The organism is Paraburkholderia caledonica NBRC 102488 (assembly GCF_000685095.1).
Taxonomy (GTDB): domain Bacteria; phylum Pseudomonadota; class Gammaproteobacteria; order Burkholderiales; family Burkholderiaceae; genus Paraburkholderia; species Paraburkholderia caledonica.
Genome location: NZ_BAYE01000019.1, coordinates 57,672 through 114,411, shown reverse-complemented (window position 1 = coordinate 114,411; position 56,740 = coordinate 57,672). Strand labels below are relative to the sequence as shown.

Sequence of the window (56,740 nt, the reverse complement as noted above, 5' to 3'; positions counted from 1 at the left end):
GTCTCGTCCGATTTGCTGCGCCACTCAACTCACGCGGCTGGTACTGCTTACCCCGCCTGCGTGGTGCTCGCAACAGTCACGCCCGACTCACCCGCGTGGTTCGCGGCAGGCGCGGTGTGCTTGCCGTGCAATGCCGCACGCTCGCCCACCATCGGCCCGAACACCGACGCGCCCTGCTCCGCAGGCGCTGCCGCCGCGCGAAACACACCGAACAGCTCGCGGCCGAAACCAACTTCGTTCTCCGCCTGATGCAGCGGCACGGCGTTCGGACGCGCAGCCCACTCGGCCGCGTCGATCTCGATGTCGAGCACGCCGGCTTCGGCGTCGATCACCAGCATGTCGCCGCTGCGCACCTTGCCGATCGGCCCTTGCAGCAGCGCTTCCGGCGACAGATGAATCACCGCGGGCACCTTACCCGACGCTCCCGACATGCGCCCGTCCGTGACGAGCGCGACATGGAAACCTTGATCCTGCAACACACCGAGCAGCGGCGTCAAACGATGCAGTTCCGGCATGCCGTTTGCCCGCGCGCCCTGGAAACGCACCACGGCAATGAAGTCACGCTTCAGTTCGCCATTATCGAACGCTTCCTGCACGGCTTCCTGCGAGTCGAACACGATGGCCGGCGCTTTCACCTTGCGATGCTGCTGCGCGACGGCCGAGATCTTGATTACGCCGCGGCCAAGCTTGCCCTGCATTAAACGCAGGCCGCCGTCCGCCTGGAACGGCTCCTTGATGCCGCGCAACACCGCGGTGTCTTCGCTGGCCTGTACGCCGGGCACCCATTGCAGCTTGCCGTCGATCAGCTTCGGTTCTTCCGTGTAGTGATGAAGGCCCTTGCCCGCCACCGTGTTGACGTCTTCATGCAGCAATCCGCCTTCGAGCAGATTGCGCACCAGGAACGCCACGCCACCGGCGGCGTGAAAATGATTCACGTCGGCTTTGCCATTCGGATAGATCTTCGCGAGCAGCGGCACCGCTTGAGACAGCGTGTCGAAGTCGTCCCAATCGATCACGATGCCGGCGGCACGCGCAATCGCGACAAGGTGCAGCGTGTGATTGGTCGAGCCGCCCGTCGCGAGCAGAGCGACGATACCGTTGACGATCGCCTTCTCGTCGATCACGTGACCAATCGGCATGTAGTTACCGCGCTCGACGGTCAGGTCGAGAACGCGGCGCGCGGCCTGCGCGGTCAACGCGTCGCGCAACGGCGTATGCGGATGCACAAAGGCCGAACCAGGCAGATGCAGGCCCATTATTTCCATCAGCATCTGGTTGCTGTTCGCGGTGCCGTAGAACGTGCAGGTGCCGTGGCCGTGATAGGCGGCGGCTTCCGCTTCGAGCAGCGCGTCGCGGCCGCATTGGCCGGTTGCGAACTGCTGGCGCGTCTTGGCTTTGTCGTCGTTCGAAAGACCGCTCGTCATGGGGCCGGCCGGCACGAAGATAGTCGGCAGATGGCCGAACTGCAGCGCGCCGATCAACAGGCCCGGCACGATCTTGTCGCAGATGCCGAGGCACAGCGCCGCGTCGAACATGTTGTGCGTAAGCGCGACTGCCGTGCTCATTGCGATGACTTCGCGCGAGAAGAGCGACAGCTCCATGCCCGCGTTCCCTTGCGTAATGCCGTCGCACATGGCCGGCACGCCGCCCGCGAACTGAGCGACGCCGCCGTTCTCGCGGGCGGCCTGCTTGATGATGTCCGGGTAGTTTTTGTACGGCGCGTGAGCCGACAGCATCTCGTTGTACGAGGAGACAATGCCGATGTTCGGTTCACGAATCTGCTTGATGACGAGCTTGTCATTGCCTTCCAGGCCCGCGAAACCGTGGGCCAGATTGGCGCAGGAAAGTGCGCCGCGCGCCGGGAACCTGCCCTGCGCCTCGTGAATGCGCGCGAGGTACGCCTCGCGAGTCGGCTTGCTGCGTTCGACCACGCGCTGCGTGACCTTTGACAATTGCGAATGCGGGGAAACCATCGGAGCTCCTTCGTCGCTGGCGGCGGGCGCGCGGACATGATGCGAGATAGATATCGCGGAGAGTCGAATCAACCAACGACGGCAATGTTAGTAGAAAAACTACACGTCCGCAATCGGAATCCCTATTGCAATGCGACATCGGGAATCCCCCTGAACGCCTTGCTGACGGCTGATCCGCGAGATTCATCACCGAGCTAAGGGATAACACCTACGGCCGAGATGTAGTTTTTGTACATACTGGGCAATCAGTTATAGTCCACGCATTCTTCAGCATAGTGCGAGATTTCCGATGATGCTGTCCCAGGTTGAAGAGATGCGCGAGCAGCTGCGTCCGTCCGAGCGCAAGCTGGCCGATTACGTGATCGAGGCGCCACGCGAGGTGCTCGATCTTTCGATGACGGAAGTCGCCGCGCGTGCGGGCGTCAGTCAGCCGACCATCGCGCGTTTTTGTCATGCGCTCGGCTTCTCGGGATTCCGCGAGTTCAAGATCCGGCTCGCGCAGGGCATCGCGACTGAAGTACCTGCCGTTTATCGGGACGTGCGCGCGGACGAACCGGCGCCGGGCGTCGCCGCCAAGGTGTTCGACCGGACGATCGGCGCGCTGATCCAGGTGCGCAACAATCTGTCTTCGGATAGCGTCGCGGCGGCGATCGACGTACTCGCGCAAGCGAAGCGGATCGAGTTCTACGGCGCCGGCGGATCGGGTATTACCGCGCTCGACATGCAGCACAAGTTCTTCAGGCTAGGCATGCCTAGCGTCGCCTACTCGGACCCGCATACGTTCCTGATGTCCGCAGCAATGCTCGGTGAGGGCGACGTCGTGGTCGCGATTTCGAACACGGGACGCACGCGCGATATCGTCGATGCAGCCAGGTCGGCTGTGGCCGGCGGCGCAAAAGTGATCGCCGTGACGCATGGCAACTCGCCGCTCGCGCGGATCGCGTCGGTAGGACTTTTCGCCAACATCGACGAAGACACCGATATCTTTTCGCCGATGACCTCGCGCACTTCGCACCTTGCGATCGGCGACATTCTCGCGGTGGGCGTCGCGCTAAAACGCGGACCGGAGCTTGCGGAGAAACTGGCCGATGCGAAGGAACTGATCGCGCGCAGAAGGATCGGGACAGACGGATGAAGGGTTGCGCACGAGAACAATCCGTTTTCGTTGTGTGCTGATTCACCTGAATACAAAACGGGCTCCTAAGGGAGCCCGTTTGTTTTGTGTCGCTCGAAGGGACACCTCAATGGCTTGAGTGCACGAAGTCGAACGATGCGTCGGTGTGCCCGCCATGCGAAGCGCGTCGCCTTGCGCCTTGTCCCATGACACGATCTCCGTCACGCGCGGAAAGGCGTGTGCATGCGCGCTCAAGGGGTCGTCCAGAATATGATCGGCAGTTGCGGAAAGGGGCTCGCCTTTTCGTGTTCACGGCGGTACGTTGACTCGCGACGTTTTCCGCAACAGCGACGAGCGTTACTTGTCACGCGGCGAGGGACACCACTCACACCGAGACATGCAAACGATGAGTCATCCGACACGCTGGGCGTGCGATGCACATCAAAACGGCTTGATCACCACCAGCGCGACCGCAGCGAGCATCCCGAGCACGGGCAATTCGTTGAACATCCGGTACCACTTGTGCGTGCGGCGGTTCTGCCCGCGCTCGAAGGTCCGCAGCAACACGCCGCAGTACGCGTGGTAAATCACCAGCAGCACGACGACGCCGACCTTGGCGTGAATCCAGCCCTGTCCTCGTCCGATTCCCACGACGAGCCAGAGCCACAGCCCGCAAATGAGCGCCGGCACGGCGATAAACGTCATGAAGCGAAACAGTTTGCGCGCCATGATCAGGAGACGCGTCACCGCCGCCGGCTCGGTTTCCATCGCCAGGTTGACGAAAATGCGCGGCAAATAGAACAGACCGGCGAACCAGGAAGCGACCAGAACGATATGAAACGTCTTGATCCAGAGCATCGGATGTCCTTGCGTGCGTGTTGAGTGTTGTAACCAGCGTGTTGTGGCCAGCGGCGGCAATCATGGCGGCCATTCATCGCGACGCACAGTGACCGACGGTCGCGGCAACGCCAGAAGGCGTAGACAGACGGACAAACGTGGCCGCGTTGCACGGCCACGCCTACCATTGAATAGCGCCTATTGGCGCCCTTCGCCATGCCCGAGCACGACATACTTCAGCGACGTCAAACCTTCCAGCCCCACCGGACCGCGCGCATGAAGCTTGTCATTTGAGATGCCGATTTCGGCACCAAGGCCAAACTCGAAGCCATCGGCGAAACGGGTCGATGCATTCACCATCACGCTTGCCGAATCCACTTCGCGCAGGAAACGCATGGCGCGGTCGTGGTCTTCGGTGACGATCGCGTCGGTGTGCTGCGAGCTATAGGTGTTGATGTGCTCGATCGCCGCGTCCAGATCGTCGACCACCCTGATCGCCAGCACCGGCGCGAGATATTCGGTGCGCCAGTCATCTTCCGTTGCATCGACCAGCGGGCCCACGCCCGCGTCGGCCAGCACCGCACGCGCCGCCGCGTCCACGCGCAACTCGACTTCTTTCTCGCGATACAGCTTGCCAAGAGGCGGCAGCACCGCCGATGCGATATCACGCGCGACGAGCAGCGTCTCCATCGTGTTGCAGGTGCCATAGCGATGCGTTTTGGCGTTGTCGCAGACCGTCAGCGCCTTCGCGAGGTCCGCGCGGTCGTCCACGTACACGTGGCAGATGCCGTCGAGGTGCTTGATCATCGGCACTCGCGCTTCGTTCATCAGCCGCTCGATCAGACTCTTGCCACCGCGTGGAACGATCACGTCGACGTACTCGGTCATTGTGATCAGCTTGCCGACCGCGGCGCGGTCCACGGTCGCGACAACCTGCACGGCGTCCTGTGGCAAACCGGCAGCTTCGAGACCCTCGCCGATCAGCTTCGCGAGCGCCGTATTGCATTCCAACGCTTCGGAACCGCCGCGCAGGATCGTGGCGTTGCCCGACTTCAGGCAGAGCGCGGCGGCGTCAATCGTGACGTTAGGACGCGATTCGTAGATGATGCCGATCACGCCGAGCGGCACGCGCATCTGCCCGACCTGAATGCCGCTTGGCCTGTACTTCAGGTTGCTGATCTCGCCGATCGGGTCCGCGAGCGCCGCGACCTGGCGCAGGCCTTCGACCATCGTTTTCAGCGCTTTATCCGACAAAGTCAGCCGGTCGATGAAAGCCGCGTCGTGGCCTTTGTCGCGTGCCCGCGCGAGGTCACGCGCGTTAGCTTCCTTGAGCAACGCGGCGTCGCGCTCGATACCCGCTGCGACCGCCGCGAGTGCCGTGTTCTTCGCGGCCGTCGACGCCCGCGCCATCGCACGCGAGGCCTGGCGGGCGCGGCGGCCGAGGTCGGTCATGTACTGGTCGATATCCATGTGATTCTCGTGATGGCGCGCACGTCGACGTGCGGCGGAAAGGCTGATTAGCGAATGATTCAAAGATTGTAAGTCGGGGCAAGGCGGTCTGCATGCCATGGCGGCCAGCGCCACCTATCACGCTGAAGCCGCCGATCCTTCAGCACGCGAAGCCCGGCAGGCTAAAGCGAACTGGTGGTCCGGACGGTTCAGCCGTCCGCCAGAGCCGTGGCACTCGTCACGCCGTGCTCGTCCCGCTTGTCCCATTTGTGCCACATCGAATGGGACCACCGGCTGGCCTGCATTACCGGATCACAGCGGCCTACGTGCGCCCGCTGCGGCCCCGGCCCCGCCCCGAGGTCGCGGCGGCGGAACAGGCGCCGTTTTCGGCGACGCGACCGTCATCGCGAGTTCGAACAAGCCGTCCCAAGGATCGGGCGGCGGGTCATTGCGATGATTGCCAGGCGTGCTGCCCGACAAGCCCTTAACCTGGCGATCGAGCCGCGCCGCCAGCGCGAGCGCTTTTTCAAGCGAGGCCTCGGTAACACGTGACAAAGCCGGGCCGATCAACCGCTCGCGCGGACCCCACACGCGGTTTTCGCGCACCAGCATCGCGAGCGGTTTGCCGGCCCCGACGCCGCGTTTGATGCGCAAAAGCGTACGCAATTCTTCGACGACCGCCCACAGCACGAGGACCGCGGCTTCGCCTTCGCCGCGCAGGCCGTCGAGCATGCGCGACAGACGGCCGACGTCGCCCGCGAGCATCGCCTCGTTCAGCTTGAACACGTCGTAGCGCGCGACGTTGAGCACGGCGTCGTGAATCTGCTCGAAGCTCAGCGAGCCGGCCGGATAAAGCAAGCCGAGCTTCTGAATTTCCTGATGCGCCGCCAGCAGGTTACCTTCGACACGCTCGGCGATAAACGCGAGCGCGCGCCGCCCTTCTTCCCCGGCGGCGACCCGCTGGCCTTGCGCCGCGAGCCGCTGGCCGACCCAGTTCGGCAACTGCGCGCGCTCGACCGGATCGATTTTCAACGCGACGCCCGCGTCGGCAAGCGCCGTGAACCAGGCGGATTTCTGCGTGGCCGCGTCGAGCCGCGGCAGCGTGATCATCGTCAATACGTCGTCATTGACGGCGGCCGCCAGCGCTTTCAGCGCATCTGCCCCTTCTTTGCCGGGCTTGCCCGACGGAATGCGCAGTTCGACCAGTTGACGGTCACCGAACAGCGACATCGACTGGCTCGCGCCCAACAGCGAACTCCAGTCGAAACCGCGCTCCACGGTGAACACCGAGCGATCGGTGAAGCCGGCCGCGCGCGCCGCCGCACGAATCCGGTCGCACGCTTCCTGCGCGAGCAGATGCTCGTCGCCGTACACGACGTACAGTCCGGCGAGTCCCTTGGCGAGATGCGCTTCGAGCGCGTCAAGTCGCAGTTGCATGGCTATGTATTTCTCAGATCCCGTCGACGCCCGCGCTCACAGCGGCGGCGGCGGCAAAGGCGCGCGCGGCGCGACGGCCGGCACCTGCTCGCCCGGCGCCGGATGCAGCGAGCGCACGCTTGAAAGACGGCGCGTGAGCTGGTCGATCGCGTCGTTTTCCATATCGGCGAAAAGGATGTCCGACTCGGCGGCTTTTGCTTGCGAGTACTTGTCGCTATAGGTCATCGCGCGGTTCAGTGCGATCACGCTCGGCGGAATCAGCACCGTGCCGTCCTTGCCGATCAGCGAGTAGTTCATGGAGAGATTCAATTGATACTCTTCTACGACGCCCAGTGAGTTCAGCGTCAGCGTGCTGTAGCCGCGGCCTTCGGTAATCTGCAAGGTAGCGTCCGCGCTGGTCACCGAGTTCACCACCACCGTGTCGCTGCCGCCTTGCACCATGCGCGCGAGCCGCGCGTTCGCCGATGGCGAACCGCCGGCGACGAACAGGCGCTTGAACGCATAGTCCTGCTGGCCGCGCAATTGGAAACCGCACGCGGACAACATCAATACGCTGCAAGCCAGCGTCAAAAAAAACGATCTGCGAGTCACATTGGCTCCTGGTTCGCAGTGGGTTCCCGGCGAGAGGCACGCGCCGCCGCACGCGACGGCGCCATGCCTGTTGACAGATGCTGCTGGATCGTCAAACGACCACGTTCACGAGGCGGCCCGGCACCACGACAATCTTCTTGGGCGCCTTGCCTTCGCTGAACTTCGCGACCATTTCGTGCGCGGCCGCCAACTGCTCGATCGATTCGCGCGACGCGTCCTTCGACACCGTCAGCGCGCCGCGCACCTTGCCGTTCACCTGCAGCACGAGTTCGATTTCCGATTGCTCGAGCGCCTTCTCGTCGACCTTCGGCCACGGCGCGTCGAGCAGCGAACCGAACTCGTCGGCGTAACCGAGTTCCTGCCACAACTGGAACGTGAGGTGCGGCACGACCGGATACAGCACGCGCAGCATCACACCATAAGTTTCGCGCAGCACAGCAGACTGCGCGCCCTTTGCGCTGTCGAGCGCGTTGAGCATTTTCATCGCGGCCGACACGACCGTGTTGTACTGCAAACGCTGGTAGTCGAAGTCAGCCTGCTTGAGCACGCTGTAGATTTCGCGACGCAGCAGTTTGTCAGCGTCGGCAAGTTGCGCGGCGTCGAACCGGCCGCCTGCGCGCAGCGCCGCTTCGTTCGCGTGACCGAAGCTCCACACGCGACGCAGGAAGCGGCTCGCGCCTTCCACGCCCGAGCCCGACCACTCCAGCTGCTGCTCGGGCGGTGCGGCGAACATGACGAACAGACGCGCGGTGTCCGCGCCGTGCTGGTCGATCAACGATTGCGGATCGACGCCGTTGTTCTTCGACTTCGACATCTTCTCGACGCCGCCCAGCACGACCGGCTGGCCGTCCGAGTTCAGCACGGCACCGACCGGGCGGCCTTTGTCGTCGAATGAAACCGTGACGTCGGCCGGGTTGTACCAGGTTTTCTTGCCCGCAGCGTCTTCCCGATAGTAGGTTTCGTTCAGCACCATGCCCTGTGTGAGCAGGTTTTTCGCCGGCTCACCGAACTTGACGAGACCGAGGTCGCGCATCACTTTCGCCCAGAAGCGCGAGTACAACAGGTGCAGAATCGCGTGCTCGATGCCGCCGATGTACTGGTCCATCGGCGCCCAATAGTCGGTGCGCTCGTCGACCATGGTCGCTGCGCCCGGCGATGCGTAGCGGTAGAAGTACCACGACGAATCGACGAACGTGTCCATCGTGTCCGTCTCGCGTTTGGCCGCGCCGCCACAGGTCGGGCAGGTGCAATTCACGAACGCTTCGGACTTCGCGAGGGGGTTGCCCGTGCCGTCCGGCACGAGGTCCTCGGGCAGCACGACAGGCAGGTCTTTTTCCGGCACCGGCACGTCGCCGCACTTCGGGCAGTGGATGATCGGAATCGGCGTGCCCCAGTAACGCTGACGCGACACGCCCCAATCACGCAGACGCCACGTGATCTGCTTGTCGCCCAAGCCCAATGCCTTCAGGTCGGCGGCAATGGCGTCTACTGCCTGTTCGTAGTTCAGCCCGTCGTACTTGCCGCTGTTGACGAGCGTACCGCCCTTCTCGCCGTACCACTCTTCCCAGGCCTGCGTCGAAAACTCCTTGCCTTCGACCGCCACCACCTGCTTGATCGGCAGACCGTATTTCTTTGCGAACGCGAAGTCGCGCTCGTCGTGCGCCGGCACGCCCATCACCGCGCCTTCGCCGTAAGTCATCAGCACGTAGTTGCCGATCCACACTTCGACCGGTTCCTGCGTGAGCGGATGCTTGACGAAAAAGCCGGTCGCCATGCCCTTCTTTTCCATGGTCGCGACGTCGGCTTCGGCCACGCCGCCGCGCTTGCATTCGTCGATGAAAGCCTGCAGTTCCGGCTTGTCTTGCGCGAGACGCGTGGCAAGCGGGTGCTCGGCCGCGACCGCGGCGAAGGTCACGCCCATGATCGTGTCGGCGCGCGTCGTGAACACACGCAACAGCTTCTGTTCGCCGTCGATTTCATACGGGAAACCGAAGTTCACACCGAAGCTCTTGCCGATCCAGTTCTGTTGCATGATCTTCACGCGCTCGGGCCAGCCGAGGCCTTCCAGATCGTTCAGCAACTCGTCTGCGTACTGCGTGATGCGCATGTAGTACATCGGGATTTCGCGCTTCTCGACGAGCGCGCCCGAGCGCCAGCCGCGACCGTCGATCACCTGCTCGTTCGCGAGCACCGTTTGATCGACCGGGTCCCAGTTAACGGTGCCGGTTTTCTTGTACGCGATGCCCTTTTCCAGCATCTTCAGGAAGAGCCACTGGTTCCACTTGTAGTAATCGGGGCTGCAGGTGGCGACTTCGCGCGACCAGTCGATCGCGAGGCCCATGGACTGCATCTGCTTCTTCATGTAAGCGATGTTGTCGTAGGTCCACTTTGCCGGCGGCACGTTGTTCGCCATCGCGGCGTTTTCCGCCGGCATGCCGAACGCGTCCCAACCCATCGGCATCAGCACGTTGTAGCCGTTCATCCGCAGATAGCGGTACATCACGTCGTTGATCGTGTAATTGCGCACGTGCCCCATGTGCAGCTTGCCCGACGGATACGGCAGCATCGAGACGCAGTAGAACTTGGGCTTGTCGGTGGTTTCCGATGTCTTGTACGCGTCGATGGCGCGCCATTGCCCTTGCGCGGCGGATTCGACGTCGGAGGGAACGTATTTTTCGTGCATGGTGTGATGGGATCGCTGGGTTCGGTGCTTCCGCACCGGCCGCTTGGTGCTTTTGCTGGATGAAATGGCGTCGTTTTCCCTACTGCGGGGAAAGGGCTGATTATACCGTTCGCGGACGGCTGCGCCGCGTGGCGAGCGCCCGCGCGCCTACTGCTGCGAGCCCGGTGGCGGCGGCTCGGTCACAAAGCCGATGCGCTCAAGACCGGCCTGCTGCGCGGCGCCCATGACCTGCGCGATCACCTCGTAGCGCGTATTGCGCTCGGCGTGCAGATGAATTTCGGGCTGGTCGGCCTGCTTGCCGGCTTGCGCGAAGCGCCCGCGCAACTGCTCAAGCGTAATGACGCTGCCGTCCCAATACAGCTTGCCGGCGGCGTCGATTGAAAGGGAAATAGTTTGCGGCGTTTCGCGCGCCGGCGCCGACGCGACCTTCGGCAGGTCGAGCCGGATCGCGTGTGTGAATAAGGGCGCGGTAATGATGAAAATCACCAGCAGCACCAGCATCACGTCGATCAGCGGCGTCATGTTGATCTCGGCCATCGGTGCAGCCGTCTGCTTTTTCTCCAGTCCGCCGAACGCCATGCCGCCTCCTTATGTCGTGACGCGCGCCTAGTGCCCCTGTTGCGCTTATTGCCCTTAGTGAGTCGTGGCCTGCGGACCGCGCACCGGCGCTTGCGGCTGGCCCACGGGCGCGCACACGTACGCGTGCAGATCGTGCGCAAATCCGTCGAGTTCCTCCGACAGCTGCCGCACGAGGCGCCCCAGCACGTTGTAGGCGAGCACTGCGGGAATCGCCACCACGAGACCGAAGGCCGTCATGATGAGCGCCTCGCCGACCGGCCCGGCGACGTTCTCGATCTGCGCCTGACCGCTCGCGGCAATGCTGCCGAGCGCGTGATAAATGCCCCAAACGGTCCCAAGCAGGCCGACAAAAGGCGCCGTGCTGCCCACCGAAGCCAGCAGCACCTGGCCGAATTCGAGCCTCCGCTGCGACGCATTGAGCGCCTGACGCAGCGCGCGAACCACACGCTCGCTGCGCTCGACGCGCGCAAGCAGTGCGCCGGGGATATCGACTTCGGCTGCATGGAGCGCCGCTTCTGCAAGCGGCGCGAAAACGCGCTCGCGGTCGGCGCGCTTCAATTCGGCAACGCCTTCCGCCAGGGTCGGCGCTTGCCAGAACCGCCCGACAGCGCGCGTCGCCTGACGCTTGGCCCGCACCAGCACCCAGGTTTTGACGATCAGAAAGCACCAGCTCGCAATCGACATCGCCAGCAGCACATAAGCGACGCCATGCGTGATCGCGTCGCTCGTTTGCAGGTAATGGATGATGCCGCTGCCGCCTGCCATCTGATTTCGCCGGAGAAAAGTGAGTTCGTGCGGATACGTAAGCCGCGCGCCGCGATTAGCGCAGACCGAGCACGTCTTGCATGTCGAAGAAGCCGGTCTGGTGGCCTTCGAGGAAACGCACGGCACGCAGCGCGCCCTGCGCATACGACAGGCGGCTCGCCGATTTGTGCGTGATTTCAATGCGCTCGCCGATGCCAGCGAACAGCACCGTATGGTCGCCGACGATATCGCCGCCGCGAATCGCCGAAAATCCGATCGTGGACGGATCGCGTTCGCCGGTCACGCCTTCGCGGCTATAGACCGCGCAGTCGTCGAGATTGCGCCCGAGAGCGTTGGCGATCACTTCGCCCATCGTCAAAGCGGTGCCCGACGGCGCATCGACCTTGTGACGATGATGCGCCTCGATGATCTCGATGTCGTAGCCGGTCGCGAAATGCTTCGCGGCGTATTCGAGCAGCTTGAGCGTGACATTCACGCCCACGCTCATATTCGACGCAAACATGATCGCGATGTTGTCCGCCGCGGCGCGCAGCTGCGCCTTCTGCTCATTGTCGAAGCCGGTCGTGCCAATCACCATTTTCACGTTGTGACGCTGCGCGGCTTCCAGATGCGTCAGCGTGCCTTCAGGGCGCGTGAAGTCGATCAGGTAGTCCGATTCCGCGAACACACGTTCAATGTCGTCGGTCAGCATCACGCCCGTCTGTTTGCCGAGAAAGGCGCCGGCGTCCTGACCGAGCTGCGGCGAACCGGGACGGTCGAGCGCACCCGACAGCGTGGCGTCGGAATCGTTAAGAACGGTTTCGATGAGCATGCGGCCCATACGGCCCGATGCGCCAGCAATCGCAATTTTCATGGCTACGAGGGTTCGAATGACACAGCCCGGCAGAGGCGGGCAAAAGCGGCGGCGGGCAGCACGCCCTCGCACCGCGCGGGACTGGAACAGCAGACAATCCGACGGCACCGCGCGAAGCCCGATGCGACTTTGCAGTGGCATTCCACGGCGGGCGATTGCGCGGCGGCCGTCTTAAAACAAGGACAGCGCTATTACTGGCTCGTTCCCGAAGTGGACGGCGTGCCAACCGGCGCATTCTGCGTGGGGCCGCTGCTTTGCGAGCCCGTCGGCCCGACCGGGTTGTCCTGCGACGACGGCGATTGCGGCGGCGGCGGACGGTGGAACTGGAACTGCGGCTGACCACCGGACGTCGGGCCTTGCGGCGGGATGCCGCCGGCATTCGCGGTCGGAGCCGTTGAGCGCACCGACGACGGCGTATTTCGCGACGGCGCTTGCACCGCATTCGTCGCACGATTCGCGGCTTGAGCGGCTTCAGCGTTCGCGTCGGTGGACGGCGCGGCCGCTGCGGCAGCACCTTCGACGGACGGCGAACGCGCGGTGTCGACCGTGACCGGCGCCGTGGCTGCCGGCGCGCTTGCCTCGCCCGTGCTGCTTGCTACGCTCGCTGCGGCGGCCTTCTTACCGCGCTTGTCACCGTCGATCTCAGCAAGCAGTTCGAGGTTGGACGGCAGATCTTCGCCGCCGCTCCAGCTGGCGACGCGATCGCCCGCGAAGTTGACCACGAAGTCGCGCTGCTGGACGACGTTAGTCGAGCCGCGCTTGAAATAGAACACGTAGTCCCAGCGATCTGCGTGGAACATGTCGGCGAGGAGCGGCGTGCCCAGCAACTGACGCACCTGTGCGCGCGACAGGCCCACCTGCATTTGCGCGGCGGCTTCTTTCGAAACGAAGTTGCCTTGCACAACGGTAATCCGGTACGGCGTGATGCTTTGAGCAACCCGCTGGGTGAGGCTGTCGTACGTGGAACATCCTGCAAGAATCGCGACAGCCGCAACAGCGGTCAAGGTACCCCGCATGCGGCTCCCCCGGTAGATCAGTTGAGATTTTGAAATCATTTCACTCACCGTGCGGGCCCGCTGACGAGCCGCGCGAGTTTCATTCCATCGAAGATGACCAGAACGGCAAAAACACATTACTATGAGAGCCCAGCATTGTACTCTAGGGATCCCTTGTCATGACCAATCCAACCGATCTCAAGAACATCGGGCTCAAGGCGACCCTTCCGCGCCTCAAAATCCTCGAGATTTTCCAGCACAGCCCGGTGCGTCACCTGACGGCCGAAGACGTGTACCGCAACCTCCTGCACGAGGAGCTCGATATCGGCCTTGCCACCGTCTATCGTGTGCTGACGCAATTCGAGCAGGCCGGCCTGCTCTCGCGCAGTAATTTCGAATCGGGCAAGGCTGTTTTCGAGCTGAACGAAGGGTCGCATCACGACCATCTGGTGTGCCTCGATTGCGGCCTCGTCGAAGAATTTTTCGACTCCGAAATCGAGAGTCGTCAGCAGTCCATCGCGAAGGAACGCGGCTTCAAGCTGCAGGAACACGCACTGGCACTTTACGGCGCCTGCACTAAGGAAAACTGCCCGCATCGCAAGCATTGACGTGGTGCCGACCGTGTCGGGGGCGCGGTCGAACGATTTGCGATCAGCAGAAAAATGGCCCGGCCAGGTTGAATCGGCTGGGCCATTTTTTTGGTCGGGCGCATTCGGGGGAACGCCATCGTGCGGCGCATGCCGTCTCGCCGCGTCAGTGCCTGCTGGCCGCGCACGCCGCGCTGCCCGGCTGACACAAGCGGCGGACCCTTTGCCTGAAACGCCGCGGCGCCGACGTGTATTTCGACACTCGGCAGGCGTAAAAAAGCCGCTCCGAGGAGCGGCTTTTTTTCCGAACCGCGCTAAACCGAACTGCCGGCGTTGCAACGACGGCGTCCGGAAAAGCATAGAACGGCTTACTTCGCGTTGGCGAGCGCTACGGCCGTGTCCAGCATGCGGTTCGAGAAGCCCCACTCGTTGTCATACCAGCTCGACACCTTCACCAGGCGGCCCGACACTTTGGTCAGCGTTGCGTCGAACGTCGACGAAGCCGGGTTGTGGTTGAAGTCGATCGAGACCAGCGGCGCGTCGTTGTAGCCGAGGATGCCTTTCAGCGCGCCTTGCGACGCTTCCTTCATGATCGCGTTGACTTCGTCGACCGTTGTGTCGCGTGCGGCGATGAACGACAGATCGACCACCGACACGTTGATGGTCGGCACGCGAATCGCATAGCCGTCCAGCTTGCCGTTCAGTTCCGGCAGCACCAGGCCGACAGCCGACGCAGCGCCCGTCTTGGTCGGGATCTGGCTGTGCGTGGCCGAGCGCGCGCGGCGCAGATCTTCGTGGTACACGTCCGTCAGAACCTGGTCGTTCGTGTACGCGTGAATGGTCGTCATCAGGCCGTTCACCAGGCCGATCTTGTCGTTCAGCGGCTTGACGAGCGGCGCGAGGCAGTTCGTCGTGCACGATGCGTTCGAGATCACCGTGTCCGATGCCTTCAGCACGTTGTGGTTCACGCCATAGACGATCGTTGCGTCGACGTCCTTACCGCCCGGCGCCGAAATGATGACCTTCTTCGCGCCGCCCTTGATGTGCGCGCTTGCCTTTTCCTTCGTCGTGAAAAAGCCCGTGCATTCCATCACGACGTCGACGTTCAGCTCGCCCCACGGCAGTTCAGCCGGGTTGCGGTTGGCCAGCACGCGGATCTTGTCGCCGTTCACAACTAGGTAGTCGCCGTCCACCGACACTTCGCCCGGGAACTTGCCGTGCGCGGTGTCGTATTGCGTCAGGTGAGCATTGGTCCTGGCATCGCCCAGATCGTTGATGGCGACGATTTCGATATCGTGCTTCTTGCCGTTTTCATAGAAGGCGCGCAGCGTGTTGCGGCCGATCCGGCCGTAGCCGTTGATTGCAACGCGAATCGTCATGATCTATCTCCTGATGACTAAAAAAATACGTCGATGTTCGTCTGACCGGCTGCGTTGCCGCGCGTTCGTGCTCCTGCTTCTGCCGTGCGGCAACGCTTTGATTCAGATCAGCCGAGTGCGGCTTTGGCCGTCTCTACCACGTGTTCGACGGTGAAACCAAAATGCTTGAACAGCACGCCAGCCGGGGCCGATTCGCCGAACGTGTCGATGCCGACCACGCCGCCTTCCAGACCCACGTACTTGCGCCAGAAATCCGTCACGCCCGCTTCGATCGCGACCCGGCGCACGCCTTGCGGCAGCACACGTTCGCGGTATTCCGCATCCTGCTTGTCGAACACCGTGGTGGACGGCATGGAGACGACGCGCGCCGCGATCCCCTCGCGCGCCAGCGGCTCGACCGCCTTGAGCGCCAGTTCGACTTCCGAACCGGTGGCCATCAGGATGATTTTGCGCGCAACGATCTCGTCGTTCCAGTCGCGCAGCACATAACCGCCCTTCTCAATGTTAGCGATCTGCGCGTCCGTGCGCTCCGAGAACTGTAGGTTCTGACGGCTGAAAATCAGGCACGACGGGCCATGATGTTCGACCGCGTGAGTCCACGCCACCGCCGTTTCGACGGTATCCGCGGGACGCCATACTTGCAGATGCGGAATCAGACGCAAGCTTGCTACGTGTTCGACCGACTGGTGAGTCGGGCCGTCTTCGCCGAGACCGATCGAGTCGTGCGTGAAGACGAAGATGGACGGCGCCTTCATCAGCGCGGCAACGCGCAGCGCGTTGCGGCTGTAGTCGGAGAACGTCAGAAACGTGCCGCCGAAAGCCTTGAAGCCACCGTGCAGTGCAACGCCGTTGATCGCGGCGCTCATGCCGAATTCGCGCACGCCGTAGTTGACGTAGTTGCCCGCCGCGCGCCCTTCGCCGTTCACGCGAACCGGCTGCGCGGCCTTCCAGTTGGTCAGGTTCGAACCGGTCAGGTCGGCCGAGCCGCCGAGCAGTTCCGGCAGCACTGCTGACAATGCCTCGATGGCCTGCTGCGATGCCTTGCGCGTCGCAACCGTTTCGGCACGCTCGTTCGCGCCGGCGATGATCGCCTTCGCCTTTTCCTTCCAGTCAGCGGGCAGTTGCTTGCCCATACGACGCGTGAATTCAGCCGCTTCTTGCGGATATTTCGCCGCGTAAGCCGCGAACGCCTTATCCCAGTCGGATTCGAAACGCGCACCCGCTTCCTTCGCGTCCCACGCTGCGTAGACTTCCTGCGGGATCACAAACGGCTCCCACTTCCAGCCGATGGCCTCGCGCGTCGCCGCGATTTCCTTGTCGCCGAGCGGCGCGCCGTGCGAGTCGTGGCTGCCGGCTTTGGTCGGCGCACCTTCGCCAATCACGGTCTTGCAGCAGATCAGCGTGGGTTTGTCCGATTGCTTGGCCTTTTTGATGGCGGCGTCGACTGCGTCGACATCGTGGCCGACCACGTTCGGAATCACGTTCCAGCCGTATGCTTCAAAGCGCTTCGGCGTGTCGTCGTGGAACCAGTGCACCACTTCGCCGTCGATGGAAATGCCGTTGTCGTCGTAGAACGCGATCAGCTTGTTTAGCTTCAGCACGCCCGCGAGCGAACACGCTTCATGCGAAATGCCTTCCATCAGGCAGCCGTCGCCGACGAACACATACGTGTGGTGGTCGACGATCTTAGCGTCGGGCTTGTTGAATTCGGTGGCGAGCAGCGACTCCGCGAGCGCCATGCCGACCGCGTTCGCCAGACCCTGGCCAAGCGGGCCGGTGGTCGTTTCGACGCCCGGCGTAATGCCGTATTCCGGGTGGCCGGGCGTCTTCGAATGCATCTGGCGGAAGTTCTTCAGTTCGCTGATCGGCAGGTCGTAGCCGGTCAGGTGAAGCAGCGAGTACAGCAGCATCGAACCGTGGCCGTTCGACAGAACGAAACGGTCGCGGTCCGCCCATTGCGGGTTCTTCGGATTGTGGCGGAGATGGCGCGACCACAGGGCCACACCGATTTCGGCCATGCCCATTGGCATGCCGGGGTGCCCGGAATTCGCTTGTTGAACGGCGTCCATGGACAGCGCGCGAATTGCGTTGGCCATCAAGGAAGTGGGTGCGGGAGACGGGGTCGTCATGTCGAGTCCGGAGACAGAGTCAGAAAGCGGTGCGCGCTTGAGGCCCGGAAGCTCGGCGGCCAGTCCGCTTCGGCGCACGGTGCGGCGCCGGAAGACGCGAGACGGGCAGAGCAAACGGACAAGGCTGAAAGCGTGCCATTCTAACAGAACGTTGCCTCCCTCCCTGTGCGCAAAGCCGCATGGCGGGCGCCGCCCGGTGCCTCCACAGACCCGCTGATTTGTTTCGCATCGTGGGGCGCGCACGAGACCGTGCGGCGCGTCGCCCTTACAATCGGGCAGCGGAAACCGACCCGTTCACACTGGGCAAACCATCTTGAGCGCTACTTTGCTGTTCCACCCGAGTCCGGACGCTGTCTACGGATTTCCGGACGCGTCGCTGATCGCACGCGTCGATTCGCCGTATCAGCGCATCGAGGTGTGGGATACACGCCAGCTCGGGCGGATCTTCACGCTGGACGGCCGTCCCATGACGTCCACCGGCGACGAGTTCATCTATCACGAGTGCATGGTGCATCCGGCGGCGTTGGCGCATCCGGCACCGAAAGCCGCGCTGGTGCTGGGTGGAGGCGACGGGGGCGCAGCGCGGCAACTGCTTGCGCATCCGGGCATCCAAAGGATCGTGGTCGCCGAACTCGACGAACAGGTGGTTAGCCTGACCCGCGAGCACATGCCAGAAGTACACGGCGGCGCATTCGACGATCCGCGCGTCGAACTCGTGATCGGCGATGCGGCGCATTTCGTGACCGCGGCCGCGCAGGCACGGTCTGCGCAGTTCGATCTGGTCGTGTTCGATCTGACGCCGCCCGACTCGCCAGCGGCCGGTCTGTACACGACCGCCTTCTACGGTCAGCTCAAGCGGGTGATGAACGCGAACGCCGTGTTGTCCGTCCATCTGGGCTCGCCCTATTTCCACGCCGAACGCATTGCCGGCCTGCTTGGCGATCTGCGCAGCGCGTTCGCGGTCGTGCGCACCATGAACGCGTTCGTCCCGCTATACGGCTCGTTGTGGATGATGGCGACCGCCAGCGACACGCTCGATCCCGCCGCGCTGACGGCTGGTATCGTGGCCGAGCGCCTCGTCGTGCGAGGAATCGACGCACGGAAGCACTACAGCCCTGCCGCGCATGCCGGACTCTTTGCAGCATCGCCGTCGGTGCAAGATAAACTAGGTCAATTCTTAAAGCCGTCACACTGACGTATGGGCAAAATGCACGGCTTCGCCGAGTGCGCTATCACCTTGTCGATACGTAACCCGTTGCCGGCGGCCCGGCATGCGCCCAATAACCCTAGATCTGGAGAACCCCATGACCGCCTCCCGCCCAGCCGGTGTGCCCTGGTTGACCCCCTATCTGACGGTACGGGACGCGCGAGCCGCGACTGCCTTTTACACCGCGGCATTCGGCTTCGAATTGCGGGATAGCGTGCAGGACGACGGCGTCGTCATGCATGTCGAAATGACCTATCAAGGTCAACTGATCGTGATGTTCGCGCCGGAACGCGCGTTCGGCTCCACCGCACAAACACCCCGCAGCTCGGGCGCGATCGCGCCGCAATCATTCTATGTCTACGTCGACGACGTCGACACGGTTTACGCCCGGGCGCTTGCCGCCGGCGCCAAATCGTTGAGCGAGCCACAAGACCAGTTCTGGGGCGACCGCTTCGCCCAGGTCGAGGATCTGGACGGCTACCGCTGGGCGCTCGCTCGCCACCTTTCATGAACTAATGAGTATTTTTCTGATGCCTCGCTTCTTCGTCGGTACGCCTCTTTCGCCCGACGACATCATGCAGCTTTCCGATGACGTCGTCCGGCACGTCCTCGTGCTGCGCTTGCAGACCGGTGACTCCATTGTGCTTTTCAACGGTGAGGGTGGCGAATACAGCGCCGAACTCGTCGCGATCGAACGCCGCACGGTCACCGTGAAGGTCGGCGAATTCCGCAACATCGAAGTCGAGCCGCCCTATCGGCTCACGCTCGCTCAGGGCATAGCAAGCGGCGACAAGATGGACTGGCTGATCGAAAAGGCCGTCGAGCTCGGCGCGTCGAGCTTCGTGCCGTTGACCACCGCCCGCAGCGTCGTGCGGCTGAACGGCGATCGTGCGCTTCGGCGGCATGCGCACTGGGAAGGCATCGTGCGGGCGTCGTGTGAGCAATGCGGACGCAACCGCCTGCCGACAGTCATGCCTGTGCGTGAAATCGCCACCTGGCTCGCCGCAATGCCGCGCGTTCCCGCAGAAGACGAACTGCGCATTCTGTTGTCGCCACGCGCGAGCATCCATTTTTCAGCGCTGCCCACGATTCCACCGAAGGGGCCCGTCACCGTGCTGGTCGGCCCCGAAGGCGGCTTTTCCGCCGCGGAAGAAGCCGCCGCGACGGACCACGGATTTCAGGCGGTCGGGCTAGGACCGCGCGTTTTGCGCACGGAGACGGCTGGCATGGCGGTTCTGTCCGCGCTCGCGGCTGCGTGGGGCGGCTGGTGATTCGGTGATTGAGTTGGGGCTTGGGCAGCGGGTCGCGGGCAGCAACGGCAGCGATCAAAGCGGACGGCGGCACAAGCGGTAAGAGCGCCACTGGCGCCATCAATGCCACTGACGCCACTGGCGCCAAGCTCAAGCCCAATCCGCCAAAAGCAAAGGCCCGCCAGTTGGCGGGCCTTTGCGATTCCGGCTTGGCCGCACTCGGGAGCTCGGCTCAAAGCATTCAGGCGAACGAATAAAAGACGCGGAACGCAACCTTGCGCTCTGCCCAGAATTCGGCCGCTTCGCGAAACACGTCGAGCAGCGTCTCTCGCCCTTCCTTGTCGAATTTCTGCGCGACGGGCAATTGCTCAAGCACGATCACGAAGCCAGGCTGGGCACCGGCCTTGTGGACCAGGTCGGTCAGGCAATCGTAGAGCGCGTCATAATTCTTGCCGAAATGTTTCGGAAACAGGAACGATGTAGCGATGGTTTCCAGGACTTCCTGCTTGGACTGCGCGTTTGCGCAATACGCGTAGAGAAAGTGCTGTCCGAGTCGATTCGCCTCGTCGGCGAGATCCTGAACGCGAAACGCGCGGATCGACTGTACGATGTTCGGTCGTACGGTCCTGAAAAGACTCATGGGCTCCTCGTTCGATGAAACCACACTGTCAGCTTCGCTCCGGTTCTCACGGCCCTGCTCGCCGGCGCGCATCTTCATGACGCGCTGGAAAAGATTGCCGTCGCCGGCCGCGAAAAGATCCGTCGCGACTCCGGTGTCGTGCGCGTAGACGTTGTCGCTCATGCCGTTCATCCCGATGTCATTCAACAATACGATTAAAACTGGTGTAATGGTCGTCCGAGTAGTAACAATTGTCGGTGCGCTTCAGCGGACCTCCGCAGACGATGCGACGCGCCCCGCGATTACGTGAACGAGGCGTGGGAACGGTGTATTCGTGGTAAAAGCCGCGCCGGTTGGGCGGCAGCAACCGTTCGCGGTTGCCGAACACGACGCCGTCCTTTTCATACGGGTAAGGCCCTGCGGCAATCAAGTTCAATGTATTGACCGCCTCGCGGGGCAACTGCGCCGCCGCAATGGTGCCTTGGCCCTGTGCATCCGTGCCGGTGGGTGCCGTGTAATTGCGCGCGATGGCGTGAGGCACGGGGCCGCAGAAAACGCACAGCGCAATAGCACCGATCAGCACGCCCTTGATGCGCTGCCATCTGCGTGCCATTTACCAAGTTTCCCGGCTGTTAGATCACGAGTTTTACGACCATGAAAGTCGTAAGGGTATCGCTAATGGTCCCCGGAATCAACGTTCGCCGAAGTCGCAAAATGACCCGATTCGACGCGAAAGCCCCACCAGCAGCGCTTTGACGACTTTTGACACAAAATTTATCCGAGGCGCGCTAACATTAGCTCAACCAAGCAAAGAGACGCAGCAACACCGGCTTTTCACATGGAATGCCGGGCGCTGGGTTCTTGCAAGGAAGTCTGTTGTTTGCCGTTTTGGGCGGCTATCCCCTGTTCGCCCAAGGCGTGCCCGTTGCGGGCACGCCTTTTTTTTCGCGGACGAGGCCGGCAGGAGCCGCCGGCAAGTTTCTACGCCAACTGCGCCGGGGGAAGCCGGCGCCGGTCAGCAAAGACTGACCATCAGCGGGCCGCGATCACATCCGCAACCAGCAGCGCCGTCATGTTGACGATGCGTCGAACCGTCGCGGAGGCCGTCAGCACGTGCACGGGCTGCGCCGCGCCCAGCAGCATCGGGCCAATGGCGATGTTGTTGCCTGCCGCCGTCTTCAGCAGGTTGTACGAGATGTTGGCGGCGTCGATGTTCGGCAGCACCAGCAGGTTGGCATCGCCCTCCAGCGTCGAGTCGGGCAACACTTCGCGGCGCAGATTGGCGTCGAGCGCGACGTCGCCGTGCATTTCGCCGTCAACCTGCAATTCGGGGGCGCGTTCTTGCAGGATCGCGAGCGTATCGCGCATTTTCTGCGCGGTCGGCGCATTGCTCGAACCGAAATTCGAGTGCGAAACCAGCGCGACCTTCGGCTCGATACCGAAACGGCGCACTTCCTCGGCGGCCATGATCGTGATCTCGGCTAGCTGTTCCGGCGTCGGGTCCACGTTCACGTGCGTATCGACCAGGAAAATCTGGCGGTTCGGCAGCACCAGCGCGTTCATCGCGGCATAAACAGCGCAACCTTCGCGCTTGCCGATCACCTGGTCGATAAAGTGCAGGTGGCGGTGCGTCGTGCTGATCGTGCCGCAAATCATGCCGTCCGCCTCGCCCTTTTTGACCAGCATCGCGCCGATCAGCGTGGTGCGGCGGCGCATTTCGAGCTTGGCCATCTGCGCGGTGATGCCCTTGCGGGACATCATCTTGTGATATTCCTGCCAGAAGTCGCGATAACGCTCGTCGTGGTCCGTATTGACGACCGTGTAGTCCTGACCCGCGACGAGACGCAGGCCGTAGCGCGCAATGCGCTGCTCGATCACCGCCGGACGGCCGATCAGGATCGGCTTAGCCAGCTTTTCGTCGACGATGATCTGCATGGCGCGCAACACGCGCTCTTCTTCGCCTTCCGCGAACACAATGCGCTTTTTCTCCGGCTCGACGCCGCGCGCCAGCTGGAAGATCGGCTTCATCGTCGTGCCGCTGTGATACACGAACTGCTGCAAATGCTGCTCGTATGCGTCCATGTCCTCGATCGGACGCTCGGCGACGCCCGAATCCATCGCGGCCTTCGCCACTGCGGGCGCGACCTTGACGATCAGACGCGGGTCGAATGGCTTCGGAATCAGGTATTCCGGGCCGAACGAGAGATCCTGAATGCCGTAAGCCGTCGCGACGATGTCGCTCTGCTCCTGGCGCGCCAGTTCGGCAATCGCATTGACCGCGGCAATTTCCATTTCCCGCGTGACCGTGGTCGCGCCCGCGTCCAGTGCGCCGCGGAACAGGAACGGGAACACCAGCACGTTGTTCACCTGGTTCGGGTAGTCGGTGCGGCCCGTGCACAGCACGGCGTCCGGACGCACTTCGAGCGCCAGTTCAGGCAGGATTTCCGGCGTCGGGTTAGCAAGCGCCAGAATCAGCGGCCGTTCCGCCATCTGCTTGACCATCTCCTGCTTGAGCACGCCGCCCGCCGACAGGCCGAGGAACACGTCCGCGCCGCCAATCGCCTCCGCGAGCGTGCGGGCCTCGGTGTCACGCGCGAAGCGTTCCTTGTCCGGGTCCATCAGTTCGACGCGGCCCTTGTAGACCACGCCGGCCAGATCGGTGACAGTGATGTTTTCGAGCGGCAGCCCGATATCGACGAGCAGATCCAGACAGGCCAGCGCCGCGGCGCCCGCGCCGGAGGAGACAAGCTTGACGTCCTTGATGTCCTTGCCGACGACCTTCAAACCGTTCGTGATCGCCGCCGCCACGACGATGGCCGTGCCGTGCTGGTCGTCGTGGAAGACCGGAATCTTCATGCGCTTGCGACATTCGCGCTCGACGATGAAGCAATCCGGCGCCTTGATGTCTTCGAGATTGATACCGCCGAAAGTCGGCTCGAGCGCCGCGATCACGTCGACGAGCTTGTGCGGATCGGACTCGTTCAACTCGATATCGAACACGTCGATGCCGGCGAACTTTTTGAACAGCACCGCCTTACCTTCCATGACCGGCTTGGATGCGAGCGGGCCGATATTGCCCAGCCCGAGCACCGCCGTGCCGTTCGTCACGACCCCGACCAGGTTGCTGCGCGCGGTGAAGCGCGCGGCATTCAGCGGGTTCTCGACGATTTCTTCACACGCAAACGCGACACCTGGCGAGTACGCCAGCGCGAGGTCGCGCTGGTTGATCATCTGCTTGGTGGGGGCGATTGCGATCTTCCCGGGGGTCGGGAATTCGTGGTAATCGAGGGCGGCTTCGCGGAGTTTGCTATTGACGGGAGTCGACATAAGGCGGGCTTCGAAGTGCGGATTAGAATAGGTGTTCGACGGCATTGTAGCCCCAATTGCCGGCCCGATTCCTTCAATACGGGTACAACTGCCGAGACTGAAACGTAGCGAAAGGCGGTCGTCCCTTCACTTTTCCTCACAATGCTTTCAGAGTTTTCGCTGATTGAACGTTTCTTTGCGCGCCGCGCGGCGGGCGAGGCGTCCGCGGCCCCGAGCGGTTCGCTCGGCATCGGCGACGACTGCGCGCTGCTCGCGCCGCGCGCGGGCGAAATGCTGGCGATTTCGACAGACATGCTGGTGGAAGGCCGCCACTTCTTCGCGGATGTCGATCCCGAGGCGCTCGGTCACAAGGCGCTCGCCGTCAATCTGTCGGACCTCGCCGCGATGGGCGCGCAACCGCAGGCGTTCACGCTCGCGTTCTCCTTGCCCAAGGCCGACGAAACGTGGCTCGCCGCATTTAGCGAAGGACTGTTCGCGCTCGCCGAGCGTCATGGCTGTGCGCTGATCGGCGGCGATACAACCGGCGGTCCGCTGAACCTGTGCATCACCGTGTTCGGCAGCGTGCCACCGCAAGCCGCGCTGCGCCGCGACGCCGCTCGAGCGGGCGACGACATCTGGGTGTCGGGCACGCTCGGCGACGCGCGTGCAGGCCTCGGCATCCAGCGCGGCGAATGGACCGCTGATGCCGACGACGCCGCGGCGTTTCGCCGCGCGCTCGAACGCCCGGAGCCGCGCATCGCGCTCGGGTTGGCGCTGCGCGGCGTCGCCCATGCGGCGCTGGATATATCCGACGGGCTCGCTGGCGACCTGAAGCACATTCTCGATCGATCGAATATGCGGGCCAGCGTCGACGCCGACGCGGTGCCGCGTTCGGCCGCACTGCGCAGGCTGCCGCTCGAAACGCAGCGGCGCTGCACGCTCGCGGGCGGCGACGACTACGAGTTGTGCTTCACCGCGCCGCCGGCCGCGCGCGACGCCGTTCAGGCCGCCGGCCACAAGGCGGGCGTGCCCGTCACGCGCATCGGTACAATAAGCGCTCTCCAAACGGCGGCCGACCGCCCGGCGATCGACTGGCGCGACTCCGCCGGCGCGCCGCTCTCTCTGACGTTGCAAGGCTTCGACCACTTTCATGCAGACTGATCGCCCGCTCACGCCCGCCGACAATCTTGTCGGCGGCCAGCCGCCCAAGCCGCAGCGCCCTCAGCCGCGCCGTGCGACCGCGCGCTTCATGCTGTCGCACCCGCTGCACATTCTGTCGCTCGGTTTCGGCAGCGGCTTGTCGCCGATCGCGCCCGGCACGATCGGCACGCTGTTCGCGTGGGCCTCATTTGCCGTGTTCAGCCGCTATCTGACCGTGATCGAGTGGGGCGTGCTGATCGGCGTCGGCTTCGTGGGCGGCATTGCGATTTGCGGCTTTACTGCCAGGAAGCTCGGCACTGACGATCCATCGCCGGTCGTGTGGGATGAAATCGTCGCCTTCTGGCTCGTGCTGCTGATGGTCACGCCGGTCACGCTGACGGGCCAGTTCTGGGCGTTCATCGTGTTCCGCTTTTTCGACATGGTGAAGCCGCCGCCCATCAGCTATTTCGATCGCCGGCTGAAAGGCGGCTTTGGCATCATGTTCGACGACCTCGTTGCCGCGTTTTTCACCTTGCTCGTGATTGCGCTCTGGCGCATGTCCGTTTAACCGCCGCGCCCCGTTCCGGATTGACGCCATGCCTACCGATTCCGTCGTTCACCAGCTCGCGATCCGCGTCAGCAACCGCCTGCGCGACGAGCGCCTGATGCTCGTCACCGCCGAGTCTTGCACGGGCGGCATGGTCGCGACCGCGATCACCGACATCTCGGGCAGCAGCGGCTGGTTCGAGCGCGGCTTCGTCACGTATTCGAATCAGGCCAAGAGTGAAATGATCGGCGTGCCCGCAGATATGATCGATAAGCACGGCGCGGTAAGCGAGCAGGTGGCGCGCGCGATGGCGGAAGGCGCGCTGCGCAACAGCCGCGCACAGGTTTCGTTGTCGATCACGGGCGTCGCCGGTCCGGGCGGCGGCACGGAGACCAAGCCGGTCGGCATGGTGTCGTTCGGCTGGAGCAACCGGCTGCATACATCGGTCGAAACGAAGATTTTCAAGGGCGACCGCGAACAGATTCGCGTGCAGGCCGCAGCGCACGCGCTGCGCGGCGTGCTCGCGCTGCTCGACGAGCGCGAACATTGAGTTTCGTTAAAGGCGGGAACCCGATGTCCGATTCGCATGCAGCCAGAGACGAACTGATCCACCGCTTCAATCTGAAGCCGCATCCGGAAGGCGGATTTTTCAGCGAGACCTACCGGTCGGCGGAGCGCGTGAGCCGCGCGGGCGGGTCGGCCGAGACGCGTTCGGCGTCGACGGCGATTTACTACCTGTTATGCGACGGTGCGCATTCGGCGTGGCACCGGATCAAGTCCGACGAGGTCTGGCATTTCTATGCAGGCGAACCGCTGCATGTTCACGTGCTGGACGAGTCCGGCGCCCTCGGTACGCATCGGCTCGGCAACGCGTTGACTCATCGCGGCACGGTGTTTCAGGCCATGGTGCCGGCCGGTTTGTGGTTCGCCGCCGAATGTGCGGATCCGGCGACGTTCGCGCTCGTGGGCTGCACGGTGGCGCCCGGTTTCGAGTTCAGTGAATTCGAGCTTGCGAATGTCGACGCGTTGAAAGCGCAATACCCGCAGCATGCCGCGCACATCGAGCGGCTCGGGCCGGCCGCCGGCTAAGCCGGCCCCGTCACCAACCCACTACGCGATTCAACGGAATGCGTTGATCCGGTCGCGCGTCTCCATTGCGGCCTTCGCTGCCGCTTGAGCGAAATCCTCGCCCTTGCCTGCATAGATGATGGCGCGCGACGAGTTGATCAGCATGCCCGTGCCGTTGGCGGTGCGGCCCGCGCTCACGGTCGCCTGCACGTCGCCGCCCTGCGCGCCGATGCCCGGAATCAGCAACGGCATATCGCCGACAATTCCGCGCACCGCTTCGATTTCCTTCGGGAAAGTCGCGCCGACGACCAGAGCCAACTGGCCGCTCGCATTCCACTTTTCCGCCGCCAGTTGCGCGACGACCTGATACAGCGGACGGCCCCCCGTTTCCAGGAATTGCAGGTCGGAGCCGCCCGCGTTCGACGTGCGGCACAGTACGATCACGCCTTTGCCTTCATGCTGCAGATACGGCTCGATCGAATCGAAGCCCATGTACGGGTTCACCGTCACCGCGTCCGCCTGGTAGCGTTCGAACGCCTCGCGCGCATATTGCTCCGCAGTGCTGCCTATGTCGCCGCGCTTCGCGTCGAGAATGACCGGCAGGCCCGGATGATGTGCGTGAATGTGCGCAATCAGCTGCTCGAGCTGGTCTTCCGCGCGATGCGCCGCGAAGTAGGCGATTTGCGGTTTGAACGACGACGCGTACGGTGCAGTCGCGTCGACGATCTCGCGGCAGAAGTCGAAGATCGCGTCGGCGCGGCCGGCGAGCGCGCCCGGAAACTTGCTGGGCTCCGGATCGAGGCCGACGCACAGCAGCGAGTTCGTGCGCTGCCACGCTTCGTTGAGTGTCTGGATGAAGTTGGACATGGTGGGTCTCGCGGCGAGCCGGTAGTCGGAAGAGGCGCGTATTTTACCTGTCCGGGCGTGGGCGGGCGGCGCGGCTCGCCTCGCTTCACTCGCTTCACTCGCTTCACTCCGTCCAGCGCGAGCCCTTCGAGACGCCGCGAGTCACCAGACCGCGCTCTATTGCCGACGCCGCGATCCTCGCGCGCCCGGCATCGAACGCAAACCGGTACGTTCAACGGTAAAGCGGAACGTCCGCACGAGTTGCTCGCCACAGCCAAGCAACGTCATGCCGTTTTCGCATGCGCCGCCGGCAAGATTCATCGCGTTGATCGGATGATCGACGGGCTCGAAGCAAAAGAAATCCTCGCCAGGAGGCGTGTACAGCACGTAGTAATCCGTGTCGGCGGCAATGTTCAGCGACAGCCGGCGCTTGGGCCACACCACGGCCGCCTGTCCGCTCCATCCAGTGAATGCATGATTGACGATGGTTTCCGGCAGCGGATAGGCGACGCCGAACTGCCACGCCGGCGGCGCCTGCACGTGGCGGACCGGCAGCCAGTCATCGCCGGCGAGCCATAGACCGCCTGCCGCAGCCGACAACTCGGTGTCGGCGTCGCGAACAAAAAACGGATGCACGCCGAGCCCGAAAGGCAAAGCCTCGCGCCCCGCGTTCTCGATTTCGAGCGTGATGACGAGCGACGGGCCGTCCAGCTTGTAGGTCTGCGCCGCGCGAAACGCGTAGGGCTTGCCGTCACGGCGATCGAGCGTGAGCCGCACATTCTCCCGGTCTGAATCGACGACGTGCCACGCCGACTGCCAGCCGTCGCCGTGAATCGGAAACGGCTCGTCCGCGCGATTGCACGCCACGTCGACGCGCCGCCCAGCGAAATTGAAATGCCCGCCGCCGATACGGTTCGAATACGGCAGCAGCGGATAACAGGCGAGTTCGTTCGGTTGCGTGTCGGCGGCGACATGGCGGCAGCGACGAAAAATCGGCGTGAGCGCGCCGTCGTCGCGCCAGTCGAAGCGCGTGATTCCGCCGCCCAGCGTCGGCGCAACGTCGAGACGCAAATGCGCATTGGCGAGCGTGATGCAGGCGACGTCGCCGGCCGAGGTCTCACCGACCGCTACCGCCGACGTGCTCGGCCCCGGCAACACCGGATTGGCCGCCGCCGCGAGTCGCGAGCGCCGGCTCTGAGCGCTTTGTGATGTTTGGGACGAGGCGGAAACAGGATTCGCAACAGTCATATCTGCTCCTTCGAGAGGCTGGGACGTTGCCGTCGTGGCTGACGGGTGCTGTTGGGCGATTTTCTTGAACAGGTCGCCTCTGGTCCGAACTGCTTGCTGCCGTTTTACGCGGATTGCTGGGATGTTGCTGGTTTCTGTCAAGCACGGCTCGTCACTGCAGCCGCGCGCTTCCGGTTACTGCATCGACTGCGAAGCAGCGTCATTCTGCGCTACGCTGGCGCGCCCTGGAACACCGGCTCCGGCAAACCGCGCCGCGCAGGCGTCGCGATGAACACGCCGCCCGCCCGTGAATCGCCTGCAAGCGCCGCTGCGTCGAGACCGACGCGCGCACTCGTGATGTACAGCGTGCCCAGTTGCGCGCCGCCGAGCGCGACGCAACTCGGCTGCGCCGTGGGCACTTCCACGCGCTCCGTTTCGACACCGTCGGCGCCGTAACGCACGACGCGCCTGCCGCCCCATTGCGCGTTCCACAAGCCGCCGTCGCGATCGACAGTCGAGCCGTCGGGCTCGCCAGTGGCGTCGGCGAGGCGCACGAACAGCCGGTCGTTGGCGATGCCGCCGTCCGCACGATAGTCGCACGCGCGGATCCCACGCGTGGGCGAGTCGCAGTAATACATCGTCGCGCCGTCGGGGCTGAACGCAATGCTGTTGGAGATGGCAGGCGCGGGCAGCGGCAAGCGCTCCAGCGACAGATCGTGATCGAGCCGGTAGAACCCGCCGATGGCCTGCAACGGCGAACCTTCGTCTTTCGTGCCGAACACGAAACGCCCCTGACGATCGCAGCGGCCGTCATTCACCCGCGTGTTCATACCCGCTTCCACATCGACGATGTGCCGCGTCTGTCCCGTCGCAATGTCGAAAAAGGCCAGCTGCGAGGCAAGGCCGAGCAACAGGTAATGCGGATCGGCACACAGCGCGAACGTGGCGAGACGTTCGGGCATCGGCCAGAAAGTGCTGCGGCCGTCGCTCGGGTCGTAGCGCCACAAACGCGCGCCTTCGATATCCGTCCAGTAGAAGCGGCCGGTTCTCGCGCACCATGTCGCGCCTTCGCCCAACGTGCACTTCGTATCGAGCAGCAGCGCCGCGCTTCTCGCAGGTTGCGCACCGGCGCGCGGGCGCGCGCTTGCCGTCATGCCCAGCCTCCGTCCACGACGATGTCCTGCGCGGTGATCATTCTGCTGTCGTCGGCGGCGAGGAACAGCGCCATGCTGGCGAGGTCGTCCGGCATAAGTTCCGCGTCGATGCACTGCCCTTCCTTGATCGCGCGGCGACCGGCATCGTCGAGCCACAGGCGCTTCTGCTTTTCAGTCATCACCCAGCCCGGCACCAGCGTGTTCACGCGAATGTTGAAGTGCCCCAGGTCGCGTGCGAGACCGCGGGTCAAACCCTGCACCGCCGATTTCGACATCACGTACACCGGATAACCGCCGTTCTTCAACATCCAGCTAATCGAGCCGAGATTGATGATCGAACCGCTGTTCGCGGCTTTCATGTCTTCCATCACCGCCTGCGCGGCAAAGAACTGATGACGGATGTTCACCGCGATGCCCGCGTCGAAAGATTCGCGCGTCACTTCGCCAATCGTGTGACGCTTGTCGTTCGCTGCATTGTTCACGAGCGCCTGGATCGGGCCGAGGGCAGCTTTCACGTCGGCGATCGCTTTTTGCAGCGCGTCGACGTCGGTCAGATCGCAGGGCAGGAAAAGCGGCTTGTGCTTCGAGTCGCCGAGTTCGTCCGCCAGCGCTTCGCCCGCGGTTGCGTCGATATCGAAGAACGCAACGCGCGCTCCCTGCGCCGCGAAATGCTCGACAAACGATGCGCCGATACCGGTCGCGCCGCCCGTAATCAACACCGTGCGGTCGACAAGACTAGGGTAGCGCGCGAATGCGCTGTTCGCGAGACGCTCGTTTGCATTGGCCGGAGACGACATCGTTCGATTCCTTTTAGAGCGAGATGATTAAGCCGGGATTAGTCGCGCGAACCGCGGTTCTTCAACTGGTCGAGCAGCACGGCTGCGAGCAGGATCGCGCCACGCACGAGGTACTGATAGAACGCGTCGATGTTCATCAGGTTCATCACGTTCTCGACGGTGCCCATGATCAGCACGCCGATCACGACGCCGGAGATCGTCGCACGGCCGCCGAGCAGCGACACGCCGCCGAGCACGCACGCCGAGATCACGTTCAGTTCGAAGCCTTGTGCGGCATTCGGCTGTCCCGACGTGATCCGCGACGCCAGGATCACACCGGCGAGCGCGGTGACGGCGCCCTGAATCAGGAAGATGTACACGCGCGTGCGCTCGACGTTGATACCCGCGAGCCGCGACGCTTCCGGATTGCCGCCGATCGCAAGCGTATTGCGGCCGTACACCGTCTGATTGAGCATCACGCCGAACACGATGAAGCACAGCAGCGTGACCCAAATCGGCAGCGACACGCCGAAGAAGCTCAAGCCGCCCAGCGCAATGAACGTATCCGACGACACACCCACCGCCTGACCGTGCGACACGATAAAGCCGAGGCCGCGCACGATTTCCATCGTTGCGAGCGTGGTGATCAGTGCGTTGATGCGCAGATACGCGATCACCGCGCCGTTGACGAAGCCGATCACCGCGCCTGCCGCCACTGCGGCAACGATGGCGATAAACGTATTGTCGGTCGCGTTGAGCACCATCGCACACAACACGCCGGCAAACGCGACGGTCGATCCGATCGACAAGTCGAAATCTCGCGACGCGAGACAGAACATCATCGTGCACGCGACCATGCCGATCTGCGAAATGGACAGCGCGAGGCCGAGCATGTTCTCGATCGAGAAGAAGTGGTCGACGGTCAGCGACATCGTCACGAACATCACCACGAAGATCAGGATCAGGCTGTACTCGGTGATTTGCTGCCACCATTTCGCCTTGTCGCTCGTTTGCGGGATCAGCGCTTCGGCGGCGCTCTTGGCGGCCTGTTGCGCGAGGTTTTCTCTAGCTTGCATGATGAAGACTCCTCCCGTTCCCCACGGGTTGCCGGACTTTCGTCCAATGATGTTCAGGCCGCCTGTTGAGCGGCAGTTCCGGTTGCGGGCAGTGCGGTCGAGCTTTGCGGCAACGCGAGGCTCAGCACCGCTTGTTCCGTTGCATCCTTGCGCGACAGTTCGCCGGCAATGCGGCCCTGGCGCATCACGACGATGCGGTCCGACACGCCGAGCACTTCGGGCAGTTCCGACGAAATCATCACGATCGCGCAGCCGCGTTCGGCAAGCTGGTAAATCACGTTATAAATTTCGTGCTTCGCGCCCACGTCGATGCCGCGAGTCGGTTCGTCGAGAATCACGACTTTCAGATCGGGTTCGGCGAGCCAACGCGACAGAATCGCCTTCTGCTGATTGCCGCCCGAAAGAAAGCGGATCTTTTGGCGGCGGCTCGGCGTCTTGATCTTCAGCAGCTTGATGAAGCGGTCCGCGGTTTCCGCTTCTTTCTTGCGATCGAGGAAGATGCCCGCGCGCAGATAGTGACGGCGGCAACTGATGTTGATGTTCTCCGACACCGTCGCCATCGCGACAATGCCTTCTTCCTTGCGGTCTTCCGGACACAGTACGATGCCGTGGCGAATCGCTTCGCCGGCGCTTTTCACCCGGATCGTCTTGCCGTCGAGCACCAGTTCGCCGCCCTTCTTATGCTCCGTGCCGTAGACAAGATGCATCAGTTCGCTGCGGCCCGCGCCCACGAGGCCAAAGAAGCCGACAATTTCGCCGCGCCGTACTTCGAAGCTGGCCGGCTGCGAGAGCGCATGGCCTTCGATCGCTTTCGCTGCGAAACGCACTTCACCGAGCGGCCGCTCCGAATAGTTGTAAATGTCCGAGATCTCACGCCCGACCATTTCGCTGACGATGGTGTCGCGCGACACCCCTTCGAGCGTCGGATGCGAAGCGATCTTGCGACCGTCACGGAAAATCGTGCAGGCGTCGCAGAGTTCGTAAATTTCGTCCATGCGATGCGAGATGTAGATCATCGCGCGGTTGTCGGCGCGCAGGTCGCGCACCAGCTTGAACAGCACTTCGGTTTCACGATGCGACAGCGAACTGGTCGGCTCGTCGAGCGCGATCACGCGAGCGTTGCGCAGCAATGCCTTGCAGATTTCCACCATCTGCCGTTGCGCGATGGAGAGCTTGCGCAGCTTCGCGTTCGGATCCAGCGCGACGCCCATTGCTTCAAGGCGCTCACGCACAAAGCGTTTCGCATCGCGCTTGTTGACCCAGCCGAACGAATTCGGCAACTGGCCGAGCAGCAGATTTTCCGCGACGGTCAGATCGGGCACGTATTGCAGTTCCTGGTGAATCACCGCGATACCTGCCGCGATCGACGAAGCCGCGCTCGTGAAGCGCACTTCTTTTCCGTCGATCATCACGCGGCCCGAGTCGGGCTGGTATTCACCGCCGAGTATCTTTAGCAGGGTCGATTTCCCTGCGCCGTTTTCGCCCATCAGGCCGTGCACCTGGCCGACGTTGACGTCGAAGGACACACCGTCGAGCGCGCGCACGCCTGGAAAGACTTTGCCGATATTGTCAAAACGTAGCGTCGCTGACACTTCGCCTCCTCGCTGTTTCATCTCCGCCGCGCCTCGCTGGGCGTCGTAGTTCGACACCTGCAACGCATGGCCTATGTCCTGTTGCTCATGTTGCGTTTCAGTTGCCGGCGCGCGCACCGTAAGCGACGCGCCAGCAATCCTTCATTGCAGCGCGCGTTACTTCGAAGCAAGCCCCATCTTCTCGCGTACTTCGCCGACGTTCTCACGCGTGGCCAGCATGCCGGTCGTCAACGTGAGCGGGGGCGGCGCCTTGCCTTGCGTGATCCAGTCGTACATCAGCGTCGCGGTTTCCTCGCCGTGGCGCTTCGGGCTGATGATGACCGTGCCGAAGAAGCCCGTCGGGTTCGGCTTCTTGAACTCGTTCAACGCCGAATCCGAACCGCCGATGCCGATGCCGATCATGTTGTCGGCCTTGAAGCCGCGCCCTTCCGCTGCGCGCACCGCGCCGAGCACGCCTTCGTCGTTCAGCGCGTACGCGACCCAGTGCTTGAACTGCGGGTTCTTCGTCAGCGCGATGTTCGCGGCGTTGAACGCGTTTTCCGTGTCGGTTTTCGCTTGCGGCGCGGCGATCACGTTCGCTTTCGGGAAGCCGGCGGCGATCAGCGCGTCGGTTGCGCCGCTCGTGCGGTCATGCGCGGTCGGCAGTTGTTCGTAGGTCACGTCGATCGCGCCCACGTCCTTCATGTCCCAGCCGCGCTTCTTGATTTCTGCAGCCAGACCGTCGCCGACCTGCTTGCCGATGTTGTACGCCGAGATGCCCATGTGCGGCACCGACGCGATCGGCTTGCCCGCGCCGTCGACCAGACGGTCGTCCACCGTCATCATCTTCAGGTTGTCGGCTTTCGCCTTGGCGACGATGCCCGGTCCGAGCTTCACGTCAGGCGTGCAGATCACGAAGCCTTGCGCCTTTTGCGCCGACAGGTTGTCGATCGCGCTCATCACTTTCTCGCCCGACGGCGCACCGATCTTCACCAGTGTGAAGCCCTTTTCCTTGGCGGCAATTTCGGCGAACTTCCACTCGTCCTGGAACCACGGTTCCTCCGGCTGCTTGACGAGGAAACCGATCTTGACCGGATCGGCGGCTTGCGCGACCGGCGCGTTGAAGACCACACCCGCCGCCGCTGCTGCCAGCGTGAGGAAAATTCTACGTTTCATGTTGCGTGTCTCCTGACTAATTGATAACGAGAAGGTATCGGCCGCGTCTTCTTGTACCGGTTGTGACACACGCGGCCAGCGCGTCGTCCGGTGAAACGGTGCTACGTTTTTCTGGTTCGCCTTGTACTGCGTTTCTTTTTTGCTTTGCTGCCTGTTTGTTGGCCGGTTGCTGCCCCGGTCGCCGGCTCAATCGTGATAAAGCACGGAGCGGCCGCCGTCGACGGTGATACACGTAGCGTTGATAAACGGCGCTTCATCCGACGCGAGAAACACCGCCGTCATCGCCACTTCTTCCGGGCGGCCGATGCGTTTCATCGGCTGCAAATCGATCGTCGCCTGCCGCGCGGCGGCGGGGTCCGGCTGTTCGTTCCACCAGTCATGCGTCAACTGGGTTTCGATGTAGCCCGGCGCGATCGCGTTAACACGCACGTTGCGCGGCGCGTACTCGATGCCGAGCGCGCGCGTGAGGCCAATCACGCCATGCTTCGCAACCGGGTACGGAAAACAGCCGGGAATGATCTTGAACGCATGCGTCGACGCGATGTTCAGGATGCTGCCCGCGCCGCGTTCGACCATCCCCGGTAACACCGCGCGGCAGCCGTTCCAGACGCCGTCGAGATCGACCGCGAAGCAGCGACGCCAGTCGTCGTCGGTCATGGTCAGCGGGTCGCAAAACACGTTGATGCCCGCGTTGTTCACCAGCACGTCGAGCGGTCCAAGCGCTTTTTCCGCTTCGCTCACCGCGTGCTGGACCGAAGCCGATTGCGTGACGTCCGTATGTACCGCCAACACGCGCGCCCCGGTTTCCGAACTGATCTGCTGCGCCGTCTGCCGCGCCGTATCGATGTCGAGTTCGGCAAGCGCCACCGCTGCGCCTTCGCGCGCAAACGCAAGGGCAATCGCCGCGCCGATGCCGCGCCCCGCGCCGGTGACTAATGCGACTTTGCCCGCCAGGCGTGTCATTTCTTCACACCCGCGCGCGCAACGCGCAATCCGTTGATAAAGGCTTTCGCGTGCGAAGCCGTTACCGCCGCGCTCTGGCCCGACTTATAGAGCGCAGAGCCGAGACCAAAGCCGTTCGCGCCGGCGCTCAGAAACGGTCCCATGTTGTCAGGTGCGATGCCGCCGACCGGCACGAGCGGCACCTGCGCCGCGATCACTGCGCGCCAGGCCTTCACCACCTGGCAGCCGAGTTGTTCGGCCGGGAACATCTTCAATACGTCCGCGCCGTTTTTTAGCGCGATGAACGCTTCAGTCGGCGTAGCGACCCCGGGCGCGCAGGCCATGCCTTGTGCTTTGGCGGCGACGACAACGTCCGGATCGCTGTGCGGCATCACGATCAGTTCACCGCCCGCCGACTTCACGTCCTTGACGAAACTCGGATGCAACACCGTGCCCGCACCGACGATCGCATCGGCGGGTAGCGCCTTGCGGATTGCCGCAATGCTGTCGAACGGCTGCGGCGAATTCAACGGCACTTCGACGATGCGAAAGCCGGCTTCGTACAGCGCCTGTCCGTGCTCCGCCGCATCGGCGGGCGTCACGCCGCGCATGATCGCGATCAGCGGACATGCCTCGAACGCCGCGATCAAACCCGCGTGCGGCATGTACGGGGCGGGCAGATTGATGTGAGGTTGCATCTCGGTTCCTTATTTCGTGGATGGCGGCGCGCTGACTAACCGGCCTGCGCTGCATGGGCGGCCGGATTGACGAGCCCCGCCTGCGAAGCGACCCGCCACAAACCGCGCTCGGTCGCCTGCTTGACGAGTTCGGCCTGGGTGCAGCCGAACCGCGCGAGCGCGACTCGATAGCGCTCGCACAACGCTTCGTTGCCGATCAGGCGCAGGCTTTGTCCCGCGAGCGAGCTTTGCTGCTGCTTCAGCACGGTTTCGAGGCCGGCCAGTTCATGCCCGATCAGCAGACCCGATAGATAGTCCGGCTGCTGCTCGCGCGAAAGTTGTCCTGTGAGACCGAGCGTGCGCGAACTGAAGACCGTCGCGAGCACGCCCGCCTGTCCCTTGTCGCGCGCGATGTTCACGCCGCGCAGAAACGCTTCGGAATCCGGACGGTCGGGCGTGACCATCGTGCGGCCGAGAATCGTGTGCTCGCGCAATGCGCCGAATACTTCGCCGGTCATGAACGTGTGAAAACGTTCGATACGCCCGGCCTGCACCACCGCCCACTTCGCGTGCGTGCCGGGCAAGCCGATCAGCGCGCGCTTGCCGCTGTCGGCGTCGCGGGAATCCTCGCTTAATGCGCCGAAGATCTGTGTTTCTTCGCCGCGCATCACGTTGGGCAGCTCGCCGCGTTGCAGCACGCCGGGGATGATATGCAGCGTCGCGCCGCAAGCCGCCTTCACGCGGACGATGCCCGCCGCGAGCGCATCCGCATTCGCGGGCGCATCGACGTAGGGCGCTTCGAGCCAGCCTTGCGCGCTGCCGACCATGCCCGCAGCAATGACGGGTGCGCCGGGCGCGGCTTTGAGCCAGGCGCCGCAGGCGTCCTCGAATGCGGCGTCGAAACCGCCCTGCTCCGCGCTGCGAGGCAGGTTCATGATGCCGGCCGTCGATGCGCGCGTCGCGAGCACCTTGCCGGACGCATCGTAAAGATACGCGCGCAGCGATGTAGTGCCCCAGTCGAGCGCAATCAGCGCCGCGTGACTGTTCGCTTCGGCGTTCGCTTCGGCGTTCGCTTCGGCGTTCGCTTCTGCGTTTGTTTCTGCGTTTGTTTCGGCGTTCGCTTGCGCGCTGGCCGCGGCGGCGCCGACCGCCACCTGCGCCTCCGACGGTGTGGGAGAACCCGCGTGTTTCATCGCTTGATCCTGCGGGTTGTGGGTTGCGGGGCTCGCCAGCCGAGTTCTTCGGAGATCGCGCGCGCTTCGCGCTGCACGACCGGAATCAGTTCGTCCATGCGCTCGAGCGACATATAAGGGATCGTGCTGGCCACCGACAGCGCCGCGACAATCGCGCCCGACGCATCGCGCACCGGAGCCGCGACGCAGCGAATCGACGCTTCGTTTTCCTCGAGGTCGAACGTGTAGCCGCCGGCCGCGTAGTTCGTCATGCGCTGCATGAAAGTCTGCGCGTCGGGACGGTTGTCGGGCTTAAAGGTAACGCTGGCGAGCGCGCGTCGCGATGCGTCGAATAGCGACTGCCAGTGCTCCGGCGTCAGATCGAGCATCATGGCCTTGCCGATACCGGTCGACGCCAGCGGCATGCGGTGACCGACGCGTGAGCGCATTTCGAGTCCGCGCGTGCCGGGAATCTTGTCGATGTAGAGCACGTCGTCGCCATCGCGCACGCCGAGGTGAATCGTGTCGAGCGTCTGTTCCGCGAGCGATTCGAGATGCGGACGAGCGACCGCGGTGAGCGGCATCTGTTCCAGCGCGATGGTGCCCAGTTCGATCAGCTTGGGGCCGAGCAGATAACCGCCTTGCACCTGGCGCAGGTAGCGCGCCTGAACGAGGCTGCTCACCAGCCGATGCGTGGTGCTGCGCGTCGTGCCGAGCGCCGCGCCGAAGGTGCGCAGATCGCGCACGCCGGCGGCGGCCGCTTCGAGAATCGCGAGGCCGCGCAGAAGCGTCTGCGTGCCGGCTTGTTGCGGCGTGATGTCGAGCAGCGTGCTCGGCAACGCGATTCCATTGACCACGGCGGCGGGCTGGGGCGTGGCGCGCGGCGCTTTGGCTGCGGGCGCCGTGCGCGGCGTGGCGCTGGACGCGTCATGGTCGGCGTGTGGCGCCAGTTCGGCTTCGGCTGCGCTTTCCGCGTCGTTGGGCATCGCTTTGTTCATGGCGATTCGCTTTTCGGTGGTTTCTGCGCTTACAGCGCGGGGCCGGAGAGCGGGCCTTGGGTGTACGCGACGGCGTGGGCGCGGGGGTGCTGCCTGAGGGCTTTGGTAGGCATGGTTTGGCTTGTCTCCGGTTTTTTTCGCTGTCGCAGAATTTTTGGGTTTCTGCTGTTGGAGTGGATTGTAGGGGGGTTTTTGAGAAAGCTCCAATATGTGATTTGAGTGGTCAGATAATGGGATTTTGTGTTGCCGCGGGCTTAACGGGTGTTGTTGGGTCTGGCGTGGGAAGCCTTGGCCTTTCCTTGAATTCGCGGTGGTCTATTGGCGTTGCCCCTGTGCGGGGCGGCACTTGCTTTCTTTGCATGCCGCAAAGAAAGTAAGCAAAGAAGGCGGCTTTACACCGCTAGCTCATAAGTGGGTCCCCGGGCTTGGAGAGGGCGGTGGTGCATCTGCAATCTGTGCTCTCGCGCACTTCGCACCGATGACAAGGCAGTCGTACCTCCCGCCTCGCACTGCGTGCTCGCCAGAAAGGTTCGCTTATCACCAACGGCTCGCGATTGGCGCAGTCGCCTAACGCAGGCGGCGTCATACCGAGACAGTCGGCAAGATTGGAAACGGGGAAAAGAAGAGCGAGCGGCAGCGGTTCTTAAAGTGCCGCCCCGCACAGGGGCAACGCCAACAGATCACCGCGATTTCAAGGAAAAGCCAACGGGTTTCAAAACAAAAACCCCAGACAAAATCTTACTCGGGCAACTCAGCCGCCCCCATCCTCCGGGCAATCACCCGAGACCTCTGCGCCAGATACGCCGACCCGCGATGCTCGTCGTAATACTTTGGCTGCTGCAACATGACCGCGAGCCGCGCCGACTGGGCCGCTGTCAACCCGCTCGCCGGCGTCTTGTAGTAATAACGCGCCGCCGCCTCGGCGCCATAAACGCCATTGGCCCACTCAACGGAGTTCAGGTAAATCTCGAAGATGCGCTCCTTGTCCATCAAGGTCTCCAGCATCCACGTGATGATCAGCTCCTGCGCTTTGCGTATATAACTCTTCTCGCGCGACAGGAAGAGATTGCGCGCAAGTTGCTGCGTGATCGTCGAGCCGCCTCGAACGATTCTGCCCTTCGCCTTGTTGCGCTCCCACGCCTGCAGGATCGCATCGGTTTCGTAGCCGTTGTTGTTGACGAAGTTCGCATCTTCGGACGCAATGATCGCCCGCTTCAGATTGCGCGAAATCTGGTCGTACGGCACCCACGTGTGCTGCATCGAAAGGCCAGGTTTTTCCTGCGACAAGCGCCACGCGTCGGAGCGCATGTAAGCCGTCGAGCGCGGATTGACATAGTTCCACACCGCAATCTGCGCGAAGTAGAAGACCTGCGTCGCGAGCCACGCAAAGACGAGCACGGCGACAAGATAAACGATCCATCGCGCCGGACCTGGCCGGCTCGTGCGTCGCGTGGCGGTCATCGTAGTGTCGGTCCTCGAGTTCGTGGGGCGTCTGACGAAAGCTGTCTCAAGAATGCTGTCTCAAGCGTGCGACGGCGCCGTCAGCAACGCGCGCAATTCGGCCAGCACAGGAACGCTGTCGGGCCGCACGCCGCGCCACACGTAAAACGATTCTGCTGCCTGCTCGACCAGCATGCCGAGGCCGTCGGCGCCCCGTGCTCCGAGCTTCCGCGCGTGCTCGATGAACACCGTCGGATGCGCGCCGTACATCATGTCGTACGCAAGCGTGCCGCTGCCGAACGCGCCGTCGTCGCACTCCGGCAACGATGCCTCCAGACTTCCCGCAGTGGCATTCACGATCACGTCGTATGCGCCCTGCTCTATCGCTCGCGCGTTGCCGCCGCTCAGACGGCACGCGACGCCGCTCGCGGCTTGTGCGAACTGATCGACCAGCGCCTCGGCCTTCACGGCCGTCCGGTTGACGATGGTCAGCGTATGCGGCGCGCGCTCCAGCATGGGCAGCACCACGCCGCGCGCGGCGCCGCCTGCGCCGAGCAACAGAATGCGCGCCCCCTTCAACGACACGCCGAGATTCACCTCGATGTCGCGCACGAGCCCGAAGCCGTCGGTATTGTCGCCATACACGCCGTTCGGATCGATGCGCAAGGTATTCACCGCGCCTGCAGCGGCCGCACGCGGCGACAGGCTGCTGGCAAAGGCGTGCGCGTCAAGCTTGAACGGCACGGTCACGTTCAGCCCGCGCCCGCCTGCTTCGATAAAAGCGCGCACGTGCGGCACGAAAGCGTCCACCGGCGCGAGCAACGCGCCGTACTCGACCGGCTCGCCCGTTTGCGCGGCAAACCTGCTGTGAATGAACGGCGACTTGCTATGGCCGACCGGATTTCCGATCACCGCATAACGGTCTTTCATTTCGGCCCCGCTCATCGACCCGGTTCCGTGATGCGCTGCCCGGCGGCGGCATCGCTCGAGCCATTGTCGTTATCGGCGCTGTCCGCCGAGGTTGCGCCGCTTTCCGCACCGTCGACATCGGCTTCCGCTTGCGCCTCAGCTTCGCTTTCGGCGCTTTCATCGGACGCTTCGACGATCTCCTCTTCGCCCTCTTCTGCTTCGTCCGCGTCGTCGGCCTCATCAGCTTCGGCGCCGCTCGTGACAGTCGGCGCGTCGAGCACATGCAGAAGACGCACGGACGCCTCGACGGTCAACTCGTCGATCGACATCACCTCCATCTGAAGACGCGTGCCGCGCGCATGCACGCCGAGCCCCGGCACATGCAGCAGCAGCGGAATCTCTTCGAGCCGCACGAGGTCGCCCTTCACGACGGACGCCACCACCTGCTTGCGGTTTTCCTGCTTCAGCCAGCGCAGACACCAGAAATATTCCATGCGGCGCTGATGATCGGCGTACGCGCTGTACGTGTCGTCGAAACCTTGCACGACGGCGAACAGGTCGGCATCTTTGGGCTTGAACGGGGCGGCCAGCTTCGCGGTTACGCCGTGTTGTACGCAAGCGAGCAACTGCCACTGGTTCACCAGGTCGACGTAACGGCGCAGCGGCGACGTGCTCCACGCATATTGCGTGACGCCGAGCCCTTCGTGCGGCGCGGCGTTCGTCTGCATGCGGGTGCGCTTGGGACCGGTGGGTGCGCCGAACGCGCGCTGTGTGCGATAGATGCCCGGCACGCCGTGGTCGTGCAGAAACGCGCCCCATGACGAATTTGCCAGGATCGCCAGTTCGGCGACGATCGTGTCGAGCGGCGAACCGCGCCGCCGCGGCGTGATCGTGATGTGCTCGCCTTCGACGTAAAAGTTGAAGTCGGTATTCCTCTGCACCTCGCGGCGCAGACCATAACCCGCGCGCGCAGCCTGACGCTTCTCGAACAGCGCCTGCGCGAACGGCCACAAAACGGCGATATCTTCCTTGTGCGGATAGTCGCCCGTGCCCGCAGCGAGCGCCTCTTCGGTGACCAGTTCGTCGAGCGTGTTGTGGCGCAGATTGTTCTTCACGAACACGCGCTCCGCACGCGTTTCGCTCGCCACGATCTCCTGCGTCTCACGGTTGACGATCACATACAGTGAAAGCGCCGGACGCAAGCCGCCTTCGGCGAGCGTGAACGCGTCCACCACGCTATCGGGCAGCATCGTGATCTTGTCGCCAGGCATGTACACGGTCGACAAACGCGTGCGCGCGATGGCGTCCACCTCGTCGCCGCGTTGAATGCCGAGCGCCGGCGCCGCGATGTGCACGCCGATCCGCACGCGGCCGTCCGCGAGATGCTCGACGGAAAACGCGTCGTCGATCTCAGTGGTCGTAATGTCGTCGATGGAGAACGCCTGCACGTTCGCTTCGGGCAGATCCTCGGGCACGCTGCCGGGCGTGACAGGCGGGAAACCGGTGCCGTGCGGGAAAAACTCCGAGAGGAATTTGGCCTCGTGCAAAGCTCGCGCCGAGGGAATGGCGCCGCATTCGAGCATGAGACGCGCTTGCGAAATGCCGCGCGCAGCCGCGGCGGCTTCGAGCGCCTTGTATTCGATCGTGTTCTTGTCGGGCCTGGTGAGCAACGCGAGCGCCGTCTTGCCGGTGAACGCCTCCGGCAAGCGGCCGGCCTTCAGTTCCTCTTCGTAGCCTTGCTGCACGAGCGCCTGCTGACGCTTACGCTCGAGGCCCGCGAGCGCCATTTTCAACTGCTCCTGCGGCGCGCGTTGATACATGCCGCGGCCCTTACGGCGGAAATACACCGGCGCGCCATGCATGCGCAGCACCAGCGCCGCGCGCTCGACCGGGCCGAAGCGCTCGCCGAAATATTCCGCGCCGAGGGTGGCGAACGGAAATTCGTCGTCGGGCGCGCATTCCCACAGGAAGTCCAGGTCGATCTCCTGAGCAACGGCGTCGGCCTGCTGCATCAGTTCAGCCGCACCCGGCTTCTCGAATTCGATCAGCACGTCCTTCGCGCGCACCTTCGCGCGCCGGCCGCCCGGCAACTCGACCTGAAACGCATCGCCTTGGCGCGACAGCACACTGCCTGCCTTGAAACTTCCCGATTCCTCGAAGAAAACGTTCACTCAATACTCTCGTCTGACTTGCATCCGCCGGCGTGCACGGCACGGCAACGTATTCGTGATAATGGATCCGCTGCGCGCGAAGCGCGCGCTGGCGGCATGAATCTAATTGTTGGCTGCGCTCCTGCTGATGGGGCGGTGCCATTTCGTCGGCGGCTTTGGTTCCGGGCCGGTTCTACGCAGTTCTGCAAGCTTTCAAGCCCGCTCGCGACCGCACTCAGGGCTCAACATCAGTCCCCGCTCCGCACGCCTACTGACCGTCAAGCAGCCTCGCGTGGCGCCGGCGGCTCGACGTCTTCTGCGTCGCAAAACGCCAGTAAGTCGTCGACATAGTCGGCGAACTCGCTGATCGCGTGGTCGCTCCCTTCGATCAGCGTAGTGCGTGCGCCGCGATAGTGCGCGAGCATTTCACGGTAGTCGAGCACTTCGTCGCCGGTCGCGGCCAGCAAATAATAACGTTCGGGGCGCGTGATGGACGTCACACTGAGCGCGCGCAGTTCATCAAGATGATGCGGTTCGACGACGATGCTGCCGCCGCCGTGCCACAACGGCTGTTCGCCGAGATAGGCGCTCAGGTCGCGCTGCGGCACGACCGCCGGATTCAGCAGCACGCCGGGCCAGCCGTGCTTTTCCGCCAGATACGTGGCGAAGTAGCCGCCAAGCGAACTGCCGATTACCGTCACGCGCTTCGTACCGGCGGCCGCCACGAGCGCCTCGGCGAGCGCGACCGTCTCAAACGGCGAGACGGGCAGCATCGGGCAGCACCATTCGTCGCTGCGGCCGAGCTCCACGAGCCGCGCCGCGAGCACGCGCGCCTTGAACGAATTTGGCGAAGAACGAAAACCGTGCAGGTAAAGAATCACGAAGCGCCTCTCGCGGACAGGGCGTCGAGCAGCTTCTGGTGCACGCCGCCAAATCCGCCGTTGCTCATCACCAGAATCTGATCGCCGGGGCGCGCTGCGTAGACCACGGCTTTGACGAGCGCGTCGAGATTGTCGAAGGCTTGCGCCTTGCCGCCGAGCGGCGCCAGCGCTTCGCCCAGGTTCCAGCCCAGCGCGTCGCGGCCGCTCGGTGCGCCGTAGCCGAACACGAGATCGGCGTCTGCGAGACTTGCCGGAAGTTGCGCCTTCATCACGCCGAGCTTCATCGTGTTCGAGCGCGGCTCCAGCACGGCGAGAATCCGCGTATTGTCGCGGCCGACACGCGCCCGCAGGCCAGCCACCGTGGTGTCGATCGCGGTTGGGTGGTGCCGCGAAGTCGTCGTACACCGTCACGCCGTCGACGCTGCCGCGCACTTCCATGCGCCGCTTCACGTTGCGAAAGCTCGACAGCGACTTAGCGGCCTGCGCCGGCGGAACGCCGACATGACGCGCGGCCGCAATCGCGGCAAGTGCGTTCATGCGGTTGTGCTCACCCTGCACCTGCCACTCGACCACGCCGACGCGCTCGGCGTTGTGATACACCGCAAAACGTTCGTCGACGGGCACACCGTCTTCCGCGGGCAGGGTTTCCCAGCCGCCCTGCACGCCGAAACGCTCCACTTCGCTCCAGCAGCCGCGCGTCAGCACGCGTTCAAGCGGATCTTCCCGGCCGTTCGTCACAACTCGGCCGATGCGCGGCACCGTGCGGATCAGATGATGAAACTGCGTCTCGATAGCCGCCAGATCGGGGAAGACGTCGGCGTGATCGAATTCCAGGTTGTTCAGAACCGCGGTCTTCGGTCGGTAGTGAACGAACTTGGACCGCTTGTCGAAGAAGGCCGTGTCGTACTCGTCGGCTTCGATCACGAAGAAGCTGGAATCGGTGAGCCGCGCGGAGACGCCGAAATTCAGCGGCACTCCGCCAATCAGAAAACCGGGATTGAGACCCGCATCTTCCAGCAGCCATGTGAGCATGGAACTGGTGGTCGTCTTGCCGTGCGTACCGGCCACCGCAAGCACCCATTTGCCGTTCAGCACGTGTTCGCCAAGCCACTGCGGGCCGGACACATACGGTAGGCCTCGGTCGAGAATCGCTTCCATCAGCGGGTTACCGCGCGACACCACGTTGCCGATCACGAACAGGTCGGCGTTCAGACCATTCAACTGGTCCGCGTCGTAGCCCTCGATCAGACGGATGCCTTGCGCCTCGAGCTGCGTGCTCATTGGCGGATAGACGCCGGCGTCGCAGCCCGTCACCGTGTGGCCCGCGCCGCGCGCGAGGACCGCGAGACCGCCCATGAACGTGCCGCAGATACCGAGGATGTGGATATGCATAAGCCTGTCGTGCCGCGCGGGCGTTTTTTCCTGAAAGGCCCTTACCTGGCGGTTCGTGCCAGGCCCCCGAAGGGGCAAGAAAACTTGTGGGGCGGCCCGGCGTTTTCCTGAGAGGGATGGGAGAGCGGCGAGCGGCCAAAAGAGCCGTCCGCGAAGGACGTCATTGTAACCGACGCCTCCCGAACCCCTAAGCGGACTTCCCCGCTTTGGCTACGCCCGCAGCCGGCCAGCGCCGCCGGAAAGGGCTGTCATCAATCTCTAGTATGATTGACGGATGGTTCGCAAATCACATTTTGATCCGCAGCGCGTGCGCGAGGAAATCGCCATTGCGGCTGCGCGCCTGATCGCCGAAGACGGTCTCGACTATGCAACGGCGAAGCGCAAAGCGGCTCGACAAGTCATTGGAGAAAGCCGGATTGCCGGCGAATGGCTGCCCGATAACGATCAGATCGAGGAAGAAATCCGCGAATATCAGTCGCTCTTTCAGGGCGACAGCCAGCCGGCGCTGCTGCGGCGCCTGCGCGGCATCGCTGTCGAATGGATGGAGCGGCTCGCACCTTTCAACCCTTATTTGACGGGCGCAGTGCTCGGCGGCACGGCCGGCGAGCATTCGGACGTTCATCTTCAGGTGTTCTGCGACAACCCGAAAGAAGTAGCCATCTACTTCCTCAACGCGAACATTCAATACGACGTCTCGGAAACACGCCACTTTGCGGGCCGCGGCTACGTCGAAACGCTGAGCTTCCTGTGGCGGCCGGCGAGCGAAGGGCGCGACTCGGACCCCGTGGGTGTTCATGTCGCGCTTTATGAGTCGGACGACTTGCGCGGTGCTGTCAAAGCCGACGCTCGTGGGCGCACGGCGCGGGCGAATCTTCAGACTGTTCAGTCGCTGCTCGCCGCGGGCGGCGTAGCGCCTTCACCCAACTAGACAATGATGAACACCAGACGGATTCTGATGGCGGCGCTCGTCGCCGGCGTCGCGGCAGGAAGCGGCGTCCTCGCCAACTACTGGCTGAACGGCGATGACGGTTTGACTGCGACCGCTCATGCCGCCGGTTCCGCGTCGAAGGAAGGCGCTGTTGCCCAGCTTTGGGCGGCTCCGGTCACGACCGCCGATGGCAAGCCCGGATCTCTTTCCGTGCTGAAAGGACGCCCGATCGTCGTCAATTTCTGGGCTTCGTGGTGCGGGCCGTGTGTCGAGGAAATGCCCGCGCTCTCGCAACTTCAGCGCGATTACGCGAAGAAAGGCATCCAGTTCGTCGGACTTGGCGTCGATTCCGAGAAGAACGTGCAGGCTTTCCTGCAAAAAGTGAAGGTGGCCTACCCGGTCTATGTGACGGGGTTCGGCGGTGCCGACCTCGCGCGGTCGTTTGGGAATACGGCGGGCGGCCTGCCGTTCACCGTGGTGATTGATGCAAAAGGCAACATCCGCTCGACAAAATTAGGCCAGATCGATCCTGTCGCCTTAAAACAGACCCTCGACGCGCTGTAAATTTCTCAATCTTTTGGCAGCGGTTTTGCGGAGAAAGGCACAAGATTCGGCGCAAATCCGCCGGAATTGCGAGAAATTAGGCGACCGGCGCCCCGCTGCGAACGACTCCTGAACTCTTCGTCCGTGCAGGAAACTAGACAAGTTTCTCTAATCAGCGCTAAAGTGCGCCCAATTCCACGGAAAAAGAAGCGACCATGACGCGACTGCTGGTACTGCACGGCCCCAACCTCAACCTTCTCGGTACGCGGGAACCCGAGGTTTATGGCCGCGTCACCCTGCCGCAGATCGATCAGGCACTATCCGACCGCGCCGCCGACGCCGGCGTAGAACTCGCGTCGTTCCAGAGCAACCATGAAGGCGCTCTGGTGGATCGCATCCAATCCGCCCGGACAGAAAAAACCGATTTCATCCTGATCAATCCGGCTGCGTACACGCACACGAGTGTCGCCATCCGGGACGCTCTCGCGGGCGTCGGCATTCCGTTCGTCGAGATTCATCTGTCGAACGTGCATCGTCGCGAAGCGTTCCGGCATCACTCGTATTTTTCCGACCAGGCCGAGGGCGTGATCTGCGGCCTCGGCTGGAAGGGTTATCTGTATGCACTCGAATTCGCGCTCGACCGGCTGGCCGCCGGTTCGTCGCGGGGCTGAACTCCAAACACGTCTAATTTGCGCCGGCCGCACACGCGCCGGCACTCCACGCATTGAAAAAGGGGCTTCCTGATGGATCTACGCAAACTGAAAACTCTGATTGATCTCGTGTCGGAGTCCGGCATCTCGGAACTCGAAGTGACCGAGGGCGAGGGCAAGGTTCGCATCGTCAAGAACGCGCCGCCGGTTTATGTGCAGCCGTCCGCCTCGTACGCGCCGCAATACTCGCAGCCAGCCCCGATGGCAGGCGGCGAAGCGCCGCCCGCCGTAACAGCAGCAGGTGCCCCGGCCACGCCGGCAGCCGCCGCGCCGCAAGGTCATGTCGTAACCTCGCCGATGGTCGGAACGTTCTACCGTGCTCCGTCGCCGGGCGCCGACCCGTTCGTTCAGGTTGGTGACACGGTCAAGGAAGGCCAGACGATCTGCATCATCGAAGCAATGAAGCTGCTCAACGAAATCGAGTCGGACAAGTCCGGCGTCGTGAAGGAAATTCTCGTCGAAAACGGTCAGGCGGTCGAATACGGCCAACCGCTGTTCGTGGTCGGCTAACGCGGCGCGCATTGCGCCCCGCTGTGCGCATGCCGCCCCGCGCGCCCGTTGCATTCGGCGCGCGCCCGATCCTCTGAGGCAGCCGGTGTTCTGAGCAACCCGGCGCCCATTGATGAGTCGAAAACCCGCTATGTTTGAAAAAATCCTTATTGCCAATCGTGGCGAGATCGCGCTTCGCATCCAGCGCGCCTGCCGCGAACTGGGCGTCAAGACGGTCGTCGTCTATTCCGAAGCCGACAAGGAAGCCAAATACGTCAAGCTCGCCGACGAAGCCGTCTGTATCGGCCCGGCACCTTCCAATCTGAGCTACCTGAATATGCCGGCGCTAATCAGCGCGGCGGAAGTCACGGACGCCGAGGCGATTCACCCCGGTTACGGCTTTCTGTCGGAGAACGCCGACTTTGCCGAACGCGTCGAGCAATCCGGCTTCACCTTCATCGGTCCGCGTCCGGAAACCATCCGGATGATGGGCGACAAGGTGACCGCCAAGCAGACCATGATCAAGACCGGCGTGCCGTGCGTGCCGGGTTCTGAAGGCGCATTGCCGGAAGATCCGAAAGAGATCGTGAAAATTGCGCGGCAAGTCGGCTATCCGGTCATCATCAAGGCCGCCGGCGGCGGCGGTGGCCGCGGCATGCGCGTCGTTCACACCGAAGCGGCGCTCGTCAACGCGGTCAACATGACGCGCGAAGAAGCCGGCCGTGCTTTCGGCAACCCGCAGGTCTACATGGAAAAATTCCTGGAGAACCCGCGGCACATCGAGATTCAGGTGCTTTCCGATTCGTTCAAGAACGCGGTCTGGCTCGGCGAGCGCGATTGCTCGATGCAGCGCCGTCACCAGAAAGTGATCGAGGAAGCGCCGGCACCCGGCATTGCGCGCCGTCTGATCGACCGCATTGGCGACCGTTGCGCGGATGCGTGCAAGAAGATGGGCTATCTTGGCGCCGGTACGTTCGAATTCCTGTACGAAAACGGCGAGTTCTACTTCATCGAAATGAACACACGCGTGCAGGTCGAGCACCCGGTGACCGAACTGATCACGGGCGTCGACATCGTGCAGGAACAGATCCGCATTGCGGCCGGCGAAAAGCTCGCGTTCCGTCAGCGCGACATCGTATTCAAGGGCCATGCGATCGAATGCCGGATCAACGCTGAAGACCCGTTCAAGTTCATTCCGTCGCCGGGACGACTCACGTCGTGGCACATGCCGGGCGGCCCGGGCATTCGCGTCGATTCGCATGCCTACAATGGCTATTTCGTGCCGCCGAACTATGATTCGATGATCGGCAAGCTGATCGCTTACGGCGCCACGCGCGAGCAGGCAATCAAGCGGATGCGCATCGCGCTGTCGGAAATGGTCGTAGAAGGAATCCAGACGAACATTCCGTTGCATCGCGAGCTGATGCTGGACGCGAAGTTCGTCGAAGGCGGCACGAGCATTCACTACCTCGAAAACCGGTTGGCCGCGAAGCTGCAGGCCGCGCCGGAAGAAGCGTAAGTCATGAGTTACCGGGAACTGGTCGCCGAATTGGCTCGCGAGCATGCGGAGGAATTTTCCGACGCGCTGCTCGAATTGGGCGCGCTATCCGTATCGGTCGAAGACGCGGACGCCGATACGCCCGACGAGCAACCGCTTTTTGGCGAGCCCGGTCTCACGCCCGACCGCACCGCATGGCAGCGTTCGCGCGTGATCGCGCTGCTCGCGGCAGAACATGAACCGGCGGTGCTGCTTGCCGCCGCTGCGAACGAGGTCGGCCTTGCGGCGGCGCCGTCGTTCACCGTGCGTGACGTCGAAGAACAGGATTGGGTGCGTCTCACGCAATCGCAGTTCGATCCGATCCCGATTGGCGAGCGCATCTGGGTCGTGCCTTCGTGGCACGACGCGCCGGACCCCAACGCGCTGGTGCTCGAACTCGATCCTGGCCTCGCGTTTGGAACCGGCAGCCATCCCACCACGCGTCTGTGCATGGAGTGGCTCGAGCAATCGGTGAAGCCTGGACAATCCGTGCTCGACTACGGTTGCGGCTCAGGCATTCTCGCGATTCTCGCGAAAAAATGCGGCGCCGATCCGGTGTACGGCATCGACATCGATCCGCAAGCGGTCGAGTCGGCGCGTCATAACAGCGAGCGCAACCGCGCCGAAGTCACCTACGGTCTGCCCAACGAATGCCCCGCCGGCGAATTCGACATCGTCGTTGCCAATATTCTGTCCAATCCGCTCAAGCTGATGGCCTCGATGCTCTCGTCGAAGGTCAAGCCGGGCGGCCGCATCGCATTGTCGGGCATTCTGGCGCGCCAGGCCGACGAAGTCGCGCAGGTGTACGCGCGATGGATCGACATCGGTGTATGGCGCGAACACGAAGGGTGGGTATGTCTGACGGGAACACGCCGCGAAAGCCATTAGAATAAGGCGTATTGTCCAACCAACGGCCCCTCGGCTAACCGGCTCAATATGCTTCTGGCGACGCGCTGTCCCTTCTGTGAAACCGTCTTCCGCCTGCAACCGACGCAGTTGGCGCTGCGCCGCGGCCTCGTGCGTTGTGGGCAATGCCATGAAGTGTTCGACGCATCCGGCAGCCTCTTCGACATAAGCGAGGGCGGCGACTTCTCCACTGCAAGACAGGTCTCGGCAGCCGCGGCAATCGAGGCGCTCACCGGCGTGCGCCCGAGCGGCGCAGACTTCAGCCCCGCTGCCTGGGATCCCTGGGCGCCCCGCCCCACGCCGCTCTTCGAGGAACGCTTCCGTCATAACGCACAGAACGTCGCGGCCCAGCCCGGCTACACCGGCGCAGGCACCGCTGGTGCATCGGGCCACGCCGCGACGAAGCCCACGTTGCCGCCCGGCGCACCCAGCACGGCGGTGCCGGCCGACCACGAACCGCTGCTCGCGGACGCGCCGCTCGAACCCTTCGCCTATGAAGCGGAGCCGCCCGCCGAAGAAGCGCCGCGCGTGTGGCACAAGACCGAACGCCCTTCCGATTTTCCAATCGACGAGCCGGTACTCAACGAGTCGGCTGCGTTCCATGGATTCTCCGATAACGAACCGCATTTCGGAACGACCGGCGTAGGCGCGGCCGGCCTCGGCGCAACTCATCCGCATCCCTATTCCGCCAATCCCGCCGATACCGATCTGCGTGGGCCGACTCGCGCGGCTGCAACGCCGAGCGGTGAGCCGTTCTCGGTGCAGCCGCCGATCAGCGACGACATGGATCCGTTTCAGGTAACGCGGGAGACGCGCGCCGCCGAACCACGGCGCCTCGCATGGATCGTCGGCGGATCGGTGGCGGCGGTCTTGCTCGTCATCGCGTTGCTTGCGCAACTCGCGTGGTGGCAGCGTGAAACGGTACTCGTCTATCTGCCGGGTACCCAGGCGCTGTACGCGAAGGTGTGCGCGTCGCTCGGCTGTCAACTCACCGCGCCGCACGATATCGACGGCTTGCAGGTAGAGCCGTCTGATTTGCGGCAAATCGACGGGCCGCACAAGCTCGAGTTGCGAATGCCGCTGCGCAACCGCTTCAACGTCGCGCTGGCCTATCCGGCGATCGAACTCACGCTTCTCGACGATCAGAACAACGTGGCGTTGCGCCGCGTGCTGTTCCCGCAAGACTACGTTGCGCCCGGTACGCCCATCGCAGCCGGCCTGCCGCCGCACATGACGCAAACCATGATCGTGCACCTCGATACCGGCAACGCGGTCGCCTCCAATTTCCGCGTACAGATCTTCTATCCGTAACGCATCCCTGCGCGCCTCGCGTCGAGCGGGCGCGTTCACCGTCATCACAGACGAACTTTCGGAGCACAACAACATGAGTCAAGTCACGCTGGGTGGTAACCCGATCGATGTAGCCGGCACCTTCCCGTCGGTGGGTCAGAGCGCTCCCGCTTTCTCGCTGGTCGGCAAGGATCTCAAGCCGCTGTCGCTCGCCGATTTCGCCGGCAAGCGCAAAGTGTTGAACATTGTCCCGAGCCTCGACACGCCGACCTGCGCGACGTCGACCCGCAAGTTCAACGAAGCCGCCGCGAAGCTGAGCAACACGGCTGTGATCGTCGTGTCGCGCGACCTGCCGTTCGCCGCCTCGCGCTTTTGCACGACGGAAGGCATCGACAACGTCGTGACGGCCTCGACCTTCCGCGGCCATGAGTTCGCGCAGGCGTACGGCGTCGACGTGACGAGCGGTCCGCTCACGGGTCTCACGGCGCGCGCGGTTGTCGTGATCGACGAGAACGACAAGGTGGTTCATGCGGAACTGGTCGGCGAAATCAAGAACGAACCGAACTACGACGCAGCACTTGCCGCGCTGAAGTAAAACCTCAGCACACGAAGACTCCGGCGCCGCGCTTCACGCGCGGCGCTGTCACGTCCTCACTACCTATTTCTTCATTTTTTACAGGACGCTCGCCTTGGCTACGCTGATTTGCGGCTCGCTCGCCTACGACAACATCATGACCTTCGAAGGCCGCTTCCGGGAGCACATCCTGCCGGAGCAGGTCCACATCCTGAACGTGAGCTTTCTCGTGCCGACGATGCGCCGCGAGTTCGGCGGCTGCGCGGGCAACATTGCGTATTCGCTCAACCTGCTGGGCGGCGACGCGCGCATCATGGGCACGCTCGGCGCGGTCGACGCCCAGTTGTACATGGACCGGTTCGCGCAACTCGGGCTATCGACGGAAAACGTGCTGGTCGTGCCGGGCACCTATTCGGCGCAGGCCATGATCACCACCGACCTCGAGAACAATCAGATCACCGCGTTCCATCCGGGCGCGATGATGCAGTCGCACCTGAACCGCGCGGACGAAGCGAAAGGCATCACGCTCGGCATCGTCGCGCCCGACGGCTACGACGGCATGGTCCAGCATTCCGAGCACCTCGCGGCGGCGGGCGTGCCGTTCATCTTCGATCCAGGTCAAGGTTTGCCCCTCTTCGACGGTGCTGCACTGCGGCGCATGATTGAACTTGCGACTTACGTAGCTGTCAACGATTACGAAGCCAAACTTGTGAGCAACAAGACAGGTTGGTCGATCGAAGAGATCGCCGGCAAGGTCGAAGCGCTCATCGTCACGCTCGGTGAACACGGTGCGCAGATTCATCAAGCGGGCGGTGTCGAAGAGATTCCGGCCGTCAAGGCACAGCAGGTGCTGGACCCCACAGGATGCGGCGACGCGTTTCGCGGCGGCTTGCTGTACGGCATCGAGAACAAGCTCGGCTGGGCGACCACCGGCCGTCTCGCGAGCCTGATGGGCGCGCTGAAGATCGAGCATCAGGGTCCGCAAAACTATGCGCCTACCCGGGCGCAGATCAACGAACGGTTCAAGCAGGCGTTCGGGTACGACCTGCCGTAATACCGAAGCTATTGGAGTTAGGGAATGAGAATAACGAGTCGCCTGATAGTGGCCACCTTGATCGCCGGTTCGCTGGCCATGTCGGGGTGCGCATACAACAGCAGCTCTGCCGACGTTTACACGGCGTCGCAGGCACAGCGCGAAGAAACGGTCCGCATGGGCACGGTCGACAGTGTGCGCGCAGTCAAGATCAGCTCGAACAACGGTCAGCCGAGCGGCATCGGCGCAATCGGCGGCGGCGCTCTCGGTGCAGTGGCGGGCAGCACTATCGGCGGCGGCACGGGCTCGATCATCACCGGGATTATTGGCGGTCTGGCGGGTGCGGTGGCCGGCAACTCGGTCGAGAACCGGGTGGCCGTGCACGACGGTCTGGAAGTTACCGTGCGGCTCGATAACGGCGACATCCGCGCAATCACGCAAAGCTCAACCGGCGAGATCTTCCGTGCCGGCGAGCGTGTTCGGCTTCTTTCCAGCGGCGGCGTCACGCGCGTCACGCACTAAGGTTCCCCTCTCGAACGGCCAGGCATAACGCGGCCGCGTCGACCTCACACGCATGCCCTCCCCTGTGCATGCGTTTTTTTTCGCCTGCGCGCCGTTCGGGCGTGTGTGACTGAATCCGTGGCTGCATCCGCGTGTCGACGTTCCCCGTTATGCACCGACGAAAAAAATCCCGTCGCCGGAAACCGGCAACGGGACCCTGACCGAGTAGCACTCACGAAGCTACGTTGAGCGCCACTCGATCATTGGACGCATGGTGCGATGCGTCCATGCACTCCTACTGCTTACTGACCTGCTAACTGACCGAGTTACGGACGGCTGCCCGTCGGGAACGGCCATGCCGCTGCCGGGTTCAGCGCAGTCTTCACCGTCGCCGCCGGTGCGCTCGAAACAGAAGTCGCAGCGGGTGCAGGCGCAGCCTTTTTGGCGACAGCCTTCTTCGCAGGGGCAGCCTTCTTCGCAGGAGCAGCGGCCTTCTTCGCAGGAGCAGCCTTCTTGGCAGGCGCAGCCTTTTTAGCGGCAGCCTTTTTCGCAGGCGCAGCCTTCTTGGCGGCAGCCTTCTTGGCAGGCGCGGCTTTCTTCGCAGCAGCCTTCTTCGCAGGCGCGGCCTTCTTGGCTGCGGCCTTCTTAGCCGGCGCTGCCTTCTTCGCAGTCGCCTTCTTGGCCGGTGCTGCCTTCTTCGCTGCGGCCTTCTTCGCCGGTGCTGCCTTCTTCGCTGCTACCTTCTTTGCCGGTGCGGCTTTCTTGGCTGCAACCTTCTTAGCCGGCGCAGCTTTCTTCGCTGCTACCTTCTTAGCCGGTGCTGCTTTCTTTGCCGCGACCTTCTTGGCCGGCGCTGCCTTCTTCGCTGCTACTTTCTTTGCCGGTGCTGCCTTCTTCGCCGGAGCGGCCTTCTTTGCTGCGACCTTCTTTGCTGCAGGCTTCTTAGCGGCGGCTTTCTTTGCAGTTGCCATCATTTTCTCCTTCAGGTTTTCAGATGAGAGTCAGTTCAAACTACACCCTTCGTCAAAACCCGCTTCCCGCGGACGCTTCTCAGGGCGCGCGCTACGAAGCGGGCTATTCATCGGCGTACGCAGGTGCCGCGCGCTTACGCTAATGAATGCGGTAAGGCGCGCCGTGCCCGAAGGCACCGCGCGCCAAATGTCATCGGTGTTGGGTTTCAACACCGGCAATTGCTTGATCGAGCCACCGGCGATGGCGCCGGCGACTTTTTCCGGGGGGAAGTTTGCCCATCCCACTGAAGGGTTCGCAAAGTGCCTGTCATGTTTGTGGGCCGCGAAGGCACGCGGCGCACCGGGCACGCTTTGCATCAGGCGGTTCAGCTCCTAAACATAATTGCCGCGGCCGAGGCTCACGGCATCCCCATCGATGAATGCATCTACGACACGAACCCGGATCACTCCCAGGTCAGCGCGCCGCCAGTCTGATATTCGATCACACGCGTCTCGAAGAAGTTGCGCTCCTTCTTCAGGTCGATCATCTCGCTCATCCACGGGAACGGGTTTTCCTCGTTCGGGTACAGCGGATCGAGACCGATCTGCTGGCAACGGCGGTTGCAGATGAAGCGCAGATAACTCTTAAACATCGACGCATTGAGGCCGAGCACCCCGCGCGGCATCGTGTCTTCTGCGTAACGATATTCAAGTTCGACCGCTTGCTGGAAGATCTCGCGGATTTCCGCGCGGAACTCAGCCGTCCAGAGTTGCGGGTTCTCAAGTTTGATCTGGTTGATCAGGTCGATGCCGAAGTTGCAGTGCATCGACTCGTCGCGCAGGATGTACTGGTACTGTTCCGCGGCGCCCGTCATCTTGTTCTGACGGCCGAGCGCCAGAATTTGCGTGAAGCCGACGTAGAAGAACAAGCCTTCCATCACGCAGGCGAACACGATCAGGGAGCGCAGCAGCGTCTGGTCAGTCTCGAGCGTGCCGGTCTGGAAACCCGGATCGGTCAGCACGTTGATGTACGGAATGAGGAATTCGTCTTTCGCGCGGATCGAGGAGACCTCGTGATACGCGTTGAAGATTTCGCCCTCGTCGAGGCCCAGCGATTCGACGATGTACTGATAGGCGTGTGTGTGGATCGCTTCTTCGAACGCCTGGCGCAGCAGGAACTGGCGGCATTCGGGAGCCGTGATGTGGCGGTAGGTGCCCAGCACGATATTGTTGGCGGCGAGGGAGTCGGCCGTGACGAAGAAGCCCAGGTTGCGCTTGACGATGCGGCGCTCGTCTTCGGTCAGCCCGTTCGGGTCTTTCCAGAGGGCGATGTCGCGCGACATGTTCACTTCTTGCGGCATCCAGTGGTTGGCGCAACCAGCCAGATACTTTTCCCAAGCCCACTTGTACTTGAACGGCACCAACTGATTCACATCAGTCTGGCCGTTGATGATGCGCTTGTCGGCGACATTCACTCGCGCTTCCGAAACCGCAGCGGTTCCAGCAGCATGAGCAACGGTAGCAGCGGGAGCGACAGCGATGTCGTTCGCGAAGATGTCTTGAGCCGAGGGAGCATGAGGAGCGGAACGCGTTCCGACTTGCGAACCGACAGCCGGTCCCGCAGCGTTGCGCAACACGTTCGGTTGCGTAGCGCTCGAGGGAGTTACGGCAGTGATCTCGTCATCCCAGTTGAGCATAAATGTCACCATCAATTTAGAACGGTTTGTACCATCTTTTCACGAGCGATAAAAGAGTCCACTCGCGAAAAATCCTGTTTTCGATTCGCGTTGCTACGTTCATACAACACTTTGTTCAACAGACTGTGTACGTTGCCTCGTATGAAGCGAGTTGAACGTGTGTCGTCTAGGTGCTTCGCGAGTTCGAAGAGCAACGCGTTGAAGCGTCGTTTCGCTGCTCTATCTATCTGTATTGCGGAGTGCGTTTGCTGTGTCTTGCACTTCTCCGCGGGTTGCCGGTTCGTCAGCGCTAGCGAGATGAAGTTCAATGCAATGCGTGGCGATGCGTGTGGCCGACTGCGTTGTTCGCTCCATCGGTCGAAGCGTCGGGTCGCGCGCTCGGATGTTGTCTCGCGCGCTTCGTGAAGTACCGACTCGTTGCTTCGTCGCCTGGCTTCGTTGCTTCGTTGCGCTTGTCGCCCGGCTTCGTTGCCTAAGCTTCGTTGCGTGGATGCTTCGCTTCGTTGCGTCGATGAGCGGTGCGGCCTCGCTGACTTCGTCTATCCTGCTTGCCGCGCCGCTCGTCGGTTTATATCTGCTTCATCTATCAGGTTCGTTGATCGCTGCATGCGGGTCTTTACCTGGAACCCGTCAGCAAGCAACGAACCCGCTTACTGCTTGACGCTTACTGGCAAGCCTCGCATTCGT

53 protein-coding genes and 1 pseudogene (1 of these 54 running past the window's edge) are annotated in these 56,740 nt (G+C 63.2%); 19 read left to right on the top strand and 35 right to left on the bottom strand.

What is annotated here, in order from left to right; all coding sequences use genetic code 11:
• Positions 1–47 precede the first annotated feature (47 nt).
• On the bottom strand, positions 48–1,973 hold the full coding sequence (gene edd / locus BCA01S_RS27775) for a phosphogluconate dehydratase (protein ID WP_027779701.1): 1,926 nt from the start codon (positions 1,971–1,973) through the stop codon (positions 48–50).
• Between the two features lie 289 nt (positions 1,974–2,262).
• Here edd and BCA01S_RS27770 point away from each other — a divergent pair, with 289 nt between their 5' ends.
• Positions 2,263–3,108 (top strand): MurR/RpiR family transcriptional regulator, encoded by an 846-nt coding sequence (locus tag BCA01S_RS27770; RefSeq protein WP_027779700.1) that lies wholly within the window; start codon positions 2,263–2,265, stop codon positions 3,106–3,108.
• A 420-nt stretch (positions 3,109–3,528) separates the two neighbouring features.
• On the opposite strand, the gene BCA01S_RS27765 is transcribed toward BCA01S_RS27770, so the two are convergent.
• The 9 genes from BCA01S_RS27765 to BCA01S_RS27725 all read right to left on the bottom strand — a co-directional run bounded on the left by BCA01S_RS27765 (position 3,529) and on the right by BCA01S_RS27725 (position 13,297).
• Positions 3,529–3,945, bottom strand: coding sequence for a CopD family protein (locus tag BCA01S_RS27765; protein ID WP_027779699.1), 417 nt, complete (start codon positions 3,943–3,945; stop codon positions 3,529–3,531).
• Positions 3,946–4,122: 177 nt separating this feature from the next.
• Positions 4,123–5,394: a glutamate-5-semialdehyde dehydrogenase gene (locus BCA01S_RS27760; RefSeq protein ID WP_027779698.1), complete on the bottom strand. Its 1,272-nt coding sequence runs from the start codon at positions 5,392–5,394 to the stop codon at positions 4,123–4,125.
• Between the two features lie 291 nt (positions 5,395–5,685).
• Positions 5,686–6,810: a DNA polymerase III subunit delta gene (gene holA / locus BCA01S_RS27755; protein ID WP_027779697.1), complete on the bottom strand. Its 1,125-nt coding sequence runs from the start codon at positions 6,808–6,810 to the stop codon at positions 5,686–5,688.
• Between the two features lie 36 nt (positions 6,811–6,846).
• A complete protein-coding gene (locus tag BCA01S_RS27750) occupies positions 6,847–7,401 on the bottom strand; it encodes an LPS-assembly lipoprotein LptE (protein ID WP_027779696.1) in 555 nt (184 codons plus the stop codon).
• A 91-nt stretch (positions 7,402–7,492) separates the two neighbouring features.
• Positions 7,493–10,084, bottom strand: coding sequence for a leucine--tRNA ligase (leuS, locus tag BCA01S_RS27745; protein ID WP_027779695.1), 2,592 nt, complete (start codon positions 10,082–10,084; stop codon positions 7,493–7,495).
• 147 nt (positions 10,085–10,231) lie between these two features.
• Positions 10,232–10,663 carry an ExbD/TolR family protein gene (locus BCA01S_RS27740; RefSeq protein WP_027779694.1) on the bottom strand — a complete coding sequence of 144 codons (432 nt, stop codon included), beginning with the start codon at positions 10,661–10,663 and terminating at the stop codon, positions 10,232–10,234.
• 54 nt (positions 10,664–10,717) lie between these two features.
• The gene (locus BCA01S_RS27735) at positions 10,718–11,428 is read right to left on the bottom strand and encodes a MotA/TolQ/ExbB proton channel family protein (protein WP_027779693.1); all 711 of its coding nucleotides are present in this window, start codon (positions 11,426–11,428) and stop codon (positions 10,718–10,720) included.
• 55 nt (positions 11,429–11,483) lie between these two features.
• Positions 11,484–12,281: a 4-hydroxy-tetrahydrodipicolinate reductase gene (gene dapB / locus BCA01S_RS27730; RefSeq protein WP_027779692.1), complete on the bottom strand. Its 798-nt coding sequence runs from the start codon at positions 12,279–12,281 to the stop codon at positions 11,484–11,486.
• Positions 12,282–12,472: 191 nt separating this feature from the next.
• Positions 12,473–13,297: an outer membrane protein assembly factor BamE gene (locus BCA01S_RS27725; protein WP_027779691.1), complete on the bottom strand. Its 825-nt coding sequence runs from the start codon at positions 13,295–13,297 to the stop codon at positions 12,473–12,475.
• Positions 13,298–13,455: 158 nt separating this feature from the next.
• Here BCA01S_RS27725 and fur point away from each other — a divergent pair, with 158 nt between their 5' ends.
• Positions 13,456–13,884, top strand: a complete 429-nt coding sequence (gene fur, locus BCA01S_RS27720) for a ferric iron uptake transcriptional regulator (protein ID WP_012434340.1) — start codon at positions 13,456–13,458, stop codon at positions 13,882–13,884.
• 347 nt (positions 13,885–14,231) lie between these two features.
• Here the strand turns inward: fur and gap are convergent, their stop codons facing one another.
• The gene (gene gap / locus BCA01S_RS27715; RefSeq protein ID WP_027779690.1) at positions 14,232–15,242 is read right to left on the bottom strand and encodes a type I glyceraldehyde-3-phosphate dehydrogenase; all 1,011 of its coding nucleotides are present in this window, start codon (positions 15,240–15,242) and stop codon (positions 14,232–14,234) included.
• Between the two features lie 107 nt (positions 15,243–15,349).
• Entirely contained in the window at positions 15,350–17,371 is a 2,022-nt protein-coding gene (tkt, locus tag BCA01S_RS27710; protein WP_027779689.1) for a transketolase, read from the bottom strand.
• A 313-nt stretch (positions 17,372–17,684) separates the two neighbouring features.
• Here tkt and speE point away from each other — a divergent pair, with 313 nt between their 5' ends.
• The 3 genes from speE (at position 17,685) to BCA01S_RS27695 (ending at position 19,849) form a co-directional block, all read left to right on the top strand.
• Complete coding sequence (speE, locus tag BCA01S_RS27705; RefSeq protein WP_027779688.1) at positions 17,685–18,566, top strand: polyamine aminopropyltransferase; 882 nt, start codon at positions 17,685–17,687, stop codon at positions 18,564–18,566.
• 109 nt (positions 18,567–18,675) lie between these two features.
• A complete protein-coding gene (locus BCA01S_RS27700) occupies positions 18,676–19,089 on the top strand; it encodes a VOC family protein (protein ID WP_027779687.1) in 414 nt (137 codons plus the stop codon).
• Positions 19,090–19,108: 19 nt separating this feature from the next.
• Positions 19,109–19,849, top strand: coding sequence for a 16S rRNA (uracil(1498)-N(3))-methyltransferase (locus tag BCA01S_RS27695; RefSeq protein WP_027779686.1), 741 nt, complete (start codon positions 19,109–19,111; stop codon positions 19,847–19,849).
• A 220-nt stretch (positions 19,850–20,069) separates the two neighbouring features.
• On the opposite strand, the gene BCA01S_RS27685 is transcribed toward BCA01S_RS27695, so the two are convergent.
• From BCA01S_RS27685 to BCA01S_RS27670, 3 genes are all read right to left on the bottom strand, one after another.
• On the bottom strand, positions 20,070–20,639 hold the full coding sequence (locus BCA01S_RS27685; RefSeq protein WP_027779684.1) for a barstar family protein: 570 nt from the start codon (positions 20,637–20,639) through the stop codon (positions 20,070–20,072).
• 7 nt (positions 20,640–20,646) lie between these two features.
• Positions 20,647–21,060: a ribonuclease gene (locus BCA01S_RS27680; protein WP_027779683.1), complete on the bottom strand. Its 414-nt coding sequence runs from the start codon at positions 21,058–21,060 to the stop codon at positions 20,647–20,649.
• Between the two features lie 419 nt (positions 21,061–21,479).
• Positions 21,480–23,819, bottom strand: a complete 2,340-nt coding sequence (locus BCA01S_RS27670; protein ID WP_027779682.1) for an NADP-dependent malic enzyme — start codon at positions 23,817–23,819, stop codon at positions 21,480–21,482.
• Positions 23,820–23,915: 96 nt separating this feature from the next.
• On the opposite strand from BCA01S_RS27670, the gene thiL reads away from it, so the two are divergent.
• Genes thiL through BCA01S_RS27650 form a run of 4 tightly spaced genes read left to right on the top strand, consistent with a single transcriptional unit; the run spans position 23,916 to position 26,529 of the window.
• Entirely contained in the window at positions 23,916–24,914 is a 999-nt protein-coding gene (thiL, locus tag BCA01S_RS27665) for a thiamine-phosphate kinase (protein ID WP_027779681.1), read from the top strand.
• Entirely contained in the window at positions 24,904–25,461 is a 558-nt protein-coding gene (locus BCA01S_RS27660; RefSeq protein WP_020071288.1) for a phosphatidylglycerophosphatase A family protein, read from the top strand. Before thiL ends, BCA01S_RS27660 begins: the two co-directional genes overlap by 11 nt.
• A 28-nt stretch (positions 25,462–25,489) precedes the next feature.
• Complete coding sequence (locus tag BCA01S_RS27655) at positions 25,490–25,990, top strand: CinA family protein (RefSeq protein ID WP_027779680.1); 501 nt, start codon at positions 25,490–25,492, stop codon at positions 25,988–25,990.
• A gap of 23 nt (positions 25,991–26,013) precedes the next feature.
• Positions 26,014–26,529, top strand: a complete 516-nt coding sequence (locus BCA01S_RS27650) for a cupin domain-containing protein (RefSeq protein WP_027779679.1) — start codon at positions 26,014–26,016, stop codon at positions 26,527–26,529.
• 30 nt (positions 26,530–26,559) lie between these two features.
• Here the strand turns inward: BCA01S_RS27650 and pyrF are convergent, their stop codons facing one another.
• The 16 genes and pseudogenes from pyrF to mpl form a co-directional block, all read right to left on the bottom strand.
• Positions 26,560–27,375, bottom strand: coding sequence for an orotidine-5'-phosphate decarboxylase (gene pyrF / locus BCA01S_RS27645; RefSeq protein ID WP_027779678.1), 816 nt, complete (start codon positions 27,373–27,375; stop codon positions 26,560–26,562).
• Between the two features lie 156 nt (positions 27,376–27,531).
• Positions 27,532–28,602: an aldose 1-epimerase gene (locus BCA01S_RS27640; RefSeq protein ID WP_027779677.1), complete on the bottom strand. Its 1,071-nt coding sequence runs from the start codon at positions 28,600–28,602 to the stop codon at positions 27,532–27,534.
• 209 nt (positions 28,603–28,811) lie between these two features.
• Positions 28,812–29,735, bottom strand: coding sequence for an SMP-30/gluconolactonase/LRE family protein (locus tag BCA01S_RS27635; RefSeq protein ID WP_027779676.1), 924 nt, complete (start codon positions 29,733–29,735; stop codon positions 28,812–28,814).
• Entirely contained in the window at positions 29,732–30,532 is an 801-nt protein-coding gene (locus BCA01S_RS27630) for an SDR family NAD(P)-dependent oxidoreductase (protein ID WP_027779675.1), read from the bottom strand. Before BCA01S_RS27630 ends, BCA01S_RS27635 begins: the two co-directional genes overlap by 4 nt.
• Before the next feature lie 38 nt (positions 30,533–30,570).
• Positions 30,571–31,587: an L-arabinose ABC transporter permease AraH gene (gene araH, locus BCA01S_RS27625; protein WP_006051875.1), complete on the bottom strand. Its 1,017-nt coding sequence runs from the start codon at positions 31,585–31,587 to the stop codon at positions 30,571–30,573.
• 53 nt (positions 31,588–31,640) lie between these two features.
• On the bottom strand, positions 31,641–33,179 hold the full coding sequence (araG, locus tag BCA01S_RS27620) for an L-arabinose ABC transporter ATP-binding protein AraG (RefSeq protein ID WP_027779674.1): 1,539 nt from the start codon (positions 33,177–33,179) through the stop codon (positions 31,641–31,643).
• Positions 33,180–33,335: 156 nt separating this feature from the next.
• On the bottom strand, positions 33,336–34,334 hold the full coding sequence (locus BCA01S_RS27615; protein WP_027779673.1) for an arabinose ABC transporter substrate-binding protein: 999 nt from the start codon (positions 34,332–34,334) through the stop codon (positions 33,336–33,338).
• A gap of 186 nt (positions 34,335–34,520) precedes the next feature.
• The gene (locus tag BCA01S_RS27610; RefSeq protein ID WP_027779672.1) at positions 34,521–35,297 is read right to left on the bottom strand and encodes an SDR family oxidoreductase; all 777 of its coding nucleotides are present in this window, start codon (positions 35,295–35,297) and stop codon (positions 34,521–34,523) included.
• Complete coding sequence (locus BCA01S_RS27605) at positions 35,294–35,974, bottom strand: 2-dehydro-3-deoxy-6-phosphogalactonate aldolase (protein ID WP_027779671.1); 681 nt, start codon at positions 35,972–35,974, stop codon at positions 35,294–35,296. The genes BCA01S_RS27610 and BCA01S_RS27605 overlap by 4 nt, the downstream gene beginning before the upstream one ends.
• A gap of 35 nt (positions 35,975–36,009) precedes the next feature.
• The gene (locus tag BCA01S_RS27600; RefSeq protein WP_027779670.1) at positions 36,010–37,146 is read right to left on the bottom strand and encodes a 2-dehydro-3-deoxygalactonokinase; all 1,137 of its coding nucleotides are present in this window, start codon (positions 37,144–37,146) and stop codon (positions 36,010–36,012) included.
• Positions 37,143–38,123: an IclR family transcriptional regulator gene (locus tag BCA01S_RS27595; RefSeq protein WP_027779669.1), complete on the bottom strand. Its 981-nt coding sequence runs from the start codon at positions 38,121–38,123 to the stop codon at positions 37,143–37,145. Before BCA01S_RS27595 ends, BCA01S_RS27600 begins: the two co-directional genes overlap by 4 nt.
• A gap of 738 nt (positions 38,124–38,861) precedes the next feature.
• Positions 38,862–39,584: a monofunctional biosynthetic peptidoglycan transglycosylase gene (gene mtgA, locus BCA01S_RS27590; RefSeq protein WP_027779668.1), complete on the bottom strand. Its 723-nt coding sequence runs from the start codon at positions 39,582–39,584 to the stop codon at positions 38,862–38,864.
• 60 nt (positions 39,585–39,644) lie between these two features.
• Positions 39,645–40,508 carry a shikimate dehydrogenase gene (gene aroE, locus BCA01S_RS27585; RefSeq protein ID WP_027779667.1) on the bottom strand — a complete coding sequence of 288 codons (864 nt, stop codon included), beginning with the start codon at positions 40,506–40,508 and terminating at the stop codon, positions 39,645–39,647.
• The gene (locus tag BCA01S_RS27580) at positions 40,505–42,643 is read right to left on the bottom strand and encodes a ribonuclease catalytic domain-containing protein (RefSeq protein ID WP_027779666.1); all 2,139 of its coding nucleotides are present in this window, start codon (positions 42,641–42,643) and stop codon (positions 40,505–40,507) included. Before BCA01S_RS27580 ends, aroE begins: the two co-directional genes overlap by 4 nt.
• A gap of 257 nt (positions 42,644–42,900) precedes the next feature.
• Entirely contained in the window at positions 42,901–43,503 is a 603-nt protein-coding gene (locus tag BCA01S_RS27575) for a YqiA/YcfP family alpha/beta fold hydrolase (RefSeq protein ID WP_027779665.1), read from the bottom strand.
• Positions 43,500–44,895, bottom strand: a pseudogene (gene mpl / locus BCA01S_RS35365) (UDP-N-acetylmuramate:L-alanyl-gamma-D-glutamyl-meso-diaminopimelate ligase). Before mpl ends, BCA01S_RS27575 begins: the two are co-directional and overlap by 4 nt.
• A 274-nt stretch (positions 44,896–45,169) precedes the next feature.
• Between mpl and BCA01S_RS27565 the strand changes: the two are divergent.
• From BCA01S_RS27565 to BCA01S_RS27520, 10 genes are all read left to right on the top strand, one after another.
• Positions 45,170–45,823, top strand: a complete 654-nt coding sequence (locus BCA01S_RS27565; protein ID WP_027779664.1) for a hypothetical protein — start codon at positions 45,170–45,172, stop codon at positions 45,821–45,823.
• Positions 45,824–45,829: 6 nt separating this feature from the next.
• A complete protein-coding gene (locus BCA01S_RS27560) occupies positions 45,830–46,387 on the top strand; it encodes a TlpA family protein disulfide reductase (protein WP_027779663.1) in 558 nt (185 codons plus the stop codon).
• 194 nt (positions 46,388–46,581) lie between these two features.
• Positions 46,582–47,037 carry a type II 3-dehydroquinate dehydratase gene (aroQ, locus tag BCA01S_RS27555; protein ID WP_027779662.1) on the top strand — a complete coding sequence of 152 codons (456 nt, stop codon included), beginning with the start codon at positions 46,582–46,584 and terminating at the stop codon, positions 47,035–47,037.
• 72 nt (positions 47,038–47,109) lie between these two features.
• Positions 47,110–47,586, top strand: coding sequence for an acetyl-CoA carboxylase biotin carboxyl carrier protein (gene accB, locus BCA01S_RS27550; protein ID WP_027779661.1), 477 nt, complete (start codon positions 47,110–47,112; stop codon positions 47,584–47,586).
• 130 nt (positions 47,587–47,716) lie between these two features.
• Positions 47,717–49,084, top strand: coding sequence for an acetyl-CoA carboxylase biotin carboxylase subunit (gene accC, locus BCA01S_RS27545; RefSeq protein WP_020071265.1), 1,368 nt, complete (start codon positions 47,717–47,719; stop codon positions 49,082–49,084).
• Between the two features lie 3 nt (positions 49,085–49,087).
• Positions 49,088–49,990: a 50S ribosomal protein L11 methyltransferase gene (gene prmA, locus BCA01S_RS27540; protein ID WP_027779660.1), complete on the top strand. Its 903-nt coding sequence runs from the start codon at positions 49,088–49,090 to the stop codon at positions 49,988–49,990.
• Positions 49,991–50,038: 48 nt separating this feature from the next.
• Positions 50,039–51,319: a DUF3426 domain-containing protein gene (locus BCA01S_RS27535; RefSeq protein ID WP_027779659.1), complete on the top strand. Its 1,281-nt coding sequence runs from the start codon at positions 50,039–50,041 to the stop codon at positions 51,317–51,319.
• A gap of 73 nt (positions 51,320–51,392) precedes the next feature.
• Entirely contained in the window at positions 51,393–51,893 is a 501-nt protein-coding gene (gene tpx / locus BCA01S_RS27530) for a thiol peroxidase (RefSeq protein ID WP_027779658.1), read from the top strand.
• 94 nt (positions 51,894–51,987) lie between these two features.
• Positions 51,988–52,926: a carbohydrate kinase family protein gene (locus tag BCA01S_RS27525; protein ID WP_027779657.1), complete on the top strand. Its 939-nt coding sequence runs from the start codon at positions 51,988–51,990 to the stop codon at positions 52,924–52,926.
• Between the two features lie 24 nt (positions 52,927–52,950).
• Complete coding sequence (locus tag BCA01S_RS27520) at positions 52,951–53,427, top strand: outer membrane lipoprotein (protein ID WP_027779656.1); 477 nt, start codon at positions 52,951–52,953, stop codon at positions 53,425–53,427.
• Between the two features lie 305 nt (positions 53,428–53,732).
• Here the strand turns inward: BCA01S_RS27520 and BCA01S_RS27515 are convergent, their stop codons facing one another.
• The 4 genes from BCA01S_RS27515 to BCA01S_RS27495 form a co-directional block, all read right to left on the bottom strand.
• Positions 53,733–54,377, bottom strand: a complete 645-nt coding sequence (locus BCA01S_RS27515) for a histone H1-like DNA-binding protein (RefSeq protein WP_027779655.1) — start codon at positions 54,375–54,377, stop codon at positions 53,733–53,735.
• 30 nt (positions 54,378–54,407) lie between these two features.
• Positions 54,408–54,734: a hypothetical protein gene (locus BCA01S_RS27510; RefSeq protein WP_027779654.1), complete on the bottom strand. Its 327-nt coding sequence runs from the start codon at positions 54,732–54,734 to the stop codon at positions 54,408–54,410.
• An 86-nt stretch (positions 54,735–54,820) separates the two neighbouring features.
• Positions 54,821–56,053: a ribonucleotide-diphosphate reductase subunit beta gene (locus tag BCA01S_RS27505; protein ID WP_027779653.1), complete on the bottom strand. Its 1,233-nt coding sequence runs from the start codon at positions 56,051–56,053 to the stop codon at positions 54,821–54,823.
• A gap of 664 nt (positions 56,054–56,717) precedes the next feature.
• Positions 56,718–56,740: the final stretch of a ribonucleoside-diphosphate reductase subunit alpha gene (locus tag BCA01S_RS27495; RefSeq protein ID WP_027779652.1), read on the bottom strand. The gene runs 2,992 nt beyond the window's last position; only the last 23 of its 3,015 coding nucleotides appear in the window; its start codon lies off the right edge, out of view; its stop codon occupies positions 56,718–56,720.

Coding starts and splice junctions, on each gene's coding strand:
- BCA01S_RS27760 (WP_027779698.1), bottom strand. CDS start 5,394: ATGGATATCGACCAGTACATGACCGACCTCGGCCGCCGCGCCCGCCAG.
- BCA01S_RS27735 (WP_027779693.1), bottom strand. CDS start 11,428: ATGGCAGGCGGCAGCGGCATCATCCATTACCTGCAAACGAGCGACGCG.
- mtgA (WP_027779668.1), bottom strand. CDS start 39,584: ATGACCGCCACGCGACGCACGAGCCGGCCAGGTCCGGCGCGATGGATC.
- BCA01S_RS27740 (WP_027779694.1), bottom strand. CDS start 10,663: ATGGCGTTCGGCGGACTGGAGAAAAAGCAGACGGCTGCACCGATGGCC.
- accC (WP_020071265.1), top strand. CDS start 47,717: ATGTTTGAAAAAATCCTTATTGCCAATCGTGGCGAGATCGCGCTTCGC.
- BCA01S_RS27595 (WP_027779669.1), bottom strand. CDS start 38,123: ATGAACAAAGCGATGCCCAACGACGCGGAAAGCGCAGCCGAAGCCGAA.
- BCA01S_RS27510 (WP_027779654.1), bottom strand. CDS start 54,734: ATGCAAAGCGTGCCCGGTGCGCCGCGTGCCTTCGCGGCCCACAAACAT.
- BCA01S_RS27605 (WP_027779671.1), bottom strand. CDS start 35,974: ATGCAACCTCACATCAATCTGCCCGCCCCGTACATGCCGCACGCGGGT.
- BCA01S_RS27660 (WP_020071288.1), top strand. CDS start 24,904: ATGCAGACTGATCGCCCGCTCACGCCCGCCGACAATCTTGTCGGCGGC.
- BCA01S_RS27770 (WP_027779700.1), top strand. CDS start 2,263: ATGATGCTGTCCCAGGTTGAAGAGATGCGCGAGCAGCTGCGTCCGTCC.
- BCA01S_RS27505 (WP_027779653.1), bottom strand. CDS start 56,053: ATGCTCAACTGGGATGACGAGATCACTGCCGTAACTCCCTCGAGCGCT.
- BCA01S_RS27565 (WP_027779664.1), top strand. CDS start 45,170: ATGGTTCGCAAATCACATTTTGATCCGCAGCGCGTGCGCGAGGAAATC.
- tpx (WP_027779658.1), top strand. CDS start 51,393: ATGAGTCAAGTCACGCTGGGTGGTAACCCGATCGATGTAGCCGGCACC.
- BCA01S_RS27725 (WP_027779691.1), bottom strand. CDS start 13,297: ATGCGGGGTACCTTGACCGCTGTTGCGGCTGTCGCGATTCTTGCAGGA.
- aroE (WP_027779667.1), bottom strand. CDS start 40,508: ATGAGCGGGGCCGAAATGAAAGACCGTTATGCGGTGATCGGAAATCCG.
- prmA (WP_027779660.1), top strand. CDS start 49,088: ATGAGTTACCGGGAACTGGTCGCCGAATTGGCTCGCGAGCATGCGGAG.
- BCA01S_RS27520 (WP_027779656.1), top strand. CDS start 52,951: ATGAGAATAACGAGTCGCCTGATAGTGGCCACCTTGATCGCCGGTTCG.
- BCA01S_RS27610 (WP_027779672.1), bottom strand. CDS start 35,297: ATGACACGCCTGGCGGGCAAAGTCGCATTAGTCACCGGCGCGGGGCGC.
- BCA01S_RS27650 (WP_027779679.1), top strand. CDS start 26,014: ATGTCCGATTCGCATGCAGCCAGAGACGAACTGATCCACCGCTTCAAT.
- BCA01S_RS27615 (WP_027779673.1), bottom strand. CDS start 34,334: ATGAAACGTAGAATTTTCCTCACGCTGGCAGCAGCGGCGGCGGGTGTG.
- tkt (WP_027779689.1), bottom strand. CDS start 17,371: ATGACGACCCCGTCTCCCGCACCCACTTCCTTGATGGCCAACGCAATT.
- pyrF (WP_027779678.1), bottom strand. CDS start 27,375: ATGTCCAACTTCATCCAGACACTCAACGAAGCGTGGCAGCGCACGAAC.
- BCA01S_RS27635 (WP_027779676.1), bottom strand. CDS start 29,735: ATGACGGCAAGCGCGCGCCCGCGCGCCGGTGCGCAACCTGCGAGAAGC.
- BCA01S_RS27640 (WP_027779677.1), bottom strand. CDS start 28,602: ATGACTGTTGCGAATCCTGTTTCCGCCTCGTCCCAAACATCACAAAGC.
- gap (WP_027779690.1), bottom strand. CDS start 15,242: ATGACGATTCGCGTTGCAATCAACGGCTACGGCCGGATCGGCCGCAAC.
- BCA01S_RS27655 (WP_027779680.1), top strand. CDS start 25,490: ATGCCTACCGATTCCGTCGTTCACCAGCTCGCGATCCGCGTCAGCAAC.
- thiL (WP_027779681.1), top strand. CDS start 23,916: ATGCTTTCAGAGTTTTCGCTGATTGAACGTTTCTTTGCGCGCCGCGCG.
- aroQ (WP_027779662.1), top strand. CDS start 46,582: ATGACGCGACTGCTGGTACTGCACGGCCCCAACCTCAACCTTCTCGGT.
- BCA01S_RS27600 (WP_027779670.1), bottom strand. CDS start 37,146: ATGAAACACGCGGGTTCTCCCACACCGTCGGAGGCGCAGGTGGCGGTC.
- BCA01S_RS27685 (WP_027779684.1), bottom strand. CDS start 20,639: ATGAACGGCATGAGCGACAACGTCTACGCGCACGACACCGGAGTCGCG.
- BCA01S_RS27670 (WP_027779682.1), bottom strand. CDS start 23,819: ATGCCGTCGAACACCTATTCTAATCCGCACTTCGAAGCCCGCCTTATG.
- accB (WP_027779661.1), top strand. CDS start 47,110: ATGGATCTACGCAAACTGAAAACTCTGATTGATCTCGTGTCGGAGTCC.
- holA (WP_027779697.1), bottom strand. CDS start 6,810: ATGCAACTGCGACTTGACGCGCTCGAAGCGCATCTCGCCAAGGGACTC.
- BCA01S_RS27630 (WP_027779675.1), bottom strand. CDS start 30,532: ATGTCGTCTCCGGCCAATGCAAACGAGCGTCTCGCGAACAGCGCATTC.
- BCA01S_RS27560 (WP_027779663.1), top strand. CDS start 45,830: ATGAACACCAGACGGATTCTGATGGCGGCGCTCGTCGCCGGCGTCGCG.
- fur (WP_012434340.1), top strand. CDS start 13,456: ATGACCAATCCAACCGATCTCAAGAACATCGGGCTCAAGGCGACCCTT.
- araH (WP_006051875.1), bottom strand. CDS start 31,587: ATGCAAGCTAGAGAAAACCTCGCGCAACAGGCCGCCAAGAGCGCCGCC.
- BCA01S_RS27700 (WP_027779687.1), top strand. CDS start 18,676: ATGACCGCCTCCCGCCCAGCCGGTGTGCCCTGGTTGACCCCCTATCTG.
- edd (WP_027779701.1), bottom strand. CDS start 1,973: ATGGTTTCCCCGCATTCGCAATTGTCAAAGGTCACGCAGCGCGTGGTC.
- BCA01S_RS27695 (WP_027779686.1), top strand. CDS start 19,109: ATGCCTCGCTTCTTCGTCGGTACGCCTCTTTCGCCCGACGACATCATG.
- BCA01S_RS27515 (WP_027779655.1), bottom strand. CDS start 54,377: ATGGCAACTGCAAAGAAAGCCGCCGCTAAGAAGCCTGCAGCAAAGAAG.
- BCA01S_RS27535 (WP_027779659.1), top strand. CDS start 50,039: ATGCTTCTGGCGACGCGCTGTCCCTTCTGTGAAACCGTCTTCCGCCTG.
- leuS (WP_027779695.1), bottom strand. CDS start 10,084: ATGCACGAAAAATACGTTCCCTCCGACGTCGAATCCGCCGCGCAAGGG.
- BCA01S_RS27680 (WP_027779683.1), bottom strand. CDS start 21,060: ATGGCACGCAGATGGCAGCGCATCAAGGGCGTGCTGATCGGTGCTATT.
- BCA01S_RS27765 (WP_027779699.1), bottom strand. CDS start 3,945: ATGCTCTGGATCAAGACGTTTCATATCGTTCTGGTCGCTTCCTGGTTC.
- dapB (WP_027779692.1), bottom strand. CDS start 12,281: ATGAAAATTGCGATTGCTGGCGCATCGGGCCGTATGGGCCGCATGCTC.